This window comes from Pseudomonas syringae group sp. 26L6 (genome assembly GCF_032587815.1).
In the GTDB taxonomy this organism is placed as follows: domain Bacteria; phylum Pseudomonadota; class Gammaproteobacteria; order Pseudomonadales; family Pseudomonadaceae; genus Aquipseudomonas; species Aquipseudomonas amygdali.
Genome location: NZ_JAWHPJ010000056.1, coordinates 57672 through 114121, shown reverse-complemented (window position 1 = coordinate 114121; position 56450 = coordinate 57672). Strand labels below are relative to the sequence as shown.

Sequence of the window (56450 nt, the reverse complement as noted above, 5' to 3'; positions counted from 1 at the left end):
AACCAGCCTTTTTCGTTGATCAGTTGCAGCCATTGATCCTTGCCGATGCCGGGCTGTGGGCCTTTGCTCATGCTTGCCTCGTTCAGATGAGTCTCAGAGTAGCCCGCTACTATAACCGCGAAGCCTGCGTGAATCGCGCAAGCGCAGAGCGCGTGGACGCATCGACAGGGACGCCCTGCCGGACAGCCACCATTCAGGTCCGCCCGGTTAATCTGTCAAGGTGCACAAGGTAAAAGTACCAAGGCGATGAGCGCCCCAAACCTGACACCGCCGGGCGGTTTCATTGACGGTACTGGCCTCGCACAATTGCAACAGAACCGCTGAGTCGGTCGCCAGAGTCATATGCCTGCTCAGGCCAGTTTGCTGGGCTATGACAGATGCAACCGCCGATTGAACATGCGTGACAGTCTTTGCGCGAGTCCTGATCAACTCGTCTGTACGCGAGGGTCGCCACCGCTTTGCTCCAATCCAGCGGCGATGCGTGAACTCCGCACCCTGCAACGGGGTGCGGAATACTCGCTGACCATACAACGCAGATTATCCGCTCCGCGCTGCGGCTTCCCACACCCTTCTTTCAAAGCTAAACTCGTCGACACACGTCTGCTGCAACCATTTGACGCTCGCTAATGTGCCTGTCTGTTCCTGCCCCTGCCTTTTCGTGTGCCTCGATGCCATTTCCAGCGATGCATCGCCCGAGCCCGATTACGTCTGCGGTCAACATCTGAATCGTGGAAGTCTGTAATGAACACAACAACCAGTCCGACGACCTACAACTACACAGTGGTGCGCCAGTTTGCCATCATGACCGTGGTCTGGGGCGTGATCGGCATGAGCCTGGGCGTGTTCATCGCTTCGCAGCTGGTCTGGCCGGGACTGAACCTGGAACTTGAATGGACCACCTTCGGACGCCTGCGGCCGTTGCACACCAACCTGGTGATCTTTGCGTTCGGTGGCTGCGCGCTGTTTGCCACCTCTTATTACGTGGTGCAGCGCACCTGCCAGACGCGGCTTGTTTCCGATGGCCTGGCGGCGTTTACCTTCTGGGGCTGGCAAGCCGTGATTGTCGGCGCCATCGTGACGCTGCCGATGGGCTACACCACTACCAAGGAATATGCCGAACTTGAATGGCCGGTGGCCATTCTGCTGGCGATCGTCTGGGCCGCCTACGCTGCGGTATTTTTCGGCACCATCGTCAAACGCCGGACCCGGCATATCTATGTCGCCAACTGGTTTTACGGCGCATTCATCGTGGTGACCGGCATGCTGCACATCGTCAACCACATCTCGCTGCCGGTCAGCCTGTTCAAGTCCTATTCGGCCTACGCCGGAGCGACCGACGCCATGATCCAGTGGTGGTACGGGCACAATGCCGTAGGTTTTTTCCTGACCACCGGCTTTCTCGGCATGATGTATTACTTCGTGCCCAAACAGGCCGAGCGCCCGGTGTACTCCTATCGTTTGTCCATCGTGCATTTCTGGGCATTGATCACCCTGTATATCTGGGCCGGTCCGCACCATCTGCACTACACCGCCCTGCCAGACTGGGCACAGTCGCTGGGTATGGTCATGTCGATCATTCTGCTGGTACCCAGCTGGGGCGGGATGATCAACGGCATGATGACGCTGTCGGGTGCATGGCATAAGTTGCGGACCGATTCGATACTGCGCTTTCTCGTGGTCTCGCTGGCGTTCTATGGCATGTCGACCTTTGAAGGCCCGATGATGGCAATCAAGACCGTCAACTCGCTGTCGCACTACACAGACTGGACCATCGGCCACGTACATGCCGGGGCATTGGGCTGGGTGGCGATGATTACCATCGGGTCGGTTTATCACATGATCCCGAAACTCTACGCCCGTCCGCACATGCACAGTGTCGGCCTGATAAACACGCATTTCTGGCTCGCGACCGTCGGTACTGTGCTGTACATCACCTCGATGTGGGTCAATGGCATCACCCAGGGCCTGATGTGGCGTGCAGTGAACGACGACGGCACGCTGACCTATTCCTTCATCGAGACCATGCAGGCCAGTCACTCCGGCTACATCGTGCGCGCCATCGGCGGTGCCATCTTCACCAGCGGCATGCTGTTGATGGCCTACAACGTGATACGTACAGTGCGAGCCTCTGACCCGCAGGCGGCCGAGGCAGCTGCGCGCATTGCCGTCGTGGGAGCGCATTGATGAAACATGATGTGCTCGAAAAAAACATCGGCCTGCTGGCGTTCTTTATGGTTATTGCCGTGAGCATCGGCGGGCTGACGCAGATCGTCCCGCTGTTTTTTCAGGATGTGACCAATCAACCGATCGACGGCATGAAACCACGCAGCGCGCTGGAGGTGGAAGGCCGCGATGTATTCATCGCCAATGGTTGCGTAGGCTGCCACTCGCAGATGATCCGACCATTACGCGCCGAAACCGAACGCTACGGGCATTACTCGGTGGCGGGCGAAAGCGTCTGGGACCATCCGTTTCTATGGGGTTCCAAACGCACCGGGCCGGACCTGGCCAGGATCGGCGGTCGCTACTCGGATGAGTGGCACCGTGTGCACCTGAATAACCCTCGGGACGTGGTCCCAACGTCGATCATGCCTGCCTATCCGTTTCTGGCCGAGAAAAAGATCGACAGCACGCAGACGGCAAAAAAGCTGCAAGTGCTGCGTACCCTTGGCACCCCGTACACCGACGCGGACATCGCCGGTGCGGCCGCCGCCGTGCAGGGCAAGACTGAAATGGACGCGCTGGTGGCCTATCTGCAAGGCCTCGGCACGCTCATCAAGAGCAAACGGTGAACATGATGGACATCGGAATGATTCGAGGCCTTGGCACACTGGTCGTGATGGTTGCGTTCATCGGCCTGATGCTGTGGGTGTTCAGCCCTGCCCGCAAGGCGCACTTCGACGATGCGACCCTGTTGCCTTTCGCGGATGACCCCGAGGCCATAGGCAAGGTCGAGCGCGCCAGGGCTGAACGGGAAGATCAACCATGAGTACGTTCTGGAGCCTGTACGTCGCGGTCCTGACGCTGGGCACAATCATCGCCATGCTCTGGCTGCTGCTGTCCACGCGCAAAGGTCAGCCCGACGAACCGACAGATGAGACCGTCGGCCATGCGTTCGACGGCATTGAGGAGTACGACAACCCACTACCCAGATGGTGGTTCTATCTATTCATAGCGACCATCGTTTTTGCGCTGGGTTATCTAGTCCTGTACCCAGGCTTGGGCAACTGGAAGGGTTTGCTGCCCGGTTACGACTATCGGGACAAGGACAGCAAAGTGCAATTCTCCGACGGCCAGCAAGGCTGGAGCAGTGTCCACGAATGGGAACGGGAAGTGGCCGTTGCCGAGGCCCGCTATGGCCCGCTGTTCGCCAAATACGCCGCCATGCCCGTCGAGGAGGTAGCCAAAGACCCGCAGGCGCTGAAAATCGGTGCTCGCCTGTTTGCCTCCAACTGCTCGGTCTGCCACGGCTCTGACGCGAAAGGCGCCTACGGCTTTCCCAATCTGACCGATGCCGACTGGCGCTGGGGCGGCGACGCTCAGGCGATCAAGACGTCGATCATGGCCGGGCGCATGGGCGTGATGCCCGCCCTGGGCGAAGTGCTGGGCGAACAGGGTGTGCGTGATGTGTCGGCCTACGTGCTGACCCAACTGGACGCCCGGCAGTTGCCCGAAGGTGCCAAAGCTGACCCGGTCGCGGGCCAGAAGACCTTCGCGACACTCTGCGTTGCCTGTCACGGGCCAGAAGGCAAGGGAATGCCGATTCTCGGCGCGCCGGACCTGACGCATCCCAACGCGTTTATCTACGGTTCCAGCTTCGCGCAGTTGCAGCAGACCATTCGCGATGGCCGCCAGGGCCAGATGCCCGCTCAGCAGGTACTGCAAGGCAATGACCGGGTTCACATTCTGGCTGCCTATGTTTACAGCCTGTCCCGCCAGGAGCAGCCTGCTGAAAAAGAGTGATACGGCTCTTACAGACAGTGCGCCTGGCGTCGTGACGGCCTGAAACCCTCACGACTGCCATTGCCGACACATCAAGGCTTGGAACCGCACTTCATCCTCATGCCGTTCAAAGCCGTATCGTCGTCGTACTTATCATCATCGTCCCCCTGATAGTCTTCGACGCGTGTTTCAAAACCGATAGCAACCATTCCGGCAGGACAGCGGAAAGTTTTTTTCCAAACGCCATAACTTGTGTCATAGGCTGCGGCTATGGACTGTCCCCCTTCACAAACAAACCTGACAGAGTCCACTGCTGTGTCGTCTCCGTCCCCTTGAGAGGGCTCCATTTTCAACTGAAATCCAACGATCGCCTGGTCGGCAGGGCACTTCCTGTATCCTGAAAAAGTCCCCCATCCTCCTTCTTTACTTCTCAGGCCGACATCATCGTGGCAGTACATAACGATCGCATTGACGGCCGTATCGTCATCGTCGCCTTGCCATTTTTCCCCCTTTACATCAAAAGCGTTTATGTACAGTCCACTTGGACACCGTGCCGATGGCCCCCAGGTTCCCCAACTCCCCGCATTGTCATATTCGTCGGTTGGTGGAGTTTTAACTGATTGTTTGAGAGGAAACACACCCAGATGTTGCGCGGTCTCGGGCGTATTATTTCTAACGAGCCAGACGGAAATTTTTCTTGAACTCTCATCAATATCGGCGATGAGAAAAGTCTCTTCAGTTGCCGAACCACTCAGAAAAACGGGCACACCTTCATAGGGACTTGGATATATTCCGGCAGCGGTGTGAAAGTGACCTGCAAAAATGGCTGAGACATCATACTCCTTTAACAGTTTACGAAATTTAGTGAGGATAGCTTGAGTACGTGGATCGGATGTCCGGGTCCATTCCTCTGCGTCATGCATACCAATAATGACAAATGTTCCATTATCCCTTGCTTGAATCAGCAGATTCTCCAGCCAGCCATTCTCAACGGGTGACAAAATATCAAACTCATTTGTTGTCCATACACCTGAAGAATAAAACCAGTTTGTATATGAAGGGTCCAAATTCAGCTGAATGTACCGCACACGTCCAAAATCCTTAAAGTACGCAAAGCTTCCTGAATACTTTTTGGTGGTATGAATAAATCCGCTTTCATTAACGCTATAATCCATCCGATTACCGCCCATCCGGCCTGCAAGGTCCTCCATACTGTCTCGGGCGCAGCCATTATTTTCACAGCTGTCTATATTATTCTTGTAATCATGATTACCAAGTCCAAAATACCAATTCGTCGATAATATTGAATCCAGTGTCCCGTACAAAAATGCCCTTTCCTCGCCGTGGCCAAACGCCGTCATGTCTCCGTTTATGATGACCGGGTTATTGCCGGTCCCGCCCATGGCTCCGGCACGCCATTTTTGTATCGCAGAATATTGATTTCTGATGAGGTCTTCAGTACTAACCTCGTTAACCGAGGAGCGGGATTGCAGTAGGACGTCCTGCGATTGCCGGTGCGGCAAAGCGCCCAGACTGTCCTCTGTGTTTTTTTTATCCTTTGACCAAGGGTATTGAGGGTCAGAAGCAAATATAATATGCCTTATTATGCCCTTGGGCCCGCCCGTGCTCACCACAGCGTCTGGGCTTTCATTTTTCACATCACTAACGCACCCGCACATCAATAACAATGTGCTGAACAACGCACAAGGAAAAAGCCTGTAGTTAGACATATCAAAACCCTCATGAAAACTAAAACCCCAGAATCCAAACGCGGACAGAGAGCGTTACTCAGAGCATTTCGGCTGTACTCATTATTACAAACATCTGCTGAAACTCTACTATCAGAACTGATAGGTCGGCTATTGGATACCGACGGCAGTTCTTTGAGTGACAAACGGCACGACGTTTAATAAGTAGCCCAGTCATAGGGGCTGCTTATTACTCCACGCCTACGTGACGGGCTTCGGTAATAAATTTCGCCTTTCTGCAATCTGAAATACCAAGAGAAGCTGACGACGCGCATTGACGCGCATGCAGATAAGCACTGCATAACGCTGCGTCAGGAACCATCAGATCAAGTGGATTTTTAGCATCGGGATACCAGGCAAGCAGTGCGCGGTAGTAATGTGCGTCACTGCACGCATTGTAGTTACATCTCTACACGCTTAGAATTGCTCATTATGACAACGATGTGTCTGCCCATTCCGGAGGTCGCTTTCATGACAACTACCCTCTCAAGCCGCGAATTCAACCAAGACACCAGCGGGGCCAAGAAGGCCGCGAATGAAGGCCCGGTGTTCATTACCGACCGAGGCCGCCCTGCCCATGTGCTGCTTTCGATCGAGGCGTACCTGCAACTGACCGGCAGTGCAGCGAGCATCGCTGACCTGTTGATCATGCCGGCGCACCTCGATATCGAATTCGAGCCGCAACGGGCTGTCATCACGACTCGACCGGTTGACCTGTCCTGATGTTCCTGCTCGACACCGACGTGGTGTCCGAACTCAGAAAACGCAACGCCGATGCGAACGTGCTCCGTTGGTCGCGAACCCAGATGGCGTCCAGCCTGTTCATCTCGTCCATCACGATTCTTGAGCTCGAAACAGGTATCCTGCGTATCGAACGCCGCGACCCGGCACAGGGCGCAGCATTGCGAATGTGGCTTGAGCAGCATGTATTGAAAGCGTTCGCCGGGCGTATCCTGACAGTCGACACTCAGGTCGCAAGGCGCTGCGCCCAACTGCATGTCCCCGACCCGCGCAGCGAATGCGATGCGTTGATCGCGGCTACTGCGCTGGTGCATGGCATGACCGTGGTCACACGCAACACAATCGACTTTCAGTCGTGCGGGGTCGCGCTGCTCAACCCCTGGGTCAGCCAGTTGAATGAAGAAGCGGCCGTTTATTCACGTGCGTCACGTTGAACGCGGATGTAAACGTGCCTGACCTGTATCGGCCCGGGCTACTCCACCGCCGCTGGACCCATCAATGAGCAACCAGATTCCGGTACACGACATCACACCGCCATCCGAAAAAAGCGGCGAATTCATCGACCTCTATGCCTCGCGCGAGAAAATCCACACCCGCGCGTTTAAAGGTCTGTTTCGCAATGTGCGCATGCTGGGCGGTGCCGTGTTGCTGCTTATCTTTTTTGGCACGGTCTGGCTCAATAAAGGTGGGCACCAGGCGGTCTGGTGGGACCTGCCGCAACGCAAGTTCTACATCTTCGGCGCGACGTTCTGGCCGCAGGATTTCATTCTGTTGTCCGGCATTCTGATCGTTGCAGCCTTCGGGCTGTTCTTCATCACGGTCTATGCCGGACGGGTATGGTGCGGCTACACCTGCCCGCAAAGCGTCTGGACCTGGATGTTCATGTGGTGCGAGAAAGTCACCGAGGGCGATCGCAACCAGCGTATCAGGCTTGACCATGCCCCGATGAGCACCGGCAAACTGGCGCGTAAGCTCGCCAAGCACAGCCTGTGGCTGCTGATCGGCTTTGCCACGGGCATGACCTTCGTAGGTTACTTCTCTCCCATTCGCGACTTGTGCATTGATCTGTTCACGGGCGAAGCGGATGGCTGGGCGTATTTCTGGGTCGGTTTCTTCACCCTGGCCACTTACCTCAATGCAGGCTGGCTGCGCGAGCAGGTGTGCATCTATATGTGCCCCTACGCGCGGTTCCAGAGCGTGATGTTCGACAAGGACACGCTGATCATCTCCTACGACCAGAATCGTGGCGAAGCCCGAGGCCCGCGCAAGAAGGAGGCTGATCCTCAGGCACTGGGGCTGGGTGACTGCATCGACTGCACGATGTGCGTGCAGGTCTGCCCGACCGGCATCGACATTCGTGACGGCCTGCAGGTGGAATGCATCAGCTGTGCGGCGTGCGTCGATGCCTGCGATACGGTCATGGACAAGATGGACTACCCTCGCGGCCTGATTCGCTACACCACCGAACACAATCTGTCCGGGCAGCGCACCCGCACCTTGCGCCCGCGCCTGATCGGTTATGCACTGGTTCTGTTGCTGATGATCGGGCTGCTGATCGCGGCCTTCTGCATGCGTGGGCTGGTGGGTCTGGAGGTCAGCAAGGACCGTATGCTTTTTCGGGAAAACGCCGAAGGCCGTATCGAAAACGTCTACACCGTGAAAGTGATGAACAAGGATCAGGTGGATCATGACTATGTGCTGGAGGCCAGCGGCCTGCCCGACCTGAAACTGCAGGGCCGTCGGGAAATCAGCGTCCCGGCAGGCGAGATCGTCAGCCTGCCAGTGGGGCTGTCCAGCGCGCCTGAAAAACTCCCGGCACACAGCAACGAAGTCACCTTTACCCTCAAGGACATCGACAGCGACACACATGTCGACACCAAAAGCCGTTTCATCGGCCCACCTCTTCGTTAAGAGCACCGTCATGCCCGTTGCGACTGCTGCAAGCCCTTGGTACAGGCACCTCTGGCCATGGATCATCATCGCCATTCTGACCTGCTCGGTGACGTTGAGCCTGTCGATGGTGTTCATCGCAGTGACCAACCCTGACCCGCTGGTCACCGATAACTACTACGAGGCCGGCAAAGGCATCAATCGCTCGCTGAATAGGGAAATGCTTGCGCAAAACCTCAAACTGCACGCCCGTGTACATCTGGACGAGTTGACCGGCGAAGTCGAGCTGCGCCTGAGCGGCAACAGCAACCCGGAGCGTCTGGAGTTGAACCTTATTTCGCCGACGCGCCCTGCCAGTGATCGCCGTGTGTTCCTGACCCGCAGCCCGTCTGAACCGGGCCGTTACATCGGGCAGTTGCAAGACCGGGTCAAGGGTCGGCGCTTTGTGGAACTGCTGGGTGTCGAAGGCGACCAGACCTGGCGTCTGTTCGAAGAAGAGCAGGTCGACGCTGCTGACCTGACCTTGGGCGACGAACCCCTGCAAGCTGCGCAACGCCGGAAAGACTGAACATGGCGACGCTACCCCCCGCCACTCCAATGTGCTGTTACCACTGCGGCCTGCCCGTTCCAGTCGGTGACTGTTTCACGGCGGTTGTACTCGGTGAACCCCGGGAGCTGTGCTGCCCCGGCTGTCAGGCGGTGGCCGAGGCCATCGTCGCCAGCGGCCTGGAAAGCTATTACCGCCATCGTAGCGAGGCCTCGGCCAACCCGGAAAGCCTGCCCACGCAATTGATCGATGAACTGGCACTCTACGACCGCCCTGAAGTACAGGCTCCTTTCGTGCGCCACGAAGGCGATTTGTCAGAAGCCACTTTGCTTGTCGAGGGCATCAGTTGCGCAGCCTGCGGCTGGTTGATCGAAAAACGCCTGAGCCGCTTGCCTGCGGTGGCCGAAGCGCGCATGAACCTCTCCACCCATCGCCTGCACGTACGCTGGCGCGGCGACCAGCTTGCCCTCAGTCAGTTGCTGAGCGAGCTGCACGCAATTGGTTATGTCGCTCACCCCTGGCAGGCCGATCGCGCCGCCGAACGTCTGGCAAGTGAAAACCGTCTGGCGTTGCGGCAACTGGGTGTCGCTGGTCTGCTGTGGTTTCAGGCAATGATGGCAACCATGGCCACCTGGCCGGAGTTCAACATCGACCTCAGCCCGCAGATGCACACCATCCTGCGCTGGGTGGCGCTGTTTCTGACCACTCCGATCGTGTTCTACAGTTGCGCACCGTTCTTCCGCGGCGCGTTGCGCGACCTGCGCAGCCGTCAACTGACGATGGACGTCTCGGTGTCGCTGGCAATAGGCGCGGCTTATGTCGCCGGCATCTGGACTGCGGTCACCGGCGCTGGCGAATTGTATTTCGATGCGGTAGGCATGTTTGCATTATTCCTGCTGGCCGGACGCTACCTGGAACGCCGCGCCCGCGAGCGCACAGCGGCAGCCACGGCGCAACTGGTCAACCTGCTGCCCGCCTCATGCCTGCGCCTCGGTGACGATGGCCGGAGCCAGCGCATCATGCTCAGCGAACTGCGTTTGACTGATCGTATATTGGTGCGCCCCGGTGCGGTGATCCCGGCTGACGGCAGGATCCTCGAAGGTCATTCCAGTATCGATGAGTCACTGCTGACCGGCGAGTACCTGCCACAAGTGCGCAGCGCGGGCGATGCGGTCACCGCAGGAACGTTGAATGTCGAGAGTCCGCTGACCATTGCCGTGTCGGCGCTGGGTCAGGAAACCCGTCTTTCGGCCATTGTCCGCCTGCTCGAGCGCGCCCAGGCGCAGAAGCCCCGTCTCGCGCAGATCGCCGACCGGGCTGCACAGACCTTTCTACTGTTTTCGCTGATGGCGGCGGCGCTGATCGGCGTTATCTGGTGGCAAATCGACGCATCCCGTGCATTCTGGATTGTCCTAGCAATGCTCGTTGCCACCTGCCCCTGCGCGCTGTCGTTGGCGACACCGACCGCGTTGACAGCAGCCACCGGCACGCTGCACAAGCTTGGTCTGTTGCTGACCCGAGGTCATGTACTGGAGGGCCTGAATCAGATCGACACAGTCATCTTCGACAAGACCGGCACCCTGACCGAGGGACATCTGGCGCTACGCAGCATTCACCCGCTACGCGAACTGGACGCCAGCCGCTGTCTTGAGCTGGCGGCGGCGCTGGAAAACCGTTCCGAGCACCCTATTGCCCGCGCCTTTGGTCGAGCGTCAAGGGCCGCCGAAGAGGTGCACAGCACACCGGGGCTAGGGCTGGAAGGACGTGTTGACGGGAAACTGCTGCGCATCGGCCAGGCGCCGTTCGTCTGTGCGCCGAGCGGCACTGAACCGCCGGTGATCACCGATGAGTCCGGCCAGTGGCTATTGCTGGGCGATGCGCAAGGGCCGCTGGCCTGGCTGGTACTCGACGATCGACTGCGCGACGATGCCGGCACCTTGTTACAAGCCTGCAAGGCACGAGGCTGGAAAACGCTGCTGCTGTCCGGAGACAGCTCACCGATGGTCGCCAGTGTCGCGCAGGCGCTGGGGATAGAGGAAGCGCGTGGCGGTATGCGCCCGGACGACAAGCTGGAGGTGCTGCGGCAACTTCAGGCTCAGGGACGCAAGGTGCTGATGATCGGTGACGGGGTGAATGACGTCCCGGTCATGGCCGCTGCCGACATCAGTGTGGCAATGGGCTCGGCCACCGACCTTGCAAAAACCAGCGCTGACGCCGTGCTGCTGTGCAACCGTTTGCCGGTGCTGATCGACGCACTGAATCTGGCCCGACGTACGCGCAGGGTCATTATCGAAAATCTGCTCTGGGCCAGCCTGTACAATGGCCTCATGCTGCCATTCGCGGCACTGGGCTGGATCACCCCGGTATGGGCGGCCATCGGCATGTCGCTCAGTTCATTGACCGTAGTGCTCAACGCCTTGCGCCTGACCCGCATGCCGCGCCGCGCCCTGACGTCACAACCTGCCCCGGAGGTTTCATGCCCGCGCTTTACATCATGATCCCTGCTGCGCTGCTGCTGGTGGGTGTTGCGATCTACGTGTTCTTCTGGGCGGTGGACAGCGGCCAGTACGACGATATGGAAGGCCCGGCGCACAGCATATTGTTCGATGATCCGCCGTCAGTGGATCATGCCCGGCCAGAACAGCAACGGCCTGGCGCTGACGAGAAACACGATGTTTGAACTTGCTTCGACGCTGCTCTCGGCGCTCATTCTCGGGCTGCTGGGCGGCGGCCATTGCCTGGGGATGTGTGGCGGCCTCATGGGAGCGCTGACACTGGCCATTCCCAAGGAACAGCGCAGCCGTCGATTCCGGCTGCTGCTGGCCTATAACCTTGGGCGCATTCTCAGTTACACGGTTGCCGGCCTGGGTTCCGGGCTGGTCGGCTGGGCAGTCGCGCAAAGTCCGCTGGCAACGGGTCTGCGGGTCATCGCCGCAGTGTTGCTGATCGTGATGGGGCTGTATCTGGCTGGCTGGTGGAGCGGGCTGACGCATATCGAGCGCCTGGGCCGAGGCCTGTGGCGATACCTGCAACCGCTGGCCAGCCGCTTGCTGCCGGTGTCCAGCCTGCCCCGCGCCTTGTTGCTCGGCGCGCTGTGGGGCTGGCTGCCCTGCGGGCTGGTTTACAGCGCCCTGCTCTGGGCCGCCAGCCAGGGCAATCCTCTCCATAGCGCCTTGCTGATGCTGGCCTTCGGGCTGGGCACCTGGCCCGTTCTGCTGGCCACCGGACTTGCCGCCGAGCGCACCACTGTCCTGCTGCGCAAACGAGGTGTTCGCATGGCCGGAGGGTTGCTGGTAATCGTGTTTGGCCTCTGGACCTTGCCGGGGCCGCATCAGCATTGGCTGATGGGGCACTGAGGCCGGGCAGCTCACCCCGCTTGATCCACGTCAACGCCCGCCCTTGAGCGCCTGCGTATGCTCGCGACATCGCCAGCCTGACCGGGAAACGTGCGCATGCTTGACGCCATTCGTTGGGATTCAGACCTGATCCATCGCTATGATGTGGCAGGACCGCGCTATACGTCCTATCCGACAGCAGTGCAACTTCACACACAAACAGGCGCATTTGACCTGTTGCATGCTCTGCGGGAAAGCCGCAAGGCGTTGCGCCCGCTGTCGCTCTATGTGCATCTGCCCTTCTGCGCGAACATTTGTTACTACTGTGCCTGCAATAAGGTCATCACCAAGGACCGCGGACGCGCCCAGGCTTACCTGCAGCGGCTCGAACACGAAATACAGATGCTCGCCTGCCACCTGGCACCCGGTCAGGTAGTGGAGCAACTGCACCTGGGCGGCGGCACGCCGACCTTCCTGAGTCATGCTGAACTGCGTCGGTTGATGGCGCAGCTGCGCGCGCATTTCAATTTGCTGGAAGATGACTCCGGCGACTATGGCATCGAGATTGACCCTCGCGAAGCGGACTGGTCGACCATGGGCCTGCTGCGCGAGCTGGGTTTCAACCGGGTCAGCCTTGGCGTGCAGGACCTGGACCCCACCGTGCAACGGGCGATCAACCGCATGCAAAGCCTGGAGGAAACCCGCGCCATCGTCGAAGCCGCCCGCACGCTGCAGTTTCGCTCTGTGAATATCGACCTGATCTACGGCCTTCCCAGACAAACCGCGCAAGCCTTCAGCCGCACAGTGGATGAAATCATCGAATTACAGCCCGACCGGTTGTCTGTGTTCAACTACGCCCACCTGCCGGAACGCTTCATGCCGCAGCGGCGCATCGACACGGCCGAACTGCCGGATGCCCGGAGCAAACTGCTCATGCTCGAGCGCACCGTCGAGCAACTGGGCAACGCCGGTTATCGCTACATCGGCATGGACCATTTCGCCCTGCCCGACGATGAGCTGGCTATCGCCCAGGAAGACCTGACCCTGCAACGCAATTTTCAGGGCTACACCACGCATGGTCACTGTGATCTGATCGGGCTGGGCGTCTCGGCCATCAGCCAGATTGGCGAGCTGTACAGTCAGAACAGCAGCGACCTGAGCGACTATCAAAGGCTGCTGGACAGCGACCAGCCAGCAACCAGACGAGGGCTGATGTGCAGCGATGACGACCGAATAAGACGCGCAGTCATTCAGCAGTTGATCTGCCACTTCATGCTGGATTTCGCCGAGATTGAAAAAGCATTCTCCATCGATTTCAGAGGCTATTTCAGCGACGCATGGCCACAACTGCTTGGCATGGCGGAGGACGGGCTGATTGCGTTGAGCGCCGCGGGAATTGAAGTGAAACCGGCAGGCCGGTTGCTGGTGCGTGCTGTGTGCATGGTCTTCGATGCGTACCTGACCCGGCAGAACAGGCAGCAGTTCTCCCGGGTGATATGAGCAGAGGCCTGGTTCTACATTTTGGCCAGAACCAGCATGCCCGCCTTGGTCTTGTCGGCGTCGCTGGAGTTCAGGCTGTTCATCAGCGACGACAAATCGGCCGTGGAATTGCTCACCTGCGCCTGCAATGTGGTGAGCACGGTCTGTAGCGCCGCGGCCTTGGTGCGGCGCTCCTCGGGACTCAGACTCGGGTCCTTCAGAGCCTTCTGGATCTGCTCCATGGTTTCCGCGATCCTGCGTTGAAGCTCGCGAATAGCCTTGAGGATCTTCTGCACGGAAGCCGGCAGGCCGCTCTGCTCGATATCGGCATTTCTGGAAGACGACGCAGCGGCCGCCTTGCCTGCTGACGACAGATTGACTTCAACGCCCTTTGCCTCACCGGCAGGCGTCTCGACGCTGCTTTCGCTGGTCTGGCTGCTGTACGTAATCTGCGAGGTCGCAGTACGTATCGTAATACTGTTGATCAACGGAAGTGTCGTTGACATGCCAAGGCATCCTGGTTCATCCGAGGGAATACAGGCTTATCGGCAGCCGCTCTGGAACCTTGATGGTACAGAAGGCTTTGTAGGCTGGCCCCGACAAGCAAGGGTGAGGTACCCTTACGGCTTATGTGTGTTTTCCCACAAGGAATTAAGTGATGTCCGAGCCAGTAAAGTTGCGCGCTCAAAACCAGGCTCACTGCAAGGATTGCAGTCTCGCTCCACTCTGCCTGCCCCTCTCGTTGAACACGGAAGACATGGACTGCCTTGACCAGATCGTCAAACGGGGCCGTCCACTGAAAAAAGGCGAGTTTCTATTCCGTCAGGGAGATACCTTCGAGTCGGTCTATGCAGTACGCTCCGGCGCGCTGAAAACCTTCAACATCAGTGACAACGGCGAAGAACAACTCACCGGCTTTCATCTGCCCAGCGAACTGGTCGGAATGTCAGGCATGGACGCCCAAGCTTACCCGGTCTCGGCGCAGGCACTGGAAACCACCTCAGTGTGCGAAATACCATTTGAACGCCTGGATGAGCTGTCGGTGCAGTTGCCGCAACTGCGTCGCCAGTTGATGCGCGTCATGAGCCGCGAGATCCGCGAAGATCAGCAAATGATGCTGTTGCTATCGAAGAAGACCGCCGATGAGCGTATTGCCACGTTTCTGATCAATCTGTCTGCGCGCTTCCGGGCCAGAGGTTTCTCGGCCAATCAGTTTCGTCTGAGCATGTCGCGCAACGAAATCGGTAATCACCTGGGCCTGGCCGTCGAGACGGTGTCGCGGGTATTCACCCGGTTCCAGCAAAACCAGTTGATTGCTGCAGAAGGCAAAGAGATTCATATCCTCGCCCCGATCGAGCTGTGCGCGCTGGCAGGCGGCGCAATGCAAAGCTGATACGTGCGATCTGTGGCGGGTCGGCTTAAACTATCGGCCAAACCTGCCATGGATCCCCCTGATGACTTTCGATCAATCGAACTTCAAGTCCCTGATACGCCCGGTCGTAGACTTTCCCAAGCCGGGCGTGGTCTTTCGCGACATCACTCCCCTCTTTCAGTCGCCCAAGGCTACCCGTCAGGTAATCGACAGCTTCGTGCAGCGCTATATAGAAGCCGATTTCAGCCATATCGGCGTCATGGACGCGCGTGGTTTTCTGATTGGTTCGGTGGTGGCGTATCAACTGAACAAGCCGCTGGTGCTGTTTCGCAAACAAGGCAAATTGCCTGCCGACGTACTCTCCGAGGCCTACCAGACCGAATACGGCGAAGCGTATCTGGAAGTGCATGCCGACAGTCTGTGCGAAGGTGACTCAGTCATCATGTTCGATGACCTGATCGCGACGGGAGGCACGCTGATCGCCGCCGCCAACCTCATCCGCCGCATGGGCGCTGAGGTACATGAAGCCGCTGCGATCATCGACCTGCCGGAACTGGGTGGCTCCAAGCGTCTTAACGACCTGAAGATCCCGACGTTCTGTCTGACCGAGTTTGCGCTGGACGAGCAGTAAGACCGGCACTGACCGTGGCTCCGCTTTGCACGGTGGTTCTGCGATGTCAGATGGATTGGGGTTCGACTCAGGTCACCTTTTCGCCCCTCGGCGAGTTACTTTGACGGGCCAAAGTAACCAAACCCCCTCGCTCCTGTTTCCGGCCCGACTTCGTCGGGTTCCTTCGCCCTGTCACTGATCCGGGGGTCGCCGCAACGGGCCATCCATGGCCCGGTGCGGCTAGCCTGGCGTCCTGCCAGGCTACCCCCGGATCAGCGCCAGGACTCAGCCGTCACTAACGTCGCACTCTGCGTCGTCAGTACCATCGCGATAAAAAAGCACTGTATGGCAGCATTAACAGGTAAGGCATGATGTTCTGCCGCACCGGAAATTTGCAACGCCAAGCGTTAAGAAGAGCATGCCAATGCAGAGTGATTGACACGAGAATCATACTCAAAATCGGACGCAGAGCGTCCAGAACGGCATGCGACGCGGAGCGTCGCACGATAGTTGAGATTATCGTTGCAGTTCTGGACGCTCTGCGTCCGACCTTGAATGGGCAGCGCAGGCGTGTACCGAAGAGAAACTAGCTCGCAGTATTGCTGTGCAGTTTGGTCATCAGTTGCGCTTCGGCCTGGGTCAGGCCGCAGGACTGGGTCAGCTCATCGATGCTGGCACCCATGCCGACCAGGCGTGCAGCCTGGGCAAAGGACAGCGTGGAGGGATCGCGCTGTTCCAGTGCAGTGAGCTTGTCCGGCAACGGCGCAACGATGGCACGCAGCTCGTGCAACGCTTCGCCCATGCGCACCGTGCCGTTCTGGTAGTTGTCCAGGCGTCTGGCCAACTCCTTGATCCGCTGATCACGCAAGGCAGCCGCCTCATCACGCTCGGCATCGAGCTTGCGCTGACGCCTGGTATGGGCCAGGAACATAAACAGCGTGACTACCCAGAGAATGCCCAGGAAGACGACAGCTACCTCAAAGATCAATCAGATGTTCTCCAGTTCGGACCACTCTTCTTCGGACATCATTTTGTCCAGTTCAACCAGAATCAACAGTTCGCCGTTCTTGTTGCAAACGCCCTGAATGAATTTGGCCGACTCATCGTTACCCACGTTTGGCGCAGTTTCGACTTCAGACTGACGCAAGTAAACCACTTCAGCCACGCTGTCGACCAGAATCCCGACCACTTGCTTGTCGGCTTCGATGATCACGATACGCGTATTGTCGCTGACTTCAACCGGAGCCAGACCAAAGCGCTGACGGGTATCGATCACGGTGACCACGTTACCGCGCAGGTTGATAATGCCCAGTACGTAGCTTGGCGCACCCGGGACCGGGGCGATTTCAGTGTAGCGCAGCACTTCCTGCACCTGCATCACGTTGATGCCATAGGACTCGTTGTCCAGGCGGAACGTAACCCATTGCAGGATAGGATCTTCGGAACCTTGTGCAGACGACTTATTCATAACCCCAACCCCTCACGTGTGTTCTTTGCAGGTGATGCCACTGGCATCGACCCATGATTATTTCGACTTATTCAACTGCTTGACCGCGCCACTGGCTATCAGCTCGGCCAATTCTGCAACATCCAGCAACGCGCACATGTGCTCGATAACCGTGCCCGCCAGCCATGGGCGCTGACCTCGCTGCGTGCGCCATTTGATCTCGTTCGGATCAAGACGCAACGAACGGCTGACTTGATGCACCGCCAGTCCCCACTCGTATCCCTGCACCGAAATCACGTACTGCAATCCCTGGCGAAAATCGTCGCGGTAGCGATCAGGCATGATCCAGCGCGCGGTATCCAACACTTTCAGGTTGCCCGCCTGGCAAGGCAGGATCCCGAGAAACCAGTCCGGCTGACCAAACAGTGGCGTCAGCTCCTGCCCTGCCAGCGGGTAAATCGACCCTAGGCATACCAGCGGCACTGCCAGCGTCAACCCGGCCACGTCGAACAACAGGCATTCGAACGGCTCGGCGGCCCATGCCGGGCGACCATCGCTGGTCGGCGGCGGCGTCGGCGTGCGCTGGGTCACCAGTGTGCTCAACTCGGCGACCGGCTCGACCAGCTCAACGGTCGACACTGCTTCTTCAACCTTCACCACTTCGGCAACAATCACCGGAGCGACTTCAATCACGGGCGCAGGCGCTGCGACCTTTACTGCTACAGCCACCGGAGCCGGCGCGGCCACCGCAACCGCCAGCGGTTTGATCTGCGCTTGCATCCGCGCATCAAAGGCTTGCTCTTCGAGCACAGCCGCCTGAAATTCATCGATGCTGCTGACAGGCTCTTCAAGCACTTCAGTCGCGTCGTACAGCAATGCGTCCAGATAGGACTGCAACGCCAGCTTGGGTCGTGTTGCTACTTCTACAGGGCGGTTCATACCGGGGCCCAACAAAAAATGGAGCAGGTGCAACCTGATAGAGTTATCGGCCGCATTGAGGCATCACTTGAGCAAACTGTGTAGAAAGAATGGACGTTCACGTCAGGCCACCTGAGCATTGAGCTGCTCGGCGAGCATATGCTTGAGCAATGCCCGATAAGCAATCACACCGCGACTCTTACTGTCATTCTGCGACGGCGTCAGCCCCAGACGGCTGGCATCGCGCAGCCGCGTGTCAACCGGCACGTAGGCTTGCCAGACATGATCGGGAAAACTGTCGCGCAATAATTTCAATGTGCCCATCGACGCCTGAGTACGACGGTCGAACAAGGTCGGCACGATGGTATAAGGCAACGGCACCTTGCGCGAACGGTTGATCATGGTCAGGGTATTGACCATACGCTCCAGGCCTTTCACAGCCAGAAACTCGGTCTGTACCGGTATCGCCAACTGCTGGCTAGCCGCCAGCGCATTGACCATGAGAACGCCCAGCAGCGGCGGACTGTCGATCAGCGCATAGTCAAAATCCTGCCACAACTGCGCCAGACTCTTAGCGATCACCAGGCCCAGGCCGCTCTGGCCAGGGGATTGACGCTCCAGTGTGGCCAGCGCCGTGCTGGAGGGTATCAGCGAGATACGCTGGTCACTGGTCGGCAGCAGCAATTGGCCCGGAAGCCCCTCCGGAACCGCACCCTTGTGGAGAAACAGATCGAAGGCACTGTGTTCCAGTTCGTCCGGGTTATGCCCGAAATAGCTGGTCATGGAGCCGTGGGGGTCCAGATCGACCACGACCACACGCTTGCCCGCATCGGCCAGCAGGCCGGCCAGGGCGATGGTCGTGGTGGTCTTTCCGACTCCACCTTTCTGGTTGGCTACTGCCCAGACTCTCATTGATGTTTTTCCTTGCGTACAGCAACGACCATACCGATACGATGTTAGGGGGCAGGTGACGGAGAATTGACGGCGTTCGCACGTACCGGCGGCTTTGCTGGCACCGGTGCAGTTTGTGTGCCAGCACGCCTCAGTGCAGCATCCGGTTGCACATTGGCCGACCCTGAACTGGTCAGGCTGCGACGCACATCCAGATTTCGCGAGATGACCAGCACTACGCGGCGGTTCTTGGCGCGTCCGGCGGCAGTGGTATTGGGCGCGATCGGTTGAAACTCACCGTAGCCCACAGAGGCCAGTCGCGCTGGATTGACACCGTCCATCGCCAGCATGCGCACAATGCTGGCAGATCGAGCCGAAGACAGTTCCCAGTTGGTCGGAAACTGCGCAGTGCTGATCGGCTGGTCGTCAGTGAAGCCTTCAACGTGTATGGGATTGTCGAAGCGTTTGACGATTCCGGAAACCTTTTCAATGATCGTGAAGGCCTTGTCGCTGGGTATGGCGTCGCCGCTGACGAACAACAGGCTGGAGTTGAGTTCGATCTCGATCCATAACTCGTTGCCGCGCACCGTCATCTGATCGGACTTGATCAGGTCGCCGAACGCATCGCGAACATCCTGAGCGATGGTTTGCAGCGGATCATCAGAAGCCTGGCCAATTCCGGCATCGGTCTGTTCGCTGTCCTTGACCAGCGGCTCGGCGGGCTTTATCGAGACCGGGCGCTGCTCACCAATAGGGATCGGTTTCATAGTGCGCTCGGTATCGTTGAATACGCCAACCAGTGCCTGGGACAGAATCTTGTATTTGCCTTCATTGACCGAGGAAATCGAGTACATCACCACGAAAAAGGCGAACAGCAGGGTAATGAAGTCGGCATACGACACCAGCCAGCGCTCATGATTTTCGTGTTCTTCGGCCTGACGTCGGCGAGCCATGCGCTGTTACTCCATGAAGCCTTGCAGCTTGAGTTCGATGGAGCGCGGGTTTTCACCCTCGGCGATGGACAGCAAGCCTTCAAGCAGCATTTCGCGGTAACGCGACTGACGGTGGGCAATGCCTTTAAGCTTGTTGGCCACCGGCAGCAGAATCAGGTTGGCCATTGCAACGCCATAAATGGTGGCAACAAAAGCCACCGCAATCCCACTGCCCAGTTGGCTCGGGTCGGCCAGGTTGCCCATGACGTGAATCAGCCCCATTACCGCACCGATGATGCCCACGGTCGGCGCATAGCCGCCCATGCTTTCGAATACCTTGGCAGCCTGAATATCGCGGGTTTCCTGAGTGATGAAATCCACTTCAAGAATGCTCCGGATCGCTGCAGGTTCGGCACCATCGACCAACAGTTGCAAGCCTTTGCGGGCATAACTGTCAGGTTCGGAATCGGCGACCGTTTCCAGACCGAGCAAGCCTTCCTTGCGGGCGGTCATGCTCCAGCCGATCACCCGGTCGACACCGCCGGGCAGATCGATACGAGGCGGGAAAATGATCCAGCGGATGATTTTCATGGCACGCATGAACGCGCTCATCGGTGACTGCAACAGCGACGCACCCAGTGTGCCGCCCAGTACAATCAGGGCTGCCGGGCCATTGAGCAACGCACCTAGATGTCCGCCTTCAAGAAAGTTGCCGCCAATGATCGCGACAAACGCCAGGATCAGGCCGATAAGACTGAGTACATCCATCAGAGACAGGCCTCTACCAGGTGGCGACCTATGTCATCCAGACTGTAGATCGCATCTGCAAGCTCAGCCTTGACGATTGCCATCGGCATGCCGTAAATGACGCAGCTCGCTTCGTCCTGCGCCCATACGGTACTGCCCGCCTGCTTGAGCAGGCGCGCGCCCTCACGGCCATCGGCACCCATGCCGGTCAATACCACCGACAGCACCTTGTCACCGTAGGACTTGGCGGCAGAGCCAAAGGTGATATCTACACAAGGTTTGTAATTCAGGCGCTCGTCACCCGGCAGAATCTTCACCGTACCGCGCGCATCCACCATCATCTGCTTGCCGCCCGGTGCCAGCAACGCCAGACCAGGGCGCAGAACGTCGCCGTCCTCTGCTTCCTTGACGCTGATCTTGCACAGCTTGTCGAGACGCTCGGCAAAGGCCTTGGTGAAGGCCGCAGGCATGTGTTGAATCAGCACCAGCGGTGCCGGAAAGCTGGCTGGCAACTGGGTAAGTACCCGTTGCAACGCAACCGGGCCACCGGTTGAGGTGCCGATGGCCACCAGTTTGTATGCCTTGCGCTTGGGCGTGCCTGAGGTGGTCGGGTGTGCCGGAGCATGGTGAGCATGAGCCGCAGGGGCCGTGGCAGGCGCTGCAGTGCGCGTCGGCACGGCACGGGCTGGCGCGGTGGTGGGCGCAGGTGCACGGCTGGACGACGTCGGCGCTGCCGGTGCAGCCGCCGATGCAGCGCTGGCCGCACCAAACCCGCTTGAACGGCGGTTACTGCGCGAAATGCTGTTGATCTTCTCGCACAGCAGCTGTTTGACCTTCTGCGGGTTGCGCGAGATATCTTCGAAATTCTTGGGCAGGAAATCCACGGCACCGGCGTCCAGAGCATCCAGCGTCACGCGCGCACCTTCGTGCGTCAGCGACGAGAACATCAATACCGGGGTGGGGATACGCTGCATGATATGACGAACTGCCGTAATGCCATCCATCATCGGCATTTCGTAGTCCATGGTGATGACATCAGGTTTGAGCGCCAGCGCCTGCTCAATCGCTTCCTTGCCGTTGGTGGCGGTGCCAACCACTACAATGTTGGGGTCCGAAGAAAGAATTTCCGTAACACGGCGGCGGAAAAAACCGGAATCATCCACCACCAGGACCTTGACTGCCATAAACACTCCAATAGGTGTTGCAGGCAGCCAGGCTGCCCGCACCCCCGGGTTCAGATACGCCGTGCGGCGTAACGCTTGAGCATGCTGGGTACATCGAGAATCAAGGCGATGCGACCGTCACCGGTGATGGTGGCGCCCGACATGCCTGGCGTACCTTGCAGCATCTTGCCCAGCGGTTTGATAACCACTTCTTCCTGGCCGACCAGTTGATCGACAACGAAGCCGATGCGCTGGGTGCCGACCGTCAGGATCACGACGTGCCCTTCTCGCTGCTCTTCATGAGCCGCCGAACTGACCAGCCAGCGCTTGAGATAGAACAGCGGCAAGGCTTTGTCACGTACGATCACCACTTCCTGACCGTCAACCACGTTGGTAGTGGACAGGTTCAGGTGGAAGATTTCGTTGACGTTGACCAACGGGAAGGCAAAAGCCTGGTTGCCCAGCATCACCATCAGGGTCGGCATGATCGCCAGGGTCAACGGGACCTTGATGACAATCTTGGAACCCTGGCCCTTGGTCGAGTAGATGTTGATCGAGCCGTTGAGCTGGGAGATCTTGGTTTTAACCACGTCCATGCCCACACCGCGACCTGACACATCGGAAATCTCGGTCTTGGTCGAGAAGCCCGGTGCAAAGATCAGGTTGTAGCAATCGGTGTCGCTCAACCGATCGGCTGCATCCTTGTCCATGACACCACGTTTGACCGCAATCGAGCGCAACACGTTGGGGTCCATACCCTTGCCGTCATCGGAAATCGACAGCAGGATATGGTCGCCTTCCTGCTCTGCCGAAAGAATTACCTTGCCGCCGCGGGACTTGCCCGAGGCTTCGCGTTCTTCCGGCGTTTCGATACCGTGGTCGACCGCGTTGCGCACCAAGTGGACCAGCGGGTCGGCAAGCGCCTCTACGAGGTTCTTGTCGAGGTCGGTTTCTTCGCCGACCAGTTCCAGATTGATCTCTTTCTTGAGCTGGCGAGCCAGGTCACGTACCAGACGCGGGAAGCGACCAAAGACTTTCTTGATCGGCTGCATACGGGTCTTCATGACCGCGGTCTGCAGGTCGGCAGTGACCACATCCAGGTTGGAAACCGCCTTGGACATGGCTTCATCGCCGCTGTTGAGACCCAGACGCACCAGGCGGTTACGTACCAGCACCAGCTCGCCGACCATGTTCATGATCTCGTCCAGTCGGGCGGTATCCACACGAACCGTGGTTTCGGCTTCAGTCGCAACCGGCTTTTCACCAGTGGGTGCAGGAGCGCGTGCAGGTGCTGGAGCAGGCTTGGCGGGCTCGGCCTTTGCCGCAGGTACAGGCGCCGCAGCAGGCTTGGCAGCCGGTGGCGGAGCAGCAGCTATAGCAGCTGCCGGAGCAGGTGCCTTGGCAACGACCGCATCAGGCTCGAACTTGCCTTTGCCATGCAGTTCGTCGAGCAGGCTTTCAAATTCGTGATCGGTAATTTCGTCCGATGCCGATGCAGCAGAGGGTGCCTTGGCAGCAACGGCCGCAGGTGCAGGTGCAGGTGCAGCCGTAGCGGCTATGGCACCGTCAAACGAGCCCTTGCCATGCAGTTGATCAAGCAAGGCTTCGAATTCGTCGTCGGTGATTTCATCGCCGGCAGGCGCTGCACCCTTGCTCTGTGCAGCAGGTGCCGGGGCTGGCGCGGCTACAGCATCGGCCGCAAACTTGCCCTTGCCATGCAACTGATCAAGCAGGGATTCAAATTCCTGATCGGTAATTTCATCGCCAGCTGGCGCAACCGCAGGTGCCGCTGATGGTGCCGCAGACACCGGACTGGTGCCGTGCAGCGAATCGAGCAGTTGCTCGAACTCATCATCGGTAATGTCATCGCTGGCCGCTTGCTCGGCAACCGGAGCCTCGGCTTCAACCACCGGCTCGGGCTCGGGCGCTGCGACTTCGTCGGCAGATTGTGGCTCGGCCAGTCGCGAAAGCGCAGCCAGCAGTTCTGGCGTCGCCGCAGTTACGTCAGTCCGTTCACGTACCTGACCGAACATGCTGTTGACGGTGTCCAGAGCTTCCAGGACCACATCCATCAGTTCGGAATCAACGCGACGCTCACCCTTGCGAAGGATGTCGAACACGTTTTCGGCGATGTGGCAGCACTCCACCAGCTCATGGAGCTGGAGGAAGCCGGCGCCCCCTTTTACAGTGTGAAAACCGCGAAAAATTGCATTGAGCAGATCAGCATCATCCGGTCGGCTTTCCAGCTCGACCAATTGCTCTGACAACTGCTCCAGAATTTCGCCGGCCTCTACCAGAAAATCCTGAAGGATTTCTTCATCGGCGCCGAAGCTCATGGGGTGCTCCCTAAAATTAACCGTCAACAGATCTTAGAAGCCGAGGCTCGATAGCAGATCGTCTACATCATCCTGTCCGGATACGACGTCTTCACGTTTATCGGCATGAATCTGCGGACCTTCACCCTTGGCGAGATGTTTTTTAGGATCTTTTTCAGCAAGGATGGATTCTTCGTCATGTTCGATGCCTGCGAAGCGATCGACATGGCTGGCCATGAGCACCAGTTTGAGCAGATTGCTCTCGACTTCCGTAACCAATTGCGTCACGCGCTTGATAACCTGCCCCGTAAGGTCCTGGTAATCCTGGGCAAGCAAAATATCGTTGAGATGCCCGGAAACCCTATCGGCCTCCTGCTCGGTGCGCGTCAGAAAACCATCGACCCGCTTGGCCAGCTCACGGAATTCTTCAGCACCGATTTCGCGGCGCATGAAACGACCCCAGTCGTCACTCAATGCCTTGGCATCGGAGCTCAGACCGCTCATGAGCGGTGTGCTTTCCTCGACCAGGTCCATAGTGCGGTTGGCCGCATTCTCGGTCAGCCTCACCACATACGACAGGCGTTCGGTCGCGTCGGTGATCTGCGACACTTCCTCGGCTTGAGGCATGTGCGGATCAATATGAAAGTTGACGATTGCACTGTGCAGCTCACGAGTCAGCTTGCCCACTTCCTGATAAAGGCCGCGGTCGCGTGTCTGGTTGAGTTCATGGATCAGCTGCACAGCGTCACCGAAGCGGCCCTTTTCAAGGCTGGTGACGAGTTCCTGCGCGTGTCTCTTTAAGGTCGACTCAAAGTCGGCCATCGAATCATTGTTATCCATAGCGCCCTCGCGGCATGCATCAGCTATTGACGCGTTCAAAGATCTTTTCGATCTTCTCTTTAAGCGCTTGAGCCGTGAATGGCTTGACTACATAACCGTTCACCCCGGCCTGGGCAGCTTCAATGATCTGCTCACGCTTCGCTTCGGCAGTAACCATCAGTACAGGAAGGCTCTTGAGACGCTCGTCCGCACGGACCTGACGCAACAAGTCGATACCGGTCATGCCAGGCATGTTCCAGTCCGTCACCAGAAAGTCAAAGGCACCGCTCTGCAGCATCGGCAATGCGGTCAGACCGTCATCCGCTTCAGATGTGTTGGTAAATCCCAGATCACGCAACAGATTCTTGATGATCCGCCGCATCGTTGAGAAGTCATCAACGATGAGGATTTTCATGTTCTTGTCCAATTCGACCTCCAAGCAGTCTTTAACGCGTTCAGCACCTGAACACGCTGTTCACTCAATACTGGCACAGCACACCCCCAGCTATACGAAACGACGACGGGCTTGGCACAACGACAGTCAAGACTGCGACTAAAGCCCATCGAGACATTGCCCGACAGGCCCTTGCCTCGTCTATCCTGCTACCACGTAACGCTTTGCACAGCCGGCATGCAGACAACGCACGACAAACGTCGCGCACTGCCGTCAACGCGCTCGCCACTCCCCCAAACGCCCCCGCAAACGAGCTGCGCACTGGCTGTGTAACTGACTGACCCGAGATTCGCTGACCCCAAGAACCTCTCCGATTTCCTTGAGGTTCAGCTCTTCGTCGTAGTACAGCGCCAACACCAGACGCTCACGCTCTGGCAAATTGGCAATTGCATCGGCCAACGCTGCCTGGAAGCGCTCGTCTTCCAGGTCGCGCGACGGCTCAAGCGAACCGCTTGCGCCATCCTCATGCAGCCCTTCGTGATCGCCGTCCTGAAGCAGGTCGTCGAAACTGAAGAGGCGGCTGCCCAAGGTGTCATTCAAAATCCCGTAATAATCATCAAGACTCAACTGGAGTTCGGCCGCAACCTCGTGATCTTTAGCGTCACGGCCGGTTTTAGCTTCAATTGCACGAATTGCGTCACTGACCATTCGGGTATTGCGGTGCACTGAGCGTGGTGCCCAGTCGCCCTTGCGCACTTCATCCAGCATCGCACCACGAATGCGAATGCCGGCGTAGGTCTCGAAACTCGCACCTTTGGTTGAATCGTATTTGGTGGAGACTTCAAGCAGACCGATCATGCCAGCCTGGATCAGATCCTCGACCTGCACGCTGGCCGGCAAGCGCGCCAGCAGATGATAAGCGATACGCTTGACCAATGGCGCATAACGCTCGATCAACTCGTATTGCGAATTACGGGAAGCCTTGCTGTACATCTGGTAGCCGCTCGCAGTCATTGCACAGGCCCTGCACTGGTCTGGTGAACGAGTCGCTCAACGAAGAACTCGAGATGACCCCGCGGGTTGGCTGGCAGCGGCCAGGTATCAACCTTCTGGGCAATGGCCTTGAACGCCAGCGCACATTTGGATCGCGGGAATGCTTCGTAGACGGCGCGCTGTTTCTGTACGGCCTTGCGCACGCACTCGTCGTACGGCACGGCACCTACATACTGCAGCGCGACATCAAGAAAACGGTCCGTCACTTTGGTGAGTTTGGCGAACAGGTTGCGCCCTTCCTGCGGGCTCTGTGCCATGTTGGCCAGCACCCGGAAGCGGTTCATGCCGTAGTCGCGGTTGAGCAGTTTGATCAGGGCGTAGGCATCGGTGATCGACGTGGGCTCGTCGCACACCACCAGCAACACTTCCTGAGCGGCGCGCACGAAGCTGACCACCGATTCGCCGATACCGGCAGCCGTGTCAATCACCAGCACATCAAGGTTGTCGCCAATCTCGCTGAACGCCTGGATCAGGCCCGCATGCTGGGCCGGGGACAGATGCACCATGCTCTGGGTGCCAGAGGCGGCAGGCACGATACGCACCCCACCCGGCCCCTGCAACAGAACGTCGCGCAACTCGCAACGGCCCTCTATCACATCGGCAAGTGTACGTTTAGGCGTCAGCCCAAGCAGAACGTCGACATTGGCCAGACCCAGATCGGCGTCCAGCAGCATGACACGACGGCCAAGCTCGGCAAGGGCCAGTGAAAGATTCACTGACACGTTAGTCTTACCGACGCCACCTTTGCCACCGGTCACCGCGATAACCTGTACGGGATGCATGCTGCCCATGTTATTTCTTTACCTTGTCTTGCGTAGACCGAAACCACATCGAGGGCTGCACGTTCGCAAATGAACACCGCATGGCAGACCGTTGACGCAGGGACATTCCAATAATATCCATCACTTAACCCACTCTCTTGCCAGGGGTGTGATAGAGGTCAGCAAACATATCAGCCATCGCTTCCTCGCTCGGCTCATCCTGCATCTGCACACTCACCGCACGGCTCACCAGTTGATGACGACGCGGGGTGTGCAGGTCGTCAGGAATACGGGGTCCGTCCGTGAGGTAGGCCACAGGTAATTCATGACTGATCGCCAGGCTCAGGACTTCGCCAAGGCTGGCTGTTTCATCAAGCTTGGTCAGAATGCATCCGGCCAGGCCACAACGCTTGTAACTGTGATAAGCAGCGGTCAACACCTGCTTCTGGCTGGTGGTCGCCAGTACCAGGTAGTTACGCGACTTGATGCCACGCCCTGCCAGGCTTTCCAGTTGCATGCGCAGCGCAGGATCGCTGGCTTGCAGCCCGGCGGTGTCGATCAACACCACGCGCTTGCGCAGCAGCGGCTCCAGCGCCTGGACCAGCGACTGGCCAGGATCGACATGGGTAACCGGCACGTTGAGGATGCGCCCAAGGGTCTTGAGCTGCTCCTGTGCGCCGATGCGGAAACTGTCCATGCTGACCAGAGCGATATTCTGCGGACCGTACTTCAACACGTAACGTGCCGCCAGCTTGGCCAGCGTGGTGGTCTTGCCCATGCCGGCAGGCCCGACCATGGCAATGACTCCACCCTCTTCTAGCGGCTCGATGTCCGGTACGGCAATCATGCGCGCCAAATGGGCCAGCAACATGCGCCAGGCCTGACGAGGCTCGTCAATCTCCGGGATCATCGACAGCAGATCGCGCGACAGCGGGCCGGACAAACCGACACGTTGCAGGCGGCGCCACAGATTGGCCTGCTGCGGACGACTGCCCTGCAGCTGGTTCCAGGCCAGGGAGCCAAGCTGAACTTCCAGCAGCTCGCGCAAGCCGTTCAATTCGGAGCGCATCGAATCATAGGCGCGCTGGCCGACAGCAGGCTCTGCGGGCGCAGGCGGCGTGTACGCGAATGGTCGTGGCGGCTCTTCGAGCGTCGGCTCGATGTGCGTATCGACAGCGCTGACCGGTTTGCCGGAAAACAGCTGAAGATTGATCGACGCGTCACTGTCGCTGCGGTTGTTCAATTCGGCCTGAGCAGAGACGATGCGCGACTGGGTCTTGCGCAGCTCGTCTTCGAGCTCCATGTTCGGCACACGCGGTGCCAGGGCGGACAGCTTGTAATCCAGAGCGGCAGTCAGCTCTACGCCACCGGCAATGCGCCGGTTACCGATGATGGCCGCCTCGGCGCCCAGCTCATCGCGAACCAGTTTCATGGCTTGACGCATATCGGCGGCGAAAAATCGCTTAACTTGCATGACTCACTACCTCAGCCGTTCGGCCCGACAGTCGCTACGATGGTTACTTGCTTGTTGTCCGGAATTTCCTGATACGCCAGAACATGCATGTTCGGTACAGCCAATCGTCCAAATCGTGACAGCATCGCCCGGACAGGCCCTGCTACCAGAAGAATTACCGGCAACCCTTGCATCTCCTGACGCTGGGCGGCCTCAATCAACGAACGCTGGAGCTTCTCAGCCATGCTTGGCTCAAGAAGAACGCCTTCTTCCTGACCCTGACCAGCCTTCTGCAAACTATTGAGCAATATCTGTTCCAACCTTGGCTCCAGAGTGATAACAGGCAGCTCCGGCTCAACACCTACAATGCTTTGGACGATTGCGCGGCTCAGACCCACTCGCACGGCAGCCACCAAAGCGGCGGTATCTTGACTCTTGCCAGCGTTGTTGGCGATAGCTTCCGCAATGCTACGAATATCACGCACAGGTACATGCTCAGCCAGAAGCGCTTGCAGCACGTTGAGCAGCGAGGACAGGGACAGCACACCAGGGACCAGCTCTTCAGCCAGTTTGGGCGAGCTTTTGGCCAACAATTGCATTAACTGCTGGACTTCTTCGTGACCAATCAGCTCATGAGAGTGCTTATAGAGAATCTGGTTCAAGTGGGTTGCCACCACAGTACTGGCGTCCACTACGGTATAACCCAGCGACTGCGCCTGGCTGCGCTGGCTGATTTCGATCCAAACGGCCTCCAGACCAAACGCCGGGTCTCTGGCGGTGATGCCGTTCAGGGTGCCGAACACTTGACCGGGGTTGATCGCCAGCTCGCGATCCGGATAAATCTCGGCCTCGGCCAGAATCACGCCCATCAGCGTCAGACGGTAGGCGCTGGGTGCCAGATCAAGGTTGTCACGGATGTGTACGGTCGGCATCAGGAAGCCCAGCTCTTGCGACAGCTTCTTGCGCACGCCTTTGATACGCGCCAGCAGTTGACCACCCTGATTGCGGTCCACCAGCGGAATCAGGCGATAACCCACTTCCAGGCCGATGATGTCGATAGGGGTGACGTCATCCCAACCCAGCTCCTTGGCGTCCTGAACACGGGTCGGCGAAGGCAGCAGGTCCTGTTGGCGTTGCACTTCGGCCAGCGCCTCGACTTTCACCTGGTTCTCTTTCTTCCAGAGCAGATACGCACCACCCGCAGCCACCAGGCCGAGGCTGATGAAGGAGAAGTGCGGCATGCCCGGCACCAGCCCCATGACGATCATGATCGCAGCGGAAACTGCCAGGGCCTTGGGCGAGGCGAACATCTGACGATTGATCAGCTTTCCCATCTCTTCCGAACCGGAAGCGCGGGTCACCATGATCGCTGCGGCAGTGGACAGAAGCAGTGATGGCAATTGCGCCACCAAACCGTCACCGATGGTCAGCAGGGTATAAACGCGGCCTGCATCAGCGAACGTCATGTTGTGTTGCAGAATACCGACCAGCATGCCGCCGATCAGGTTGATGAACAGAATCAGCAAACCGGCAATTGCATCGCCGCGCACGAATTTGCTGGCACCGTCCATGGAACCGTAGAACTCGGCTTCCTGAGCGACTTCAGCACGGCGACGCTTGGCTTCTGGCTGATCGATGAGACCGGCGTTGAGGTCGGCGTCGATTGCCATCTGTTTGCCTGGCATCGCGTCGAGGGTGAAACGCGCGCTGACCTCGGAAATACGGCCGGCACCTTTGGTGATTACTACGAAGTTGATGATCATCAGAATCGCGAACACCACGATACCGACAACATAGTTACCACCGATCACCACCTCACCGAAGGCCTGAATCACCTTGCCCGCAGCGGCGTGACCGTCCTGACCGTGAAGCATGACCACTCGCGTGGAAGCAACGTTCAGTGCCAGACGCAACAGCGTGGCGACCAGCAGAATGGTTGGAAACACCGAGAAGTCCAGCGGCCGCAGAGCGTAAACACACACCAGCAACACGACGATGGACAGGGCAATGTTGAACGTGAAGAACACGTCCAGCAGGAACGGCGGCATAGGCAACATCATCATTGCCATCATGACCAGCAACAACAGCGGAACGCCCAACTGACCACGGCCCAGGCCAGTGATATTGCTGCGTGCGCTACTGAATATCTGAGAACGATCCACTGATTGTTTACCTGCGCACTAGATCAAAACATTGACGCCGATGGCGACCTGTATCGACCCTATTGCAAAAAGCTGTCCAACTTTTACAAAGCCAGTGCTGGTAAGGCTTTAAAGGCAGAATTAACGTGAAACCGGTATACCTTGCGCAGTCAGAAAATCTTCAAGAGCGGACGCAGAGCGTCCAGAACGGCATGCGACGCGGAGCGTCGCACGATAGTTGAGATGATCGTTCCTCACGCTCTGCGTGGGAATCGCACAGAGCGGACGCAGAGCGCCCGGAACGGCATGCAATGCGGAGCGTCGCACGATAGTTGAGATGATCGTTCCTCACGCTCCAGCGTGGGAATGCCGTGGGTGACGCTCTGCGTCACAAATCTGCGCCGCACCACACGCCCAAGAGCGGACGCAGAGCTTCAGGAACCGCATACCCATGCGGAGCACGGGGGCGCGAGGGTGGTCTGCTGGCGACAAAGCAAAGGGCTACGCATCGCGCTGCAGGTCGGGCGGGATCTTGATGTCACCCAGTGGGTCTGGGCGCTTGCCTTGACCGGCGCGGAATTGGCGGATCTGGTAGACATAGGCCAGCACCTGGGCCACGGCCAGATAAAGCCCGGCAGGGATTTCCTGGTCCAGCTCGGTGCTGTAGTAGATGGAACGGGCCAACGCCGCAGATTCCAAAATCAGTATCTGGTTATGCGCGCCGATTTCGCGAATCTTCAGCGCTACCAGGTCAGTGCCCTTGGCCAGCAACATCGGCGCCCCGCCCTGCTCGGGATCGTATTTCAAGGCTACGGCAAAGTGCGTCGGGTTGGTGATGATGACATCCGCTTCCGGAATCGACGCCATCATCCGCCGCTGGGACATTTCGCGCTGCAACTGGCGAATACGCTGCTTAACCTCGGGGCTGCCCTCGCTGTTCTTATGCTCGTCACGCACTTCCTGCTTGGTCATCAGCAACTTCTTGTGCGCCTCATACAGCACAAAGGGCACGTCGGCAGCAGCAATGAATATCAGACCACAGGCCATCCAGAAGCTGCTCCAGCCGACCACCAGCAGGCTGTGTATCATCGCCTGTTCCAATGGCTCATGAGCGATGGCCACCAGATCATTGCGCTCGTTGCTCAAGACCACCAGCGCAACGGCGAGGATGATCAAAAACTTGCCGAAAGATTTGAGCAGCTCGACCAGCGCATGCGGTGAAAACATGCGTTTGAGCCCTGCCGCCGGGTTCATCCGGCTGAATTTGGGCATCAGCGATTTGGTTGCGAACAACCAGCCGCCGAGCATGATCGGCCCCACCAGCGCCGCCACCAGCATGGCGATCAGAAACGGCAGCATCACGACCAGCGCGTGCAGGCCGGAGCTGAGCAACGCCTTGCCCATGTATGACTGATCCATGAGCGTTTCGCGGCTGATCGTAAAATTGTCGCGCATCAGCTCGGACATCATCTGCGCAATGCCTGAGCCGAACATCAGCAACCCGCCCGCCCCCATCAGCATGACCACCAGCGTGGTCAGCTCCTTGGAGCGCGCAATCTGCCCATCCGCTCTGGAGTCCTTGACCTTTTTTTCCGTGGGGTCTTCTGTCTTGTCCTGACCATTCTCGTTTTCTGCCATCTCAACGAGCCCTCACCATGTCGCGCAACGATTGCAGTGCCTGGCTGGCAATCGGCTGATACTGATTGAGAATATCGCCCATGCTCATCCACAGGATGACCATGCCCAGCACGAGAGTCAGCGGGAAACCGATCGAGAAGATGTTGAGTTGCGGCGCTGCACGGGTCATGACGCCAAAAGCGATGTTGATGATCAGCAATGCAGTAATAGCAGGTAACACCAGCCTGAGCCCGGAACTCAACGCCCAGCCTAGCCCGTTCGCCAGCTCCCAGAAATTATTGACCAGCAGACCACCACCCACCGGCATCGTGGTGAAGCTTTCGACAAGCACTTCCAACACCACCAGATGGCCGTTCATGGACAGAAACAATAGCGTGACCAGCATGGTAAAAAACTGGCCGATAACAGCCGAAGATACGCCGTTGGTAGGGTCGACCATCGAGGCAAAGCCCATGCCCATCTGCGTCGAGATGATCTGCCCGGCGATCACGAAGATATGGAAAAACATCTGCAGGGACAGCCCCATGCCGGCACCGATGATGATCTGCTCGCCGATCAGCAACAGCCCACTGAGGTCAAGCGCCTGAACCGGCGGCATGGCTGGCAGCGCTGGAGCGACCACCACAGTGATGGCAAATGCGAGGTAAAGACGCACGCGTCGGGGAACCAGCGTGGTGCCGATCACCGGCATGGTCATCAGCAACGCGACGATACGAAACATCGGCAGCATGAAGCTCGCTACCCAGGTACTGATCTGGATATCGGTCAGCGCAAGCATCGGCTGCATGCGGCGCTAGCCGATCAGCGTCGGAATACTGGTGTACAACGACAGCATGTATTCCATGAAAATTTTCAGCAGCCAGGGGCCGATGACAATCAGCGTCACGAGCATGACCAACAGGCGCGGCAGGAAGCTCAGGGTCTGTTCGTTGATTTGCGTGGCCGCCTGAAACATCGCCACCAGCAGACCGCACAACAGGCTCGGCACCACAAGAATTGCGACCAGCACCGTGGTCAGCCACAGCGCCTCGCGAAACAGATCGACAGCTACTTCCGGCGTCATCGGGCAGACTCCTCAGTGAAACGGCTCATACGCCACCAAAACTGCCAGCCAGGGTGCCGACGATCAGCGCCCAGCCATCCACCAGCACGAACAGCATGATCTTGAACGGCAGCGAAATGATCAGCGGCGACAGCATCATCATACCCATCGCCATCAGCACACTGGCCACCACCAGATCGATGATCAGAAACGGAATGAAGATCATGAAGCCGATCTGAAACGCCGTCTTGAGCTCCGAAATCACGAACGCTGGAACCAGAATGGTCAGCGGCGCGGCATCCGGGGTGGGGATGTCGGTACGCTTGGACAGGCGCATGAACAGCTCAAGGTCACTGGTACGGGTTTGCGCCAGCATGAAATCCTTGATCGGCACCTGCGCCTTGGCGACTGCATCCTGTGCAGTGAGCTTTTCAGCCAGATAAGGCTGCAGCGCATCCTGATTCACACGGTCGAAAACCGGCGCCATGATGAACATGGTCAGAAACAGCGCCATGCCCGTCAGGATCTGGTTGGAAGGTGTCTGCTGCAAACCGAGGGCCTGACGCAGAATCGAGAAGACGATGATGATCCGGGTGAAACTGGTCATCAGCATGACAAACGCCGGAATGAAGCTCAGCGCAGTCATGATCAGCAGGATCTGCAGACTGACCGAATACTCCTGCTGACCATCCGCACCATTGGACAGCGTGATCGCCGGTATCGATAGCGGATCGGCTGCCAGTACAGCAGGCGTCACCATGACCAGCAACAGCAGTATCACGAAACGCAGCGCGCCCATCACTTCTTGTCCTTATCCTTGCCCATCAGCTCCATCAGGCGCTGAGCGAATTCAGGGGTCGCCTGCTCACGCACTGGCACCTGTACCGGTTCCTTGAGCACATGCAGGGGCGTGATCCGCCCTGGCGTGATACCCAGCAAGATCTGTTCACTGCCGATCTGCACCAGCACCAACCGATCACGCGGACCGAGCGCGCGCGAACTCACCAATTCGATGACCTGACCATTGTTCGGCCCCACGCGCTGCACGCGGCGCATCAGCCATGCGAGCACGAAAATCAGACCGATCACCAGTATCAGACCGAACAGCAGTTGCACCACCTGCCCGCCCATACCGCCGGATACCGTATTGGCTACCTGCGCAGGTGCGGCCTGAGCAGCGGGCTCGGCAGCCCAGGCCAGTGACGGCAGGGTTAGCAGAACACTTAGCCAGCGCCTCATTTAGCGCAGCTTCTTGATGCGTTCGCTCGGGCTGATCACGTCGGTCAGACGGATGCCGAACTTCTCGTTGACCACCACCACCTCGCCATGCGCGATGAGCGTGCCGTTGACCAGCACATCCAGCGGTTCGCCAGCCAGGCGATCCAGCTCGATCACCGAGCCCTGGTTGAGCTGCAACAAGTTACGAATATTGATATCGGTGCTGCCCACTTCCATGGAGATCGACACCGGAATGTCGAGAATCACATCCAGGTTGGGACCGTCCAGAGAAACCGGACCCGTGCTTTTCGGCACGCTGCCGAACTCTTCCATGGTCATCCGGCTACCCGAATTCCCCGCATCCGCCGCCAGCAACGCATCGATATCAGCCTGACTGTCGCCAGCTTCGCCCAATGCAGCAGCCCACTCGTCGGCCAACGCCTGATCTTCAGCAGACGTCATATCGTTTTCATCAGCCATCAGTTGTCCTCTGCACGCAGTATTTCAGTTACGCAACAATTTCCGACGTTGACCAGACAGGTCAGCGTCGCGCTATGGGTTCGATTACTTGCAGGGCCATCTTGCCCTTGTGCGAGCCAAGCTTGACCTTGAATGACGGTACGCCATTGGCACGCATGACCAGCGACTCGCTCAGTTCCACCGGGATAACGTCACCAGGACGCATGTGCAGGATGTCCCGCAACGGCAACTGGCGCTGAGCGATGGTCGTGGTGAGCGGCACATTGACATCAAGAACGTCTTCCTTGAGCGCGTTGATCCAGCGCTCATCCTGATCGTCCAGATCCGACTGAAAACCGGCATCGAGCATTTCGCGGATCGGCTCGATCATCGAGTACGGCATGGTCACGTGCAGATCGCCGCCACCGCCATCCAGTTCGATATGGAAAGTGGAAATCACCACGGCCTCGCTCGGCCCGACGATGTTGGCCATGGCCGGGTTCACTTCCGAGTTGATGTACTCGAAGTTCACTTCCATGATGGCCTGCCAGGCTTCCTTGAGGTCGATGAACGCCTGATCCAGCACCATGCGCACGACGCGAAGTTCGGTCGGCGTGAACTCACGGCCTTCGATCTTGGCGTGACGGCCATCGCCACCGAAAAAGTTGTCCACCAGCTTGAACACCAGCTTGGCATCAAGGATGAACAGCGCAGTACCACGCAGCGGCTTGATCTTGGCCAGGTTGAGGCTGGTCGGCACGTACAGCGAATGCACGTACTCGCCGAACTTCATGACCTGAACGCCACCCACCGCCACGTCGGCCGAGCGGCGCAGCAGGTTGAACATGCTGATACGCGTGTAGCGGGCGAATCGCTCGTTGATCATTTCCAGCGTCGGCATGCGCCCGCGGACAATCCGGTCCTGACTGGTCAGGTCGTAGCTTTTGACGCTGCCAGGCTCGCTGACGGTGTCGGTCTGGACCATCCCGTCGTCGACGCCATGCAGCAGCGCGTCGATCTCATCCTGGGAGAGCAGGTCTTGCACGGCCATGTGAGAGTCCTACTGCAATACGAAGTTAGTGAAGAGCAGCTGTTCAATCACAGTCTTGCCGAGTTCTTTCTGTGCCACTTCCTGAATGCTCGCGGTCGCTTTCTGACGCAGCATTTCCTGGCCGATCGGCGAGGCCAGCGACTCAAAGGGTATAGCTGCAAACAGCATGACCAGGTTGTTGCGGATCAGCGGCATATGCGCCTTCAGCGCTTCCATGTCGGCGGCATTGCGCGCCAGCATGGTGATACTGACCTGCATATAGCGCTGGCGACCATTGGAGTTGAAGTTGACCACGAAGGCCGGGGTCATGGGTTCGAACACCGCCACTGGCTTGACGTTAGCTGCGGCAGCGGCAGCAGCCGGGTCTGGTGTGCTTTCGCTCTTGTGCATGAGGAACCAGGTCGCGCCCACCGACAAACCTACCGCCAGCAGCAACGCCACAACGGCGAGGATGATGAGCTTGAGTTTGCCTTTGGTTGCCGGGTCTTTAACTTCTTCGCTCTTCGCCATGCCAATAATCCGTCACTATTCAAGAGGTTCTTCAATACGTGACAGAGGCAGAGCAAGTGTTATGCCAGAGTTGTACGAGATGGAGATGTATTGGACACAACCGGTTACGCGGCTGGGCGCGGAGGGATGGTGATGCTTATATCAGTGCCGAATCAGCCCGACCCGGGAGCTGATGACTATCGTCCCCACGCTCCGCGTGGGAATGCCGTTCGTGACGCTCTGCGTCACACGGCAGTTCTGCGACTTCAAGTAGATTGGCGTTCGGCCCAGATTCTCGTTCCCACGCTCCGCGTGGTAATGCATTTCGTGACGCTCTGCGTCACACAGCGGTCCTGCGAGATCAGGTGGATTGGCGTTCGGCCCAGATTCTCGTTCCCACGCTCCGCGTGGTAATGCCTTTCGTGACGCTCTGCGTCACACAGCGGTTCTGCTATGTCAGTTATGTTTGTGTCCGGCTCAGGTTACCTTTTCGCCCCTCGGCGACCTACTTTGATGGGGCCAAAGTAGGCAAATCCCCTCGCTCCTGTTTCCGGCCCGACTTCGTCGGGTTCCTTCGCCCTGTCACTGATCCGGGGGTCGCCGCAACGGGCCATCCATGGCCCGGTGCGGCTAGCCTGGCGTCCTGCCAGGCTACCCCCGGATCAGCGCCAGGACTCAGCCGTCACCAAGGTCGCAATTTGCGTCGTCTGTACCATCGGGATCGAAAAGCATTTCTGCCTTAACAACTAGCAGACAAGGCATGACTTCGCGTCGCGGCTGCCATGTGAGGCAAGGAGCATCACGCGTAATAATCGATCTCGCTGCTGCCGATCACGCGCGCAGCCGGCTGGCTGACCGGAACAGCGGCATCGACGCCTGCAATTTCATCCGGAGTGTCGCCTGAGCTCACGCCATTGCCACGACCGTTGCGCTGGGCACGGCTGGCCTGCTCTTGAGCCTGTTGCTGGGCCTGCTGTTGCGACTGGTCGGAAACGTTGACGTCGACGTTGCCAAGCCCCTGCTGAACGAACGACTCACGCAACCTCGACATCTGGCTTTCCAGTGCGTCACGCACGCCCATATGGGCGCTCATGAACGTTACCTGGGTCTGCTGCTCAGGTGCCATGTTGATGCGAATGTCCAGACGTCCGAGTTCGGCGGGCTCCAGCTTGATATCGGCGGCTTTGAGGTTCTGGCTCGACAGGTACATGACGCGGTCGACAATGCCTTCGGTCCAGCCGCTTTGGTGCATGGCCAACGGCTGATTCATCAACGGCGCTGCGGCAGGCGCTGCCGCAACACGGGCCGGTTGCGCGGCCTGGCTCAGCGCAGCGAGGCGATCGGCAAAGTTGTCGACGCGCGTGTCGCCCGCGGCGCTTTTGACATCTTTCAGTCCTTCGCCGATCAAGCCGCTGAACGACTTGTCACTGCTTTCCGTGCTGCTCTCTTCCGAGGGAAGCTGCTCGCTCAGGGCCGACAGGTTATTGACGAGATTCTGGTTTGGATCGGCCTCTGCGTTGGTCGGCGTTGCTTTGTTGGCAGCATGGGTATTCTGCGCAGCCAGCTGCGTTTTGGCGTTGGCATTCTCCAGCGCCAATTGCACTGCATCCAGACCATCAAGCGGATCGGCGTCCGGATTGAATGCTTCTTCAGTCGCTGCGGGCGGAGCAGCCTGAGTGACCGTGAGCACGGTAGCTACGGGCGCAGCCGTGGCGTCAGGGCTTTGTGGTCTGGCGACCGGCAACGCAGGCGCTTGAGCAGCCATCGCCTGCAACGCCGGGTCAAGCACCGGATCGACAATCGCCAGCCCTTCAGTCAATGCAGAGTCGGCAGATGCCTGTGCATCATCCTGCTTTGAACCGGCACTGGCAGCATCATCCTCAGCGGCAGTCGATCGGGTTGGCAAATCATTGCCGCTATCGGCAACACTCGACGTGTCAGCGGCATTGGCCTGATCACTGGCAGGCTTGTCCTTGCCGGCGGCGACCTTGTCCTTGTCAGGCGCAGCCTTGTCGCGAGCCGGCTTGACCGGCGCATCATCACGCGACGGAACGGCATCCTTCGCCTGTTTGGCATACACATTGGAAAAGCTGGAGGCCCCGTCTTTGCTGCTGTCAGCAGACTTGACCGCATTATTGGCCGTACCGGACCTTGAGGTCGCAGTGCTTGTGGCCTGAAGAAGCGCATTGGTAGCGAGGGGCATTTCGGTCTCCGCATAAGCTGCTGGTTATCGCCTTACCAGAACACTGAGCAATATGCGGGCCAACCTTCCACACCCACTTCAAAGGTTGCCGAATAAAGGAAGATCGGGGATCTGGAAATCAGTGATCAGCTGACAAACAACTGCCGCTCTGCGTTAAACAAACCGCGAATAGTCATGTATTCGCTGTCGATTTTACCGATCAACTCTGTCAGACCTGTGAACAACTGCTGACGGGACTGCTCTTCCAACTGACGACACAACTCGGAAAGTTGCAAGGCACCCATATTGGCGCTGCTGCCCTTGAAACTGTGCGCGGTGAGGCTCAATTCCTGAAAGTCAGGATGGCTGACTTGAACAGCAAGACGCAGTTGCGCGATACGCTGCTCGGAATCCTTGAGGAACACATCCAGCAAGGTCGGATATTCGTCCTCCATGACTTCCTGCAAGGCATTCAGCACGCTGTAATCCAGATGAATCGACACTTGTTCACTCCTTGATCAAGACTCCAGGGGGGATTATGCCACTCCCTCCCAGGAAAATTCCACGCAGGCCGTCCTGCCATCCGCGGACCATCGAGCCTCACGACTCAATTCACACACCAGGCGGAGCCCGCGACCATACAGCTCATTGCCCGCAGGTATCTGCATCCGGACTTTTTCAATATCAAATCCCTGACCACTGTCCTCCACGCTGAGGGTCAGCCGACCACCCGCTGCGACCGGCTCGACCCGCACAGTCACGCGGATAAACCCGGTCTGAAGCATGCCAAGACGCTCGGCGCGCTGCTGATAATACAGGGCGAAACCTGCTGCATCATGCTTGAGCGCCGAATCCAGCCCTAGTACACCATGTTCCAGCGCATTGCTATAAAGCTCGCCGAGCACCATGTGCAATGCAGCACCCTGATTGCGCAGTCCATGAACTTCAAGCAGCAACTGCAAGACGTATGGCAACGGGTTGAAGCGCCTCAGGGTCGAAGCGCGAAACTCGAAGCTGGCCGACCAGTCCAGTGGGCTGGAGGCACCGCTGTCCGAATAGGTCAGGGCAGGCAGACTCTGCAATGGCTCATCGACGGCACTGATTTCCAGCAAACTGACATCGTCACGTGCCTTGCCGCCAAAATCGTTGAGCGCTTCGAGAATTTCCTCGATCAGCAAGTGCGGCTCGCGGTTGGCAGAAAGCACCTGGCGCAAACGCTGCGCACCGAACAGTTCGTCATTACTGTTGCTGGTGTCGAGCACCCCGTCGGACAACAGGAAGATGCGATCGCCCGGCGCCAACGGATAGACATCGGTGCGTGCATCGAAAGCATCAACACTCAGCACACCCAATGGCAAGTGACTGGAAGCCAGCGGCACATGCTCACCCTGCGCGCCGCGCAACAGGTAACCGTCCGGCAAGCCACCGCTCCAGACCTCGACCTGCCGTTGTGCAAGGTTGATACAAAGCAGCGTTGCACAACAGAACATGTCGACAGGGAGGATACGCTTGAGCTTGGCGTTCATTTCACGAAGGATTTCAACCAGGCCGTAGCCCTTGGCCGTCATGCCGTAGAATACCTCGGCGAGTGGCATCGCCCCGACGGCAGCCGGCAAGCCATGCCCGGTGAAATCCCCAAGCAGCACCTGCATGTGCCCGGCCGGCGTGTAGGCGGCCAGCATCAGGTCGCCGTTGAACAAGGCATAAGGAGACTGCAAGTAGCGGATATTGCCGGCCCCCAGGCAACCGGCATGGGCAATCTGATCGAACACCGCCTTGGCGACACGCTGCTCGTTGAGCAGGTAATCGTGGTGTTTGCTGATCTGGTCACGTTGTTGACGGACAGTTTCGTGCAATACCCGCAAGCGGTTCATGGCATTGAGCTTGGCGGCCAGCACCAGCGGGTTGTAAGGCTTGGACATGAAGTCGTCGCCACCGGCGTCCAGGCAGCGTGCAAGCGCCTCACCTTCAGTCAGCGAGGTGAGGAAGATGATCGGCACCAGCGACTCACCACTCATCGCCTTGATCCGTCGCGCAGCTTCAAAACCATCCATGACCGGCATCATGGCGTCCATCAGAATCAACTGCGGACTTTCAGCCTTGAAGATGGCCACAGCCTCGACACCATTGCCAGCACTGAGAACCCTGTGGCCCTGCCGCGCAACGATGGTTGAAAGCAGCAACCGGTCACTGGCACTGTCATCGGCGATCAGAATGCACAGTTTTTTCGGGGATGACTGCACTGGGTATGCTCAGTTCGAACAACTTCGAGAAATTGGAAATAGCCAGAATCTTCAGTACATCAGGCGTGCAATTGACAAGGTGCACCACCGCTTTATCGCCACCGGCATGGTCGCGTAACAGCAACAGCATCCCCAGCGCAGAACTGTCCAGGTAATGCGTGCCCCGCAGGTCGACTACATAGTTCAGCGTCTGCGGGTAATCCTCGTAGGCTGCGCGAAACGCCTGATGGGATTGAAAATCAAAGCGCCCTTCGATGTAAAGGGTCAGCGTCTGGCCATCGGCAGAGCGTTCGGAAGTGACTGTCATGGGGAACCTCGAGGTGTTTCATCACCGAGACATTGATAGCGTAGACCAGCCAGAGAAATCACCGCGGGTCTGATTGGGTCAAACGTCAGAATTGTTCGTGACGAGGCAGACGCTGCGACAACTCGTCGAGCAATTTCTGCTCCCGCTTATCCTCCAGCCTGCGTGCTTCATCCATATAACGCTGCACCAGCTTACGCAAGCCTTCGACCCGCGCGTAACAATCCTGCCAGGCGCTACGCGCCCTATCGAGATTGGCCTTGTGCCACTCAAGGCTTTTGTATTGCTGGGCAACGGCGACATCGAGCTGGCTGAGAAAGCGCTGATAACCCAGTAACCACTGCCCGGAAACCCCGGCACTGCCGCGTTGCAACCATTGCTGCTGATAATCCTGACGAAACTGGTCAAGCTCCTGCAGCTTGTTGTTGGCCAGATTGACCTGCCCCTGAAAATGCCCAAGCCGCTGAGCCGCCGTTCGCTCGGCGGCTTCCGCCATCTCGACCACTGGCGCAAGACGCGCCGCTCGACTCTGAGCCATAAGCTATCAGCCGCCAGGTGCCGGTGCGAATATAGACGCCAGCGCCTCGCCACTGCCTTGCATGCTTTCGTTGTCTCGCAGGCCCTGGCGCTGATAGCGCACCAACACCGGGTGCAACGCAATCGCCATGTCGGTCTCGCGATCGCCGCCCGCCACATAGGCACCCACGCTAATAAGGTCGCGAGTCTGCTGATAGCGCGACCACAACTGTTTGAAATGCTGCGCACGCGCCATGTGCTCGGGGCTGACCACCGCAGGCATGACCCGGCTGATGGAGGCTTCGATATCGATGGCCGGGTAATGGCCTTCTTCAGCCAGACGCCGGGACAGCACGATGTGACCGTCGAGCACACCACGCGCGGAGTCGGCAATCGGGTCCTGCTGGTCATCGCCTTCCGACAGCACCGTGTAAAAGGCCGTGATAGAACCACCACCCGCCTCGGCATTGCCTGCGCGCTCCACCAGCTTGGGCAACCGGGCGAACACAGAGGGCGGGTAGCCTTTGGTGGCTGGCGGCTCGCCAATGGCCAGGGCGATTTCCCGCTGAGCCTGAGCAAAACGGGTCAGCGAGTCCATCAGCAGCAGGACATTCTTGCCCTTGTCACGAAAGTATTCGGCGATCCGCGTGCAATACATGGCAGCGCGCAGCCGCATCAGCGGCGCATCATCGGCTGGCGATGCAACCACCACCGAGCGCTTCAGGCCCTCTTCGCCAAGAATGTGCTCGATGAACTCCTTGACCTCACGACCCCGCTCACCGATCAGGCCGACGACGATGATGTCCGCCTCGGTGAAGCGCGTCATCATGCCCAGCAGCACACTCTTGCCCACGCCGGTACCGGCAAACAACCCCAGACGCTGACCGCGGCCAACCGTCAATAAACCGTTGATGCAGCGAATGCCGACATCCAGCGGCTGGCTGATGGGGTCACGCTTGAGCGGGTTGATGGTCGGGCCATCCATTGGCACCCAGTCTTCAGCCTTGATCGGCGAGCGGCCGTCCAGCGGCCGGCCCGCGCCATCAAGCACACGGCCCAGCATGCTCATGCCCATTGGCAGGCGACCGGTATCGGCCAGTGGCACGACCCGCGCACCGGGCGCAATGCCCGCCACGCTGCCGACCGGCATAAGAAACACCTTGCCGCCAGAAAACCCCATCACTTCGGCTTCGACTTCGACCGGGTGATGACTGTCATCGTTGATGACCACACAACGGCTGCCCATCGCAGCACGCAGGCCCTCAGCCTCAAGTGTCAGGCCAACCATACGCAGCAGGCGGCCCTCTACAACGGGCTGGGCAGGCAGACTGATCGACTCGGCGTAGGAGCCGAGGCGCTTGCCGAAACTGGTGCGATCAAGGCGCATCGAGCGTGTCCGCGTCAGATTCGGCTGCACTGGAAGCCTTGCCGGGCGCAGCCTCCAGCTCGACGCTGAGGTCCGCCGCAGCCGGATGCGTCACCTGCTCATGCAACTGGTCATGCATTTTGGAAATAGCCAGGGCGATTCGCGTTTCGACACTGGCATCAATACGACTGTGCTCGGTTTCGATACGGCAACCACCCGGCAGCAAGTCTTCGTCTTCGACTATTTTCCACGACTCTTCATGACGCTCGCGCATGGCCTTGACCAGCAGGAAGTCCTGAGGATTGATGAAAATTCGCAGGTTCTGCGCACCCATCGGCAATAGCTTGAGGGCATCGCGCAACACGCTGGCGATCTGCCCGGAATCAGTGACCAGTTCGCGCTGAATGACCTGCCGCGCGATGTGCTCGACCAGATGAATGACGGCCTTTTCGATCTGTGTGTCCTGCTCGGCGATAGGTGCCAACAGGTGGCCCATCAGTTGTTCCAGGCTGGCGACCTTGGCCGCAAGAACGACTTCCGCTTCCTGGCGCACTTTTAGCTGGGTGCTGTGAAAGCCTTCCTTTTCGCCGGTGGCGAAGCCTTCGTTCCACGCCTCCTGGCGGATGCTTTCCAGCTCCTCCAGGGTCAACGGCTGAACTTCGTCCAGCGGTACTTCTTCCATCTCGGCCGGTTCATCGACCGGTTCCGGTTCGGGCTCAGGCTCGGGCTCCACATGTGGATCGAAGCTGGGCAACGACCAGATATCGAGTAACCCGGCGTCCTTGGCGCGAATGAGGTCGCTGGCCGATTCTTTATTGGAACTGGACATGAGTCGGCTGAATCCTTAGATCATTTCCTCGCCACCCTTGCCACCGAGTACGATCTCGCCGGCCTCGGCCATACGACGCGCAATGGTGAGGATTTCTTTCTGGGCGGTTTCCACATCGCTGACACGCACCGGACCTTTTGCTTCCAGGTCGTCGCGCAACAGTTCGGCGGCACGCTTGGACATGTTCTTGAAGATTTTTTCCTTGATCGCCTCGTCCGAGCCCTTCAGCGCCAGTACCAGCACGTCCGAGGATACTTCGCGCAACAGCGCCTGAATACCGCGGTCGTCCACGTCGGAGAGGTTGTTGAAGACAAACATGAGGTCTTCGATCTGTACCGAAAGGTCTTCGTCGACCTCGCGGATCGAATCCATGAGCGCGCCTTCGATGGAACTGTCGAGGAAGTTCATGATGTCGGCTGCACGCTTGATACCACCCAGGGTGGTACGCGACGTGTTGGCGTTACCGGAGAACTGCTTCTCGAGAATCTGGTTAAGCTCTTTGAGCGCTGCTGGCTGCACTGTGTTGAGCGAGGAAACGCGCAGGATGATATCCAGACGGACCTTGTGGTCGAAATGCCCAAGCACCTCGCCCGCCTGGTCAGCGTCAAGATACGCCACCACGATGGCCTGAATCTGCGGATGCTCGAAACGGATCACGTCGGCGACGGCACGCGGCTCCATCCACTTGAGGCTGTCCAGACCGCTGGTGTTGCCACCCAGCAGGATCCGGTCGATCAGGCCGTTGGCCTTGTCTTCGCCCAGTGCCTGGGTCAGCATCTTGCGGATATAGCCATCGGAGCCGACGCCAAGGCTGGTCTGGTCGCCGACGATGTCGACAAACTCGCTCATGACCTCTTCGACCTGCTCGCGATGCACATTGCGCATCTGAGCCATCGCTACGCCCACTTTCTGGACTTCCTTGGGCCCCATGTGCCGGAGCACCTGAGCAGCGTCGGTTTCGCCGAGGGAAAGCAGCAACACTGCAGCTTTCTCGACTTTGGAGAGTTTGGCTACCATGGCTCGATCATTCATCAGTGTTAATCCACTCTTTCACGACCTGGGCCACACGACCCGGATCTTCGGCCACCAAGCTCTTGATTGCGTTCAGCTGTGCGTCATAACCCTCGGTCGGGCTAGGCAGCAGAATACTTTGCGGGCCACCCAGGCTGACGCGGTCGTTGGACAACTCACCATCCAGGCCGCCCATGCCACCAAGCTCGGCGTCGCCACCGAAACCGGCCAGCTCCTTGCTCTTGCCGGTGGTGATGTTGGTCAACACCGGACGCAACACGCCGAACACCAGGATCAGGATGAAGATCACACCCACCGCCTGTTTGACGATGTCCCAGAACCAAGGCTGCGAGTAGAACGACGCCTCTGGCAACACTTCAGCGCGCTCGCTGGAGAATGGCACGTTGATCACGCTGACGCTGTCACCGCGGCTGGCGTCGAAACCGACGGCATCCTGCACCAGACGGGTAAAGCGAGCCAGGTCCGCCGCGCTCCACGGAGCACGAGTGACTTCGCCGTTGGCAGCGTTGGTCTTGACCATGTCGTCGACTACCACCGCAACTGACAGACGAGTCAGACGGCCCTGCTGCTGCTTGGTGTGACTGATCGAACGGTCCAGCTCGAAATTCTTGGTCGACTGCACGCGTTTGTCGGCAGGGTAAGGAGCCAACGCTGGCTGACCGGTCGCCGGGTCCATGATCTGTTGACCATTGGCATCCAGCAGCGGTTGGCCTGGAGCGATAGGGCCGGCAGCACCGGCCGCACCGGCAGTTGCATTCTGCGGCGCCGTCGCAGGACCTGGCGGCTGGTTGCTCAACGCGCCCGGAACGCCGCCCGTGCTTGAACTGCTGGAGCGCTGTTCGTTGACCGACTGCTCGCTGCGCAAGGCAGGCTGGTCAGGGTTGAAGCTTTCGGCGGTCGATTCGACGGCGCTGAAATCGACTACTGCCGAGACTTCAGCCTTGTAGCGATCGTTGCCCAGAATCGGCTGCAGAATGTTCTGCACACGCTGGGTCAGCATGCCTTCCATGCGACGGCTGTAGTCGAACTGCTTGCCAGCCATGGTCAGTTCAGAGTTTTCCGCCTGATCGGACAGCAAAGCGCCCTTCTGGTCGACAACCGTGATCTGCGACTTGCTCAGCTCGGGAACACTGGTGGCCACCAGGTTGATAATGGCCATAACCTGACTGGGCTCCAGCGAGCGGCCAGCATACAGCTCGACCAGTACCGAAGCGCTTGGCTTGCGGTCGTCACGGACAAACACCGAACTCTTCGGAATCGCCAGGTGCACACGGGCACCCTTGACGTTGTTCAGGGCAGAGATGGTACGTGCCAGTTCGCCTTCCAGACCACGACGATAACGCGTGGCTTCCATGAACTGACTGGTCCCCAGGCCCTGATCCTTGTCGAGGATTTCGAAACCGATGTTGGCGTCGTTCTGCACCACGCCTGCCTGCGCCAGCTGGATACGCGCACGCTGCACATCATCGGACTTGACCAGCAACGCGCCGGAATTGGGTTCGACGGTGTAGTTGATATTCGCCGCAGTCAGGGTGTCCATGATCTGCTTGCTGTCCATGCCCGCCAGGCTGCCATAAAGCGGACGATAGTCAGGCTGCTGGGACCAGAGCACCACGGCAAAGCCGATGGCCACGCTCGCGGCAAGACCGACCATAAGGCCGATCTGACGCAGCATGGTCATTTCGGAAAGGTTTTCCAGAAAAGACAAACCGAACAACGGTTTCTTATCGGAAGCGCCCGCTCTTGCTGGAACGGGATCGGCAGTTGCTTCGGCCATGACTCAGTACGTCCCTTAAACCGGCATCTGCATGATGTCTTGATAAGCTTGAACCAGCTTGTTACGCACCTGGGTCAACGCCTGAAAAGACACGCTGGCTTTCTGCGACGAAATCATGACGTCGGTCAGATCCACGCCGCTCTTGCCGATTTCAAATGCATTGGCCAACTGGCTGGAGGCCTGCTGGGTCTGCGCGACCTTGTTGACGGCCTGGCCAAGCATGTCGGCAAAGCTGCTGGCGCCGGCTTCCTGCGCGCCGGACACGGGCTTGGGTGCAGACATCGCATCCATCTGCATGGCCCGCATATCCAACATCAAGCGATTAAATTCAACACCTTGGCTCATGGACGTTTCTCTCGTAAGGCCCGCAAATTTTTGACACTGATTCAGCGGGTACAGAAGACATAGCAACAACGGTGCCAGCTAGATGGCGGCTATTTGCCACACCAAATGGGAATACCATGTTGCCCGACATGAAATCACTCCAGACCTCCCGTATTCATGGGGGTATCCGGATATTTCCGGCTTGCGCCGTTTATACGAATATTCAGTGACCAGCGATCACAACCACCGATCAGCGCCACCGGTTCAGGTAGCGAACAGATAGGCTTCCACATCCATCCCGGCATCGCGCATCTGCGCCAGCTTGTAACGCAAGGTACGCGGGCTGATACCCAGGCGCTCGGCGGCCTCCTTGCGACGACCGCGCTCCGCACGCAGCGTGTCAATAATCATCTGAAACTCGCGACGCCTGAGGTCATCACCCAGGGCACCGACAGACTCCGCATTGCCACCAGCACCTGCATTATCAGGCGAGGATGTGACAGGCAAAGACGGCACAGCCTCCACCACGGCAGCGGCTGGAAGACTTGTCACCGGCCCGGAGAGACAGAAATCCTGCGCCTGTATCACCCCGCCCTGCTGCAGAATCAAGGCTCGCTGCACGGCGTTATCCAGCTCACGCACATTGCCAGGCCAGGGGTAGCTGACCAGACACTGCTGCGCCTGGGCAGAAAGACGAACCGGCGCGTGCTTCATTTTATTGACGTGCTTGGCCAGAAGCCGCTCGGCCAGTGGCAGAATATCGGCAGTCCTTTGACGCAGCGCCTGCCAGGCCAGTGGAAATACCGACAGGCGATAAAACAGATCTTCGCGAAAGCGCCCCGCCGCCACTTCCCCTGCCAGATCGCGGTTGGTAGTAGCCACAACGCGAATATCCAGAATGATCGGCTTGCGCGCACCCACGCGCTCGACTTCCCGCTCCTGCAACACACGCAACAGTTTGGCCTGCAGCCCCAGTGGCATTTCGGAAATCTCGTCAAGCAGGATTGTCCCGCCGTCAGCCTGTTCGAACTTGCCGGCCTGCGCGGCAATGGCGCCGGTAAACGAGCCCTTTTCATGACCGAACAGCGTCGCTTCCAGCATATTGTCCGGAATCGCAGCGCAGTTGATCGCAATAAAAGGCTTATCGGCACGCGGAGAATTTTGATGAATGAAACGCGCCAGCACTTCCTTGCCTGTGCCGGACTCACCGGAGATGAGCACAGTGGAGTCGCTCTTCGCCACACGGCTGGCCAGGTTCAATAACTGGATACTGGCGGGTTCAACAGCAATCGGCCCGTCGCGCTCGGCAGGCTCCAGACGACCCAGTGCATGTCGTGCAACCAATGCAATCAGGGCCTTGGGCTCGAAAGGCTTGACCAGATAATCGGCCGCGCCCTGACGCATGGCATCGACCGCGCGATCAACGGCACCGTGAGCGGTCATCAGCAATACCGGCAGTTGCGGATGCCGACTGCGCAACAGGCTCAGCAACTGATGACCGTCCATGCCCGGCATGTTGACGTCGCTGATCACCAGACTGAACGGTTGCGCCTCGGCTGCGACCAACGCCTCTTCAGCAGAGCAGACCGCCTGGTATCCATAGCCAGCCAATTCCAGGGTTTCCCCAAGTGCCTCGCGCAGCGAACGGTCGTCCTCGACCAACAGCACGTTGATCGACATCAGTTGTTACCCATCGAGCCGGAAGCCGGAATCAATGGCAGGCTGACAATTGCACAGGTGCCACGACCGACCCGCGACAGATAATGCACGCCGCCCTGATGCGCACGCGACACCGCCGTCACCACAGCCAGACCAAGCCCGGTGCCGGTGGTCTTGGTGGTGAAAAACGGCTCGCCGATACGCGCCAGCGCAGTCTTGTCCATACCACTGCCATTATCGCTGAAGCATATGCGCAACACATTGCCGCGGCTGTACACATGAACTTTCAGCAGTGTCCGGCCAGCACTGGCCTGGACGGCGTTTTCAATCAGGTTGAGCAACGAACCAACCAACGTGTCGCGATTGCACAGCAACTCGCCTTCAATACTGTCGCACTGCCAACGCACCGGTACGCCCTGCACATGGGTGACCGCAGCGTTTTGCAAAGCCTGAAACAAGGCAACGGGCGTCAGGCGATCCGTCAGCGGCAACTCGCCACGGGCAAACACCAGCATGTCGCGAACCTGATGCTCGAGCTCATGCAGACGATCCTTGAGCCGTGCGGCAAAGCGCTGCTGGGTTTCCACCGGCAATTCCTGCTCGGTCAGATGACTGGCGTAGATCATCGCGGCCGACAACGGTGTACGAATCTGATGCGCCAGAGAAGCGACCATCCGACCCAGCGATGACAAGCGCTCGTGACGCGCCAGTTGCTCCTGGAGATGGCGGGTTTCGGTCAAGTCATTAAGCAGCACCAACTGCCCGGGTTCAGCGTCCAGCGAGCGGGTTGCAATGGAAAGCCTGCGGCCGTCCTTGAGCGAGACTTCGTGGCCATCGTCTTCACGCGGGGCAAAACACCGACTGATGACGTGACGCCAGAGCATGCCCAGCAAGGGCTGGCCCAGCAGATCGATTGCCGCAGGATTGGCTTCGCGCACCACGCCCATGCCATCAATAACGATTACGCCACCGGGAAGCAGATCAAGCAGGCTTTGCAGGCGGTTGGCCAGCCGCTCTTTTTCCGCCAGCTCTTGCAGGCGCTGGGCACCGGCATGGGCCAGTTCGCCCTTGAGTTCAGTGACACGCGCTTCGAGCAGACCATAGGAGTCAGTCAATTGCGCCGACATTTGATTGAACAGCGAGAACGCCTGCTCAAGCCCCTGACGACTTTCCAGCTCCGGGGAGTATTGAGCCTGAGCAGATAGGGCGGAAGTCAGTTGGGCGGCCTGGGACATAGTTCATCTCTCTCGTGGCGAACCGTCAGTAAACGGTGTGTTGAGAGGGACTTTGCAATCCTCGTGCCGAAAAAAAACCCCTGAAAATTCAGGGGCTTGATTTTTGGCGCTACAGACAGGCGTCAATCATCTGCCTGTTCATCACCTTCGCGACGGCTCATACCGTACTTGCGCATCTTCTCGACCAGCGTGGTGCGACGAATCCGTAAACGCTCTGCAGCACGGGCAACAATACCGTTCGCGTCGTCGAGCGCCTGCTGAATCAGACCCTGCTCCAGACCACCCAGATAGTCTTTCAGGTCCAGACCTTCAGGCGGCAGCATTGCGCCCGACGCGAAATTCGGCGTATTGCTGTTGATGGCGACGCGCTCTTCGATATCGCTGCGCATGCTGTCGACCATCTGCTCGTCTTCGTCATCGACATAGCGGAATTTCTTCGGCAGCTCGGCCACGCCGATCACGCCGTACGGGTGCATGATCGCCATGCGCTCGACCAGGTTGGCCAGCTCGCGAACGTTGCCCGGCCAGGCATGACGACACAGCGACATGATGGCGGCGGAATTGAAACGAATCGAGCCGCGCTTTTCATGCTCCATGCGCGAAATCAATTCGTTCATCAACAGCGGAATGTCTTCAACACGCTCGCGCAACGGTGCCATCTCGATGGGGAACACATTGAGACGGTAATAAAGGTCTTCGCGGAAGCTGCCAAGCTCGATCATGTTTTCGAGATTCTTGTGCGTCGCGGCAATAATGCGCACGTCGATGCTCTGCGTCTTGTTGCTGCCCACGCGCTCGAAAGTGCGCTCCTGCAACACGCGCAGCAACTTGACCTGCATGGGCAGCGGCATGTCACCAATTTCATCAAGGAACAGCGTACCGCCGTTGGCAAGCTCGAAACGGCCGGCACGACTGGTGATTGCCCCGGTAAACGCGCCCTTCTCATGCCCGAACAACTCGCTTTCGAGCAGCTCGGCCGGAATGGCACCGCAGTTGACCGGCACAAACGGTGCATCGCGGCGCTTGGAGTGATAGTGCAGGTTGCGCGCTACCACTTCCTTGCCAGTCCCCGACTCACCGAGAATCAAAACGCTGGCGTCAGTGTCAGCGACCTGCTGCATCATCTGCCGCACATGCTGAATCGCGCGACTGGTTCCCACCAGACTGCGGAACAGGTTCGGCTCACGATGACGTCCACGCTCGCGGGCCTGGTCGTACATCTCGCGATAGACCTGGGCACGGTGCAGGGAGTCGAGCAGCTTGCTGTAGCTGGGCGGCATCTCAAGCGCGGAAAGAACCCGCCTGCGCAGGTCCTCCGGCAACTCGACAGAAGAATTTTCACTCATAAGCAGCACAGGAAGGAACTCATCCCATGCTGCGATGGTCTTAAGAAGCCCTTGAAGGCTGCCCGGCGCGTTTACGCTGCCGACCAGCACACAAAGGACTTCTCGCGGAGATGCCAGAGAGCCGACCACCTGCTGCCAGTCCTGGCTTGAACAGGAGAGGTTTTCTTCGCCAAGAAAATTCAGGATAACCGCCAGATCCCGGCGGCGCTGGCTATCGTCATCGATTAGCAGAATCTTGATTTCACGCCACATGCAATAGCAACTTCCCTAGTCAACTCAATGCCCATGATTGGGGGGCAGCTTGGCATCTCAGCTGTATAAACCTTGAGACGCCAGAAAATAGTAAACATCACTAGTTAAGTCAAAAAAACGAACACAGTCAAATTTATGGCGAAATTCTTGTCGAACAATAAAAATGACAATTAAACATTAACCGAACAGATGGTATACCTTCGTCGCGTTCTTCGCATTCTGGATTTGAGTCATTTCATCGACGACTGCTTGACGCTCCCCGGTTGCAACATCAATCAGTTGCCTGTAGACCCCCAACAACTCCTCAAGATTGCTGCGCAGAGCCGGTTCGTCAGCAGGCGCTTCGCTGACCACCGCATCGACACATTCGCGACACGCCAGGTCAAGTTTGACGATAGCCTCCCAGTCGCGTTCGGCAAGCGCCCCCACCAGGGCTTCCCGGGTTTCTTCGATACGCTTGAGCGCAGCACTCATCTTATTGTTCTCCTCAGGGCAGCAACTTATTGTTGTGCTTGTGCGGTACCGATAGCATCCCAGCCTTCCTTGACGGTGATCAGCAGCCCGGCAACCTCGTCGAGCATCTTCTGATCGTTGCGTGCGTTGGCTTCGGCCAGACGCGTCATCATGTAGTGATAAAGGCTGTCCTGCCTGACCAGCGCTTCGCTGGGGGCGTTGTCCAGGTCAAGCCCTTCACGCAGACCACCTACGATGCCGATCGCCTTGCTGATGAACACGCCTTTGCTGGCGACGTCCTTGCGTGCCATGGCACCCTTGGCTTGAGCGATACGATCGAGGCCACCCTCCATCAACATTTGAACCAGACGGTGAGGACTGGCTTCCGAGGTCTGAGCCTGGGAGCCGATCTTCTGATACTGCCGCAACGCTAACATCGGATTCATAAGGGGGACCTCGTCGCAAATCCATAATACTGATACTCAAGCTATCGACGCATGGCGCAGAAACTTTAGCCCAAAAGCAGAAACCCGACACGGAGTCGGGTTCTTGATACTTCTGTAAAACGAATTTACGAAGCGTTTTTCTGCGCGTTCATCGCTTCGAAGATCGACGTGATGCTGGTAGCGGTCGCCTTGAGCTGCCCTACAACCAGGTCCATCGCGTTGTATTTCTTGGTCAAACTCGCCGTCAAGCTTGTAATACGACGATCCAGTGCGTCCTGATCACTGGCAATACGAGTCTGTATTTTATTAAGACTGCTCGTCTTGCTGGCCAGAACACCGTCAGACTTTGTGTAGGGCAGAAGCGCCTTGGTCATACGCGAAACCAGGCCGCCATCAACCGTACCGTCGGCATTTGTTGCCCCCGTACCAGTGAACATCGTCTGAATCTGACTGCCCAGTTTTTTATCGTTCAGCGCTGCTGTGAATGTAGCAGTGTCCAGTGACAGCGTACCGTTGGACTGCTGGGTTTTGATGCCCAACTGCGAAAGAGCACTGAGGCCGGCACTTGAAGAGGCACTCGCCAGCTGATCACGGATAGTCGCCAACAGCGCGCGCGGCGTAGCGTCACCAGTAAGGGCGGCCGCCGTGTAAACACCTTTGTCGCTGATCGAACCCTTGGTCAGGGAAGTCACCAGGGTGGCCAGCGTGTTGTAAGAGTCCACGAAGGACTGCAGCGACGCTTTCAACCCATCGGTGTTGGTGGCCACCGTAACGGTAGTGGTTGCTCCAGCAGCAGTTGGCGCGACCAGGTCGAAGGTCAGGCCGGAAATCGCGGTACTGACTGTATTCGTCTTGCTGGTCAGGCTCAGGCCGTCAACAGTGAAAGCAGCATCCTTGGCGGTCGCAGTAATAGCGCCAGCACCGGGAATCGCCTTGCCGTTGGCATCGGTCCCCGTGCTGGTATCGCTCATCAGCTTGGTGCCATCGATATTCAGCGCTTCCTGACCGGAAGCACCCACTACCGAAATGTCACTGCCCTTGCCGGTGGTCGTCGAGCTGAATACCAGCCTGGCACCATTGTCGTCGTTGATGATGTTGGCAGTAATGCCTTTACCCTGCAGCGACGAGTTGATCTTGTCGCGCACTTCCTGCAACGTCGAGGTCTTGTCGATCACGACACTGTAGTCAGTGCCATTCTGAGTGATTTTCAGGGTACCACTCGGAATAGCACTCGCCTGCGTGGAATTCAGCGCGGCTGTGGCCACCTTTGAAGGCGTTGCCAGCTGGGTGATACCGATCGCGTAAGTACCGTTGACGGCCGTGTTGCCGGCCGTTGCCTTGACCACCGCCTCGTTGGCAGATGTCGCAGCAAAGCCCTGAAACGCAGGCGTCGTTGAGCTACCCAGGGTATCCAGGGTTTTCTGGAACGCGGCCAGTGCCGACGTCAGCTGACTCACACCCGACAACGATGCGGTTGTAGCGGCGGTCTGCTTGTCGATCTGGTTTTGCTTGGGCGCTTTCTCGGCACCCACAAGACCTTCAACGATGGCCGTGATTGCCAGACCCGAACCCAGGCCTGTTGTAGATGTAATTGGACTAGCCATTTGCTTCTCCCTTCAAGAATGTCGCCGGTTTCACCGCCTTTTCACAGGTCTCGCAAAACGGCAACAAATACCGTACTGACAATCAGGCCTTGGCGCGGAACAACAAGCTGTTCGCATCACTCAGGCTATCGGCCAGTTTCAGGATTTCTGCATTGGGAATTTGTCTTACCACTTCACCCGAGTCACTGGCAATGACCTTGACGATCACTTTGCCAGAAGCTTCATCAATCGAAAACTCGAGATTGCGTTTGACCGAGTGAAAAAATTTCTGGATGTCTTCTGCCGCGGCTTTGACTTTCGCCTCGTCGTGGGAGTCATCCTTGTGCAGATCTGAGCCTTTACTTTCCGCCGTGGCGGCAACACGCTCGACTGACGGCGTATCGGCAGGCTTGTCAACAGACTTGTCTGGCACTGGCACCTGACTCGCCGGTTGAGCGGCCGGATAAGACACGTTCAGCTTTACACTCATATCCATGACCATCACCTCCGAAAGTAAAAAAGCGAGAGAGCGCTATTACGCACTCCCCCGCTAAAACTCATGCCGATATTACTGAAGCAGTTTCAGTACAGCGGATGGCAGCTGGTTAGCCTGAGCCAGAACAGAGGTGGAAGCCTGTTGCAGGGTCTGTTGCTTGGTCAGCTGTGCAGTTTCAGCAGCGAAGTCGGTATCTTGTACGCGACCCAGTGCAGCACTGGCGTTTTCGTTGATGTTCTGCAGGTTGGAGATGGTGCTGGTCAGACGGTTTTGTGCAGCACCGAGGTCAGCACGGGTGGAGTTGATGGTCTGCAGAGCCGAGTCGATGGCGGCGATAGCGGCAGAGAAGTTGGTCTCTGCAGTGGTGCTATCGGAACCAGCGATGGTCACAGCCGAACCGACACCCAGGGTGTTGGCGTCGAAGCTTGCGCTCAGAGTCAGAGTGATCTGGTTCGAAGCGCCCGAGTTGGAGCCGACCTGGAAAGTCATGGTGCTGGCGGAACCGTCGAGCAGGTTCTTGCCGTTCAGGTTGGTACTTTGAGCGATACGGGTCAGCTCGGAACTCATCGCGGTGAATTCTTTGTTCAGCGCGTCACGGTCAGTCGAGCTGTTGCTGTCGTTTCGCGACTGAACAGCCAGTTCACGCATACGCTGCAGAATGTTGGTCGACTCTTGCAGTGCGCCTTCAGCGGTCTGCGCCAGGGACATACCGTCGTTGGCGTTTTTGATCGCCATTGTCTGACCACGGATCTGCGAAGTGATCTTGGTAGCGATTTGCAGGCCGGCAGCGTCATCTTTGGCGCTGTTGATTTTCAGACCGGAAGACAGACGAGTCATCGAGGTCGAAAGTGCGTCGGAAGCGCGACCCAGGTTCTTCTGGACGTTCAACGATGCTACGTTGGTGTTTACTGTTAAAGCCATGATGAATTCCTCGTTGGTTTGGTACTACGTGGCTTCCGGCCCCTGCAAGCGCCGGGTGTGCCTAGAGAACCTTCGTAATAGTTATCGTCGCGATGGCAGGTTGCTTGAGTGTTTTTTTTGAATATTTTGCCATCATGCCTGCACCCCTTATAAAACAAGGGTTTGAGACGAAACCAAACCAACATGACGCGAGAAAACCCGTTGTCTGAACTTCACGTTCCAGAAAGAGCAGGCCACTGTAGAAGTTCAAAAATGTGACCAGAATCGATTATTCAAAAAAAAGCGCCCGGTGAACTAGTCACGGGCGCTGTTTTTAGCCTGCGGCGATTCAGGCTTTATAGATAATCGCAGAACCCCAGGAAAGCCCCACGCCAAAACCGCTCAGTGCTACTCGATGCCACGAAGAGTTGAGTACGTGCTTTTCAATCAGCAATGGAATGCTCGACGACACGGTGTTACCCGTTTCAACCATGTCCTTGAGAAATTTCTCGGGTTTGTCTTCAAAGCGGCGTGCCACGGCATCGACAATAGCAGCGCTGCCCTGATGAATGCAGAATGCATCGATATCGTCAGGCGTCAGGTCTGAGTCTCCCAACAGTTCGTGCAGGTGCGCCGGTACTTTCAGTAGCGCAAAATTGAACACCTGACGACCGTTCATGAAAAACACGCCGTTGCTGACCTTCAAGTGCGGCGCACCCGAACCATCGGTGCCGAATTTTGCCTTGCCCAGTTGCCAGGCAGCGTCCTCGCCCATCCAGGTTGCTGTGGCTGCATCGCCAAACAACATGGTGGTGTTGCGGTCCTGCGGGTCGACGATTTTCGAATACGGGTCAGCGGTTATAAGCAGGCCGTTTTTCAGTCCTGCTGCCTCCATGAACCCTTTGATCGCGT

At 58.2% G+C, this 56450-nt stretch carries 58 protein-coding genes (2 of these 58 cut by a window edge); 14 read left to right on the top strand and 44 right to left on the bottom strand.

Translation table 11 applies throughout. The features are described 5' to 3' along the window. Window positions 1-71, bottom strand: partial view of an alpha/beta family hydrolase gene (locus RYA97_RS24915; protein WP_005780481.1) — the beginning only. The gene continues 619 nt to the left of window position 1, outside the view; the window shows 71 of its 690 coding nt (coding positions 1-71); its start codon is at window positions 69-71; its stop codon lies off the left edge, out of view. A 670-nt stretch (window positions 72-741) separates the two neighbouring features. Between RYA97_RS24915 and ccoN the strand changes: the two genes are divergently transcribed. The 4 genes from ccoN to ccoP are packed head-to-tail and all read left to right on the top strand — an operon-like array spanning window position 742 to window position 3963. Beyond that, window positions 742-2184: a cytochrome-c oxidase, cbb3-type subunit I gene (gene ccoN / locus RYA97_RS24910; protein ID WP_002554246.1), complete on the top strand. Its 1443-nt coding sequence runs from the start codon at window positions 742-744 to the stop codon at window positions 2182-2184. Then, the gene (gene ccoO / locus RYA97_RS24905) at window positions 2184-2792 is read left to right on the top strand and encodes a cytochrome-c oxidase, cbb3-type subunit II (RefSeq protein WP_005744599.1); all 609 of its coding nucleotides are present in this window, start codon (window positions 2184-2186) and stop codon (window positions 2790-2792) included. Before ccoN ends, ccoO begins: the two co-directional genes overlap by 1 nt. Before the next feature lie 5 nt (window positions 2793-2797). Continuing rightward, window positions 2798-2989 (top strand): CcoQ/FixQ family Cbb3-type cytochrome c oxidase assembly chaperone, encoded by a 192-nt coding sequence (locus RYA97_RS24900; RefSeq protein WP_005744598.1) that lies wholly within the window; start codon window positions 2798-2800, stop codon window positions 2987-2989. Then, a complete protein-coding gene (ccoP, locus tag RYA97_RS24895; RefSeq protein WP_005780477.1) occupies window positions 2986-3963 on the top strand; it encodes a cytochrome-c oxidase, cbb3-type subunit III in 978 nt (325 codons plus the stop codon). Before RYA97_RS24900 ends, ccoP begins: the two co-directional genes overlap by 4 nt. 71 nt (window positions 3964-4034) lie before the next feature. Here ccoP and RYA97_RS24890 read toward each other — a convergent pair whose 3' ends face one another. Beyond that, the gene (locus RYA97_RS24890) at window positions 4035-5672 is read right to left on the bottom strand and encodes a metallophosphoesterase (RefSeq protein WP_005780476.1); all 1638 of its coding nucleotides are present in this window, start codon (window positions 5670-5672) and stop codon (window positions 4035-4037) included. Between the two features lie 489 nt (window positions 5673-6161). On the opposite strand from RYA97_RS24890, the gene RYA97_RS24885 reads away from it, so the two are divergent. The 8 genes from RYA97_RS24885 (at window position 6162) to hemN (ending at window position 13703) form a co-directional block, all read left to right on the top strand. Then, entirely contained in the window at window positions 6162-6413 is a 252-nt protein-coding gene (locus tag RYA97_RS24885; RefSeq protein ID WP_005744595.1) for a type II toxin-antitoxin system Phd/YefM family antitoxin, read from the top strand. After that, on the top strand, window positions 6413-6865 hold the full coding sequence (locus tag RYA97_RS24880) for a type II toxin-antitoxin system VapC family toxin (RefSeq protein ID WP_005780474.1): 453 nt from the start codon (window positions 6413-6415) through the stop codon (window positions 6863-6865). The genes RYA97_RS24885 and RYA97_RS24880 overlap by 1 nt, the downstream gene beginning before the upstream one ends. 64 nt (window positions 6866-6929) lie before the next feature. Next, the gene (ccoG, locus tag RYA97_RS24875; protein ID WP_010198118.1) at window positions 6930-8342 is read left to right on the top strand and encodes a cytochrome c oxidase accessory protein CcoG; all 1413 of its coding nucleotides are present in this window, start codon (window positions 6930-6932) and stop codon (window positions 8340-8342) included. 10 nt (window positions 8343-8352) lie between these two features. Further along, window positions 8353-8889, top strand: coding sequence for a FixH family protein (locus RYA97_RS24870; RefSeq protein WP_005780471.1), 537 nt, complete (start codon window positions 8353-8355; stop codon window positions 8887-8889). Between the two features lie 2 nt (window positions 8890-8891). Next, entirely contained in the window at window positions 8892-11366 is a 2475-nt protein-coding gene (locus RYA97_RS24865) for a heavy metal translocating P-type ATPase (RefSeq protein WP_316893279.1), read from the top strand. Beyond that, on the top strand, window positions 11345-11548 hold the full coding sequence (ccoS, locus tag RYA97_RS24860; protein WP_002554255.1) for a cbb3-type cytochrome oxidase assembly protein CcoS: 204 nt from the start codon (window positions 11345-11347) through the stop codon (window positions 11546-11548). The genes RYA97_RS24865 and ccoS overlap by 22 nt, the downstream gene beginning before the upstream one ends. Continuing rightward, entirely contained in the window at window positions 11541-12224 is a 684-nt protein-coding gene (locus tag RYA97_RS24855) for a sulfite exporter TauE/SafE family protein (protein WP_316893277.1), read from the top strand. The genes ccoS and RYA97_RS24855 overlap by 8 nt, the downstream gene beginning before the upstream one ends. A gap of 96 nt (window positions 12225-12320) precedes the next feature. After that, window positions 12321-13703, top strand: coding sequence for an oxygen-independent coproporphyrinogen III oxidase (gene hemN / locus RYA97_RS24850; protein ID WP_316893275.1), 1383 nt, complete (start codon window positions 12321-12323; stop codon window positions 13701-13703). Window positions 13704-13717: 14 nt separating this feature from the next. On the opposite strand, the gene RYA97_RS24845 is transcribed toward hemN, so the two are convergent. Continuing rightward, window positions 13718-14188 (bottom strand): hypothetical protein, encoded by a 471-nt coding sequence (locus RYA97_RS24845; protein ID WP_004658764.1) that lies wholly within the window; start codon window positions 14186-14188, stop codon window positions 13718-13720. 152 nt (window positions 14189-14340) lie between these two features. On the opposite strand from RYA97_RS24845, the gene fnr reads away from it, so the two are divergent. Together fnr and RYA97_RS24835 are read left to right on the top strand one after the other, a co-directional pair. Continuing rightward, the gene (fnr, locus tag RYA97_RS24840) at window positions 14341-15075 is read left to right on the top strand and encodes a fumarate/nitrate reduction transcriptional regulator Fnr (protein WP_005744587.1); all 735 of its coding nucleotides are present in this window, start codon (window positions 14341-14343) and stop codon (window positions 15073-15075) included. Between the two features lie 61 nt (window positions 15076-15136). Further along, entirely contained in the window at window positions 15137-15685 is a 549-nt protein-coding gene (locus RYA97_RS24835) for an adenine phosphoribosyltransferase (protein WP_005744586.1), read from the top strand. A gap of 565 nt (window positions 15686-16250) precedes the next feature. On the opposite strand, the gene RYA97_RS24830 is transcribed toward RYA97_RS24835, so the two are convergent. The 41 genes from RYA97_RS24830 to RYA97_RS24630 form a co-directional block, all read right to left on the bottom strand. Further along, window positions 16251-16652 (bottom strand): DUF2802 domain-containing protein, encoded by a 402-nt coding sequence (locus RYA97_RS24830; protein WP_004644274.1) that lies wholly within the window; start codon window positions 16650-16652, stop codon window positions 16251-16253. Next, on the bottom strand, window positions 16653-17132 hold the full coding sequence (locus tag RYA97_RS24825) for a chemotaxis protein CheW (protein WP_003370201.1): 480 nt from the start codon (window positions 17130-17132) through the stop codon (window positions 16653-16655). It lies immediately after the preceding gene. Between the two features lie 57 nt (window positions 17133-17189). Next, complete coding sequence (locus tag RYA97_RS24820; RefSeq protein ID WP_316893272.1) at window positions 17190-18050, bottom strand: CheW domain-containing protein; 861 nt, start codon at window positions 18048-18050, stop codon at window positions 17190-17192. Between the two features lie 102 nt (window positions 18051-18152). Beyond that, a complete protein-coding gene (locus RYA97_RS24815) occupies window positions 18153-18941 on the bottom strand; it encodes a ParA family protein (protein WP_002554264.1) in 789 nt (262 codons plus the stop codon). 44 nt (window positions 18942-18985) lie between these two features. Continuing rightward, complete coding sequence (motD, locus tag RYA97_RS24810; RefSeq protein WP_002554265.1) at window positions 18986-19873, bottom strand: flagellar motor protein MotD; 888 nt, start codon at window positions 19871-19873, stop codon at window positions 18986-18988. A 6-nt stretch (window positions 19874-19879) separates the two neighbouring features. After that, window positions 19880-20620 (bottom strand): flagellar motor protein, encoded by a 741-nt coding sequence (locus RYA97_RS24805; RefSeq protein ID WP_002554266.1) that lies wholly within the window; start codon window positions 20618-20620, stop codon window positions 19880-19882. Next, window positions 20620-21783 (bottom strand): chemotaxis response regulator protein-glutamate methylesterase, encoded by a 1164-nt coding sequence (locus tag RYA97_RS24800; protein ID WP_002554267.1) that lies wholly within the window; start codon window positions 21781-21783, stop codon window positions 20620-20622. Before RYA97_RS24800 ends, RYA97_RS24805 begins: the two co-directional genes overlap by 1 nt. Window positions 21784-21833: 50 nt before the next feature. Further along, window positions 21834-24098: a chemotaxis protein CheA gene (locus RYA97_RS24795; protein WP_016980836.1), complete on the bottom strand. Its 2265-nt coding sequence runs from the start codon at window positions 24096-24098 to the stop codon at window positions 21834-21836. 33 nt (window positions 24099-24131) lie between these two features. Further along, entirely contained in the window at window positions 24132-24917 is a 786-nt protein-coding gene (locus tag RYA97_RS24790; protein ID WP_002554269.1) for a protein phosphatase CheZ, read from the bottom strand. Window positions 24918-24936: 19 nt separating this feature from the next. Continuing rightward, window positions 24937-25311: a chemotaxis response regulator CheY gene (locus RYA97_RS24785; protein ID WP_011169086.1), complete on the bottom strand. Its 375-nt coding sequence runs from the start codon at window positions 25309-25311 to the stop codon at window positions 24937-24939. 252 nt (window positions 25312-25563) lie between these two features. Further along, the gene (gene fliA, locus RYA97_RS24780; protein WP_002554271.1) at window positions 25564-26304 is read right to left on the bottom strand and encodes an RNA polymerase sigma factor FliA; all 741 of its coding nucleotides are present in this window, start codon (window positions 26302-26304) and stop codon (window positions 25564-25566) included. Then, a complete protein-coding gene (fleN, locus tag RYA97_RS24775) occupies window positions 26301-27134 on the bottom strand; it encodes a flagellar synthesis regulator FleN (RefSeq protein ID WP_003412391.1) in 834 nt (277 codons plus the stop codon). Before fleN ends, fliA begins: the two co-directional genes overlap by 4 nt. 115 nt (window positions 27135-27249) lie before the next feature. Next, window positions 27250-28578: a flagellar biosynthesis protein FlhF gene (gene flhF / locus RYA97_RS24770; RefSeq protein WP_002554273.1), complete on the bottom strand. Its 1329-nt coding sequence runs from the start codon at window positions 28576-28578 to the stop codon at window positions 27250-27252. A gap of 11 nt (window positions 28579-28589) precedes the next feature. Next, window positions 28590-30719, bottom strand: a complete 2130-nt coding sequence (gene flhA, locus RYA97_RS24765) for a flagellar biosynthesis protein FlhA (RefSeq protein ID WP_002554274.1) — start codon at window positions 30717-30719, stop codon at window positions 28590-28592. 480 nt (window positions 30720-31199) lie between these two features. Beyond that, window positions 31200-32336: a flagellar biosynthesis protein FlhB gene (gene flhB / locus RYA97_RS24760; protein WP_002554275.1), complete on the bottom strand. Its 1137-nt coding sequence runs from the start codon at window positions 32334-32336 to the stop codon at window positions 31200-31202. 1 nt (window position 32337) lies between these two features. After that, a complete protein-coding gene (fliR, locus tag RYA97_RS24755; protein WP_002554276.1) occupies window positions 32338-33123 on the bottom strand; it encodes a flagellar biosynthetic protein FliR in 786 nt (261 codons plus the stop codon). Between the two features lie 6 nt (window positions 33124-33129). Further along, complete coding sequence (locus RYA97_RS24750) at window positions 33130-33399, bottom strand: flagellar biosynthetic protein FliQ (protein WP_002554277.1); 270 nt, start codon at window positions 33397-33399, stop codon at window positions 33130-33132. Window positions 33400-33424: 25 nt separating this feature from the next. Next, a complete protein-coding gene (fliP, locus tag RYA97_RS24745; protein WP_002554278.1) occupies window positions 33425-34177 on the bottom strand; it encodes a flagellar type III secretion system pore protein FliP in 753 nt (250 codons plus the stop codon). Next, entirely contained in the window at window positions 34177-34617 is a 441-nt protein-coding gene (gene fliO / locus RYA97_RS24740; RefSeq protein WP_004664467.1) for a flagellar biosynthetic protein FliO, read from the bottom strand. The genes fliP and fliO overlap by 1 nt, the downstream gene beginning before the upstream one ends. Beyond that, window positions 34618-35076: a flagellar motor switch protein FliN gene (gene fliN, locus RYA97_RS24735; protein WP_002554280.1), complete on the bottom strand. Its 459-nt coding sequence runs from the start codon at window positions 35074-35076 to the stop codon at window positions 34618-34620. A gap of 61 nt (window positions 35077-35137) precedes the next feature. Next, complete coding sequence (gene fliM, locus RYA97_RS24730) at window positions 35138-36106, bottom strand: flagellar motor switch protein FliM (RefSeq protein WP_002554281.1); 969 nt, start codon at window positions 36104-36106, stop codon at window positions 35138-35140. Window positions 36107-36115: 9 nt separating this feature from the next. After that, window positions 36116-36616, bottom strand: a complete 501-nt coding sequence (gene fliL, locus RYA97_RS24725; protein WP_002554282.1) for a flagellar basal body-associated protein FliL — start codon at window positions 36614-36616, stop codon at window positions 36116-36118. A gap of 778 nt (window positions 36617-37394) precedes the next feature. Then, a complete protein-coding gene (locus RYA97_RS24720) occupies window positions 37395-38798 on the bottom strand; it encodes a flagellar hook-length control protein FliK (RefSeq protein WP_016981828.1) in 1404 nt (467 codons plus the stop codon). A gap of 125 nt (window positions 38799-38923) precedes the next feature. After that, entirely contained in the window at window positions 38924-39280 is a 357-nt protein-coding gene (locus RYA97_RS24715; protein WP_005731569.1) for an Hpt domain-containing protein, read from the bottom strand. 33 nt (window positions 39281-39313) lie between these two features. Further along, complete coding sequence (locus RYA97_RS24710) at window positions 39314-41020, bottom strand: fused response regulator/phosphatase (protein ID WP_004664462.1); 1707 nt, start codon at window positions 41018-41020, stop codon at window positions 39314-39316. Continuing rightward, window positions 40977-41327 (bottom strand): STAS domain-containing protein, encoded by a 351-nt coding sequence (locus RYA97_RS24705; protein ID WP_002554287.1) that lies wholly within the window; start codon window positions 41325-41327, stop codon window positions 40977-40979. Before RYA97_RS24705 ends, RYA97_RS24710 begins: the two co-directional genes overlap by 44 nt. A gap of 85 nt (window positions 41328-41412) precedes the next feature. Next, window positions 41413-41862: a flagellar export protein FliJ gene (gene fliJ, locus RYA97_RS24700; protein ID WP_002554288.1), complete on the bottom strand. Its 450-nt coding sequence runs from the start codon at window positions 41860-41862 to the stop codon at window positions 41413-41415. Between the two features lie 6 nt (window positions 41863-41868). Continuing rightward, complete coding sequence (gene fliI, locus RYA97_RS24695) at window positions 41869-43227, bottom strand: flagellar protein export ATPase FliI (protein WP_004664459.1); 1359 nt, start codon at window positions 43225-43227, stop codon at window positions 41869-41871. Beyond that, entirely contained in the window at window positions 43217-44035 is an 819-nt protein-coding gene (gene fliH, locus RYA97_RS24690; RefSeq protein ID WP_002554290.1) for a flagellar assembly protein FliH, read from the bottom strand. The genes fliI and fliH overlap by 11 nt, the downstream gene beginning before the upstream one ends. 15 nt (window positions 44036-44050) lie before the next feature. Further along, the gene (gene fliG / locus RYA97_RS24685; RefSeq protein WP_002554291.1) at window positions 44051-45067 is read right to left on the bottom strand and encodes a flagellar motor switch protein FliG; all 1017 of its coding nucleotides are present in this window, start codon (window positions 45065-45067) and stop codon (window positions 44051-44053) included. Further along, the gene (gene fliF / locus RYA97_RS24680) at window positions 45060-46844 is read right to left on the bottom strand and encodes a flagellar basal-body MS-ring/collar protein FliF (RefSeq protein ID WP_002554292.1); all 1785 of its coding nucleotides are present in this window, start codon (window positions 46842-46844) and stop codon (window positions 45060-45062) included. Before fliF ends, fliG begins: the two co-directional genes overlap by 8 nt. Before the next feature lie 15 nt (window positions 46845-46859). Continuing rightward, window positions 46860-47189 carry a flagellar hook-basal body complex protein FliE gene (gene fliE, locus RYA97_RS24675; RefSeq protein WP_002554293.1) on the bottom strand — a complete coding sequence of 110 codons (330 nt, stop codon included), beginning with the start codon at window positions 47187-47189 and terminating at the stop codon, window positions 46860-46862. 243 nt (window positions 47190-47432) lie between these two features. Beyond that, complete coding sequence (locus tag RYA97_RS24670; RefSeq protein WP_016981830.1) at window positions 47433-48848, bottom strand: sigma-54-dependent transcriptional regulator; 1416 nt, start codon at window positions 48846-48848, stop codon at window positions 47433-47435. Continuing rightward, window positions 48848-50062, bottom strand: a complete 1215-nt coding sequence (locus RYA97_RS24665) for a sensor histidine kinase (protein ID WP_316893267.1) — start codon at window positions 50060-50062, stop codon at window positions 48848-48850. The genes RYA97_RS24670 and RYA97_RS24665 overlap by 1 nt, the downstream gene beginning before the upstream one ends. Window positions 50063-50184: 122 nt before the next feature. Next, window positions 50185-51660, bottom strand: a complete 1476-nt coding sequence (fleQ, locus tag RYA97_RS24660) for a transcriptional regulator FleQ (RefSeq protein WP_004664450.1) — start codon at window positions 51658-51660, stop codon at window positions 50185-50187. 177 nt (window positions 51661-51837) lie between these two features. Then, entirely contained in the window at window positions 51838-52134 is a 297-nt protein-coding gene (gene fliT, locus RYA97_RS24655; RefSeq protein WP_002554297.1) for a flagellar protein FliT, read from the bottom strand. A gap of 26 nt (window positions 52135-52160) precedes the next feature. Further along, window positions 52161-52559 carry a flagellar export chaperone FliS gene (gene fliS, locus RYA97_RS24650; protein WP_002554298.1) on the bottom strand — a complete coding sequence of 133 codons (399 nt, stop codon included), beginning with the start codon at window positions 52557-52559 and terminating at the stop codon, window positions 52161-52163. 125 nt (window positions 52560-52684) lie between these two features. Continuing rightward, window positions 52685-54163, bottom strand: coding sequence for a flagellar filament capping protein FliD (fliD, locus tag RYA97_RS24645; protein ID WP_004664447.1), 1479 nt, complete (start codon window positions 54161-54163; stop codon window positions 52685-52687). Between the two features lie 82 nt (window positions 54164-54245). After that, complete coding sequence (locus tag RYA97_RS24640; RefSeq protein ID WP_004664444.1) at window positions 54246-54638, bottom strand: flagellar protein FlaG; 393 nt, start codon at window positions 54636-54638, stop codon at window positions 54246-54248. A 72-nt stretch (window positions 54639-54710) separates the two neighbouring features. Continuing rightward, on the bottom strand, window positions 54711-55559 hold the full coding sequence (locus RYA97_RS24635; RefSeq protein ID WP_002554301.1) for a flagellin domain-containing protein: 849 nt from the start codon (window positions 55557-55559) through the stop codon (window positions 54711-54713). 328 nt (window positions 55560-55887) lie between these two features. Next, window positions 55888-56450, bottom strand: partial view of a ketoacyl-ACP synthase III gene (locus RYA97_RS24630; RefSeq protein ID WP_005780433.1) — the 3' portion only. It continues 364 nt past the right edge of the window; only the last 563 of its 927 coding nucleotides appear in the window; its start codon lies beyond the right edge, outside the window — the gene reads right to left on this strand; the stop codon is at window positions 55888-55890.

What these genes read in the sequence shown, in the direction of transcription:
- ccoN (WP_002554246.1), top strand. Translation starts at nt 742, where the DNA reads ATGAACACAACAACCAGTCCGACGACCTACAACTACACAGTGGTGCGC.
- ccoO (WP_005744599.1), top strand. Translation starts at nt 2,184, where the DNA reads ATGAAACATGATGTGCTCGAAAAAAACATCGGCCTGCTGGCGTTCTTT.
- RYA97_RS24900 (WP_005744598.1), top strand. Translation starts at nt 2,798, where the DNA reads ATGGACATCGGAATGATTCGAGGCCTTGGCACACTGGTCGTGATGGTT.
- ccoP (WP_005780477.1), top strand. Translation starts at nt 2,986, where the DNA reads ATGAGTACGTTCTGGAGCCTGTACGTCGCGGTCCTGACGCTGGGCACA.
- RYA97_RS24890 (WP_005780476.1), bottom strand. Translation starts at nt 5,672, where the DNA reads ATGTCTAACTACAGGCTTTTTCCTTGTGCGTTGTTCAGCACATTGTTA.
- RYA97_RS24885 (WP_005744595.1), top strand. Translation starts at nt 6,162, where the DNA reads ATGACAACTACCCTCTCAAGCCGCGAATTCAACCAAGACACCAGCGGG.
- RYA97_RS24880 (WP_005780474.1), top strand. Translation starts at nt 6,413, where the DNA reads ATGTTCCTGCTCGACACCGACGTGGTGTCCGAACTCAGAAAACGCAAC.
- ccoG (WP_010198118.1), top strand. Translation starts at nt 6,930, where the DNA reads ATGAGCAACCAGATTCCGGTACACGACATCACACCGCCATCCGAAAAA.
- RYA97_RS24870 (WP_005780471.1), top strand. Translation starts at nt 8,353, where the DNA reads ATGCCCGTTGCGACTGCTGCAAGCCCTTGGTACAGGCACCTCTGGCCA.
- RYA97_RS24865 (WP_316893279.1), top strand. Translation starts at nt 8,892, where the DNA reads ATGGCGACGCTACCCCCCGCCACTCCAATGTGCTGTTACCACTGCGGC.
- ccoS (WP_002554255.1), top strand. Translation starts at nt 11,345, where the DNA reads ATGCCCGCGCTTTACATCATGATCCCTGCTGCGCTGCTGCTGGTGGGT.
- RYA97_RS24855 (WP_316893277.1), top strand. Translation starts at nt 11,541, where the DNA reads ATGTTTGAACTTGCTTCGACGCTGCTCTCGGCGCTCATTCTCGGGCTG.
- hemN (WP_316893275.1), top strand. Translation starts at nt 12,321, where the DNA reads ATGCTTGACGCCATTCGTTGGGATTCAGACCTGATCCATCGCTATGAT.
- RYA97_RS24845 (WP_004658764.1), bottom strand. Translation starts at nt 14,188, where the DNA reads ATGTCAACGACACTTCCGTTGATCAACAGTATTACGATACGTACTGCG.
- fnr (WP_005744587.1), top strand. Translation starts at nt 14,341, where the DNA reads ATGTCCGAGCCAGTAAAGTTGCGCGCTCAAAACCAGGCTCACTGCAAG.
- RYA97_RS24835 (WP_005744586.1), top strand. Translation starts at nt 15,137, where the DNA reads ATGACTTTCGATCAATCGAACTTCAAGTCCCTGATACGCCCGGTCGTA.
- RYA97_RS24825 (WP_003370201.1), bottom strand. Translation starts at nt 17,132, where the DNA reads ATGAATAAGTCGTCTGCACAAGGTTCCGAAGATCCTATCCTGCAATGG.
- RYA97_RS24820 (WP_316893272.1), bottom strand. Translation starts at nt 18,050, where the DNA reads ATGAACCGCCCTGTAGAAGTAGCAACACGACCCAAGCTGGCGTTGCAG.
- RYA97_RS24815 (WP_002554264.1), bottom strand. Translation starts at nt 18,941, where the DNA reads ATGAGAGTCTGGGCAGTAGCCAACCAGAAAGGTGGAGTCGGAAAGACC.
- motD (WP_002554265.1), bottom strand. Translation starts at nt 19,873, where the DNA reads ATGGCTCGCCGACGTCAGGCCGAAGAACACGAAAATCATGAGCGCTGG.
- RYA97_RS24805 (WP_002554266.1), bottom strand. Translation starts at nt 20,620, where the DNA reads ATGGATGTACTCAGTCTTATCGGCCTGATCCTGGCGTTTGTCGCGATC.
- RYA97_RS24800 (WP_002554267.1), bottom strand. Translation starts at nt 21,783, where the DNA reads ATGGCAGTCAAGGTCCTGGTGGTGGATGATTCCGGTTTTTTCCGCCGC.
- RYA97_RS24795 (WP_016980836.1), bottom strand. Translation starts at nt 24,098, where the DNA reads ATGAGCTTCGGCGCCGATGAAGAAATCCTTCAGGATTTTCTGGTAGAG.
- RYA97_RS24790 (WP_002554269.1), bottom strand. Translation starts at nt 24,917, where the DNA reads ATGGATAACAATGATTCGATGGCCGACTTTGAGTCGACCTTAAAGAGA.
- RYA97_RS24785 (WP_011169086.1), bottom strand. Translation starts at nt 25,311, where the DNA reads ATGAAAATCCTCATCGTTGATGACTTCTCAACGATGCGGCGGATCATC.
- fliA (WP_002554271.1), bottom strand. Translation starts at nt 26,304, where the DNA reads ATGACTGCGAGCGGCTACCAGATGTACAGCAAGGCTTCCCGTAATTCG.
- fleN (WP_003412391.1), bottom strand. Translation starts at nt 27,134, where the DNA reads ATGGGCAGCATGCATCCCGTACAGGTTATCGCGGTGACCGGTGGCAAA.
- flhF (WP_002554273.1), bottom strand. Translation starts at nt 28,578, where the DNA reads ATGCAAGTTAAGCGATTTTTCGCCGCCGATATGCGTCAAGCCATGAAA.
- flhB (WP_002554275.1), bottom strand. Translation starts at nt 32,336, where the DNA reads ATGGCAGAAAACGAGAATGGTCAGGACAAGACAGAAGACCCCACGGAA.
- fliR (WP_002554276.1), bottom strand. Translation starts at nt 33,123, where the DNA reads ATGCAGCCGATGCTTGCGCTGACCGATATCCAGATCAGTACCTGGGTA.
- RYA97_RS24750 (WP_002554277.1), bottom strand. Translation starts at nt 33,399, where the DNA reads ATGACGCCGGAAGTAGCTGTCGATCTGTTTCGCGAGGCGCTGTGGCTG.
- fliP (WP_002554278.1), bottom strand. Translation starts at nt 34,177, where the DNA reads ATGGGCGCGCTGCGTTTCGTGATACTGCTGTTGCTGGTCATGGTGACG.
- fliO (WP_004664467.1), bottom strand. Translation starts at nt 34,617, where the DNA reads ATGAGGCGCTGGCTAAGTGTTCTGCTAACCCTGCCGTCACTGGCCTGG.
- fliN (WP_002554280.1), bottom strand. Translation starts at nt 35,076, where the DNA reads ATGGCTGATGAAAACGATATGACGTCTGCTGAAGATCAGGCGTTGGCC.
- fliM (WP_002554281.1), bottom strand. Translation starts at nt 36,106, where the DNA reads ATGGCCGTGCAAGACCTGCTCTCCCAGGATGAGATCGACGCGCTGCTG.
- fliL (WP_002554282.1), bottom strand. Translation starts at nt 36,616, where the DNA reads ATGGCGAAGAGCGAAGAAGTTAAAGACCCGGCAACCAAAGGCAAACTC.
- RYA97_RS24720 (WP_016981828.1), bottom strand. Translation starts at nt 38,798, where the DNA reads ATGCCCCTCGCTACCAATGCGCTTCTTCAGGCCACAAGCACTGCGACC.
- RYA97_RS24705 (WP_002554287.1), bottom strand. Translation starts at nt 41,327, where the DNA reads ATGACAGTCACTTCCGAACGCTCTGCCGATGGCCAGACGCTGACCCTT.
- fliJ (WP_002554288.1), bottom strand. Translation starts at nt 41,862, where the DNA reads ATGGCTCAGAGTCGAGCGGCGCGTCTTGCGCCAGTGGTCGAGATGGCG.
- fliI (WP_004664459.1), bottom strand. Translation starts at nt 43,227, where the DNA reads ATGCGCCTTGATCGCACCAGTTTCGGCAAGCGCCTCGGCTCCTACGCC.
- fliH (WP_002554290.1), bottom strand. Translation starts at nt 44,035, where the DNA reads ATGTCCAGTTCCAATAAAGAATCGGCCAGCGACCTCATTCGCGCCAAG.
- fliG (WP_002554291.1), bottom strand. Translation starts at nt 45,067, where the DNA reads ATGAATGATCGAGCCATGGTAGCCAAACTCTCCAAAGTCGAGAAAGCT.
- fliF (WP_002554292.1), bottom strand. Translation starts at nt 46,844, where the DNA reads ATGGCCGAAGCAACTGCCGATCCCGTTCCAGCAAGAGCGGGCGCTTCC.
- fliE (WP_002554293.1), bottom strand. Translation starts at nt 47,189, where the DNA reads ATGAGCCAAGGTGTTGAATTTAATCGCTTGATGTTGGATATGCGGGCC.
- RYA97_RS24670 (WP_016981830.1), bottom strand. Translation starts at nt 48,848, where the DNA reads ATGTCGATCAACGTGCTGTTGGTCGAGGACGACCGTTCGCTGCGCGAG.
- RYA97_RS24665 (WP_316893267.1), bottom strand. Translation starts at nt 50,062, where the DNA reads ATGTCCCAGGCCGCCCAACTGACTTCCGCCCTATCTGCTCAGGCTCAA.
- fleQ (WP_004664450.1), bottom strand. Translation starts at nt 51,660, where the DNA reads ATGTGGCGTGAAATCAAGATTCTGCTAATCGATGACGATAGCCAGCGC.
- fliT (WP_002554297.1), bottom strand. Translation starts at nt 52,134, where the DNA reads ATGAGTGCTGCGCTCAAGCGTATCGAAGAAACCCGGGAAGCCCTGGTG.
- fliS (WP_002554298.1), bottom strand. Translation starts at nt 52,559, where the DNA reads ATGAATCCGATGTTAGCGTTGCGGCAGTATCAGAAGATCGGCTCCCAG.
- fliD (WP_004664447.1), bottom strand. Translation starts at nt 54,163, where the DNA reads ATGGCTAGTCCAATTACATCTACAACAGGCCTGGGTTCGGGTCTGGCA.
- RYA97_RS24640 (WP_004664444.1), bottom strand. Translation starts at nt 54,638, where the DNA reads ATGGATATGAGTGTAAAGCTGAACGTGTCTTATCCGGCCGCTCAACCG.
- RYA97_RS24635 (WP_002554301.1), bottom strand. Translation starts at nt 55,559, where the DNA reads ATGGCTTTAACAGTAAACACCAACGTAGCATCGTTGAACGTCCAGAAG.